This is a genomic window from Pseudomonas sp. Leaf127 (genome assembly GCF_001423155.1).
GTDB classification, from domain to species: Bacteria; Pseudomonadota; Gammaproteobacteria; order Pseudomonadales; family Pseudomonadaceae; genus Aquipseudomonas; species Aquipseudomonas ovata.
On sequence record NZ_LMOA01000022.1, the window covers coordinates 227,100 to 284,770 of the forward strand.

The window sequence follows — 57,671 nt, forward strand, 5'->3', positions numbered from 1 at the left end:
AAATGGCCGCCACCGGCCTGCCGGGACCTGACGAGCTCAAACTGCTCGAACCGCTGCGCGACAAGGTGCCGGCACGGGTTTTTACCGAGCCGTTCAGCCTGCCGGCCACCGATGGCAGCGGCATGATCCGCCCGCAATTGCGCCGTGCCTACCAACTGCTGCTGGAGGCCGGCTGGAGCATCCAGAATGATCGGATGAGCGATGCACAAGGCCAGCCGATGAAGCTGGAGTTCCTCATGGCGCAGCCTGAGTTCGAGCGCGTACTGCTGCCTTACAAGCGCAACCTCAACGACCTGGGCATCGAACTGGTGATTCGCCGCGTGGACGTGGCCGAATACGTCAACCGCCTGCGCTCGCGCGATTTCGACATGATCGTCAGCAGCTTTCCGCAATCGTCATCGCCGGGTAACGAGCAGCGCGAGTTCTTCCACTCAGCCAGCGCCGACCGCTCCGGCAGCCGCAACCTGATCGGCCTGAAGGACCCGGCCATCGACGCTCTGGTCGACGGCCTGATCCGCGCCGACTCGCGCCAGAACCTGGTGGCCTACACCCGCGCCCTCGACCGTACGCTGCTGTGGGGCTTCTACATGGTGCCCAACTGGCACATCAAGAGCTGGCGGATCGTTTATTGGGACCACTTGGCGCACCCCAAGGCCAAGGCGTTGTCGGATATCGGTCTGAGCAGCTGGTGGGCCAGGCCGGACGTCAAGCCGGCCCCTCCGGCCGCACCGCCCCCGTCGCCCGAAGGCGATGCCAAGCCTGAGGAACGCTGACATGCTGGCTTATATTTTTCGGCGCCTGTTGCTGATCATCCCCACGTTGCTGGGCATCCTGATCATCAACTTCGTCATCGTCCAGGCCGCGCCCGGTGGCCCGGTCGAGCAGATGATCGCCAAGCTCGAAGGCTTCGACGGTGCTACCAGCCGCATCGCCGGTGGCGGTTCGGAAGTCGCGGTGGCCGGTTCCAACTACCGCGGTGCACAAGGCCTGGACCCGGCCCTGGTCGAGGAAATCCAGCGCATGTACGGCTTTGACAAGCCGGCGCCGGAACGCCTGTGGATCATGATCAAGAATTACGCCCAACTGGATTTCGGCACCAGTTTCTTTCGCGATGCCAAGGTCACCGACCTGATCATGGAGAAGATGCCGGTCTCGATCTCGCTGGGGCTGTGGAGCACGCTGATCATGTACCTGGTGTCGATTCCGCTGGGCATCGCCAAGGCGACCCGGCACGGCAGCCAGTTCGACGTCTGGACCAGTTCGGCGATCATCGTCGGCTATGCCATTCCGGCGTTCCTGTTCGCCATCCTGCTGATCGTGGTGTTCGCCGGCGGCAGCTACCTGGACTGGTTTCCGCTGCGTGGCCTGACCTCGAACAACTTCGACGAACTGAGCACCACCGGCAAGGTGCTTGATTACTTCTGGCACCTGGTGCTGCCGATCACGGCGCTGGTGATCGGCAACTTCGCGACCCTGACCCTGCTGACCAAGAACAGCTTTCTCGATGAGATCAGCAAGCAGTACGTGGTCACCGCCAGGGCCAAGGGCCTGAGCAACCACCGCGTCCTGTACGGCCATGTGTTTCGCAACGCCATGTTGCTGGTGATCGCGGGCTTCCCGTCGGCGTTCATCGGCATCTTCTTTACCGGCTCGTTGCTGGTGGAGGTGATCTTCTCCCTCGACGGCCTGGGCCTGATGAGCTTCGAGTCGGCCATCAACCGCGACTACCCGGTGGTGTTCGGCACTCTGTTCATCTTCACCCTGCTGGGGCTGGTGGTGAAACTGATCGGCGACCTGACCTACACCCTGGTCGACCCGCGCATCGACTTCGAAAGCAGGGAGCATTGATATGCCGTTGTCCCCTCTCAATCGTCGCCGCTTCGAGCGTTTCAAAGCCAACAAGCGTGGCTGGTGGTCGTTGTGGCTGTTCATGGCGCTGTTCATTCTCAGCCTGGGCGCCGAACTGATCGCCAACGACAAGCCGCTGGCCGTGCGCTACGACGGGCAATGGTTCTTCCCGGTGCTGGAGCGCTACCCGGAAACCACCTTCGGCGGCGAATTCCCGCTGGAAGCCAACTACAAGAGCCCGTATATCCAGGACCTGCTGGCGGCCAAGGACGGCTGGACGCTGTGGGCGCCGATTCCGTTCAGCTACCAGAGCATCAACTACGACCTCAAGGTCCCGGCTCCCGCCCCGCCATCGCGCGAGAACCTGCTGGGCACCGACGATCAGGGCCGCGATGTGCTGGCACGGGTCATCTACGGCTTTCGCATCTCGGTGCTGTTCGCCCTGACCCTGACCCTGATCAGTTCGGTCATTGGCGTGATTGCCGGCGCCCTGCAAGGGTTCTATGGCGGCTGGGTCGACCTGGTCGGCCAGCGCTTCCTGGAGATCTGGTCGGGCTTGCCGGTGCTGTACCTGTTGATCATCCTGGCCAGCTTCGTACAACCCAACTTCTGGTGGCTGCTGGGCATCATGCTGCTGTTTTCGTGGATGAGCCTGGTGGATGTGGTGCGCGCCGAGTTCCTGCGCGGGCGCAACCTGGAATACGTGCGCGCCGCCAGGGCCCTGGGGATGCGCAATGGCGAGATCATGTTCCGGCACATCCTGCCCAACGCGATGATCTCGACCATGACCTTCATGCCGTTCATTCTCACCGGCGCCATCGGCACCCTGACCGCGCTGGACTTCCTCGGCTTCGGCCTGCCGGCCGGCTCGCCGTCGCTGGGCGAACTGGTCGCCCAGGGCAAGGCCAACCTGCAGGCCCCGTGGCTGGGGATCAGCGCCTTTGCCGTGCTGGCCCTGATGCTCAGCCTGCTGGTATTCATCGGTGAATCGGCCCGCGATGCCTTCGACCCAAGGAAATGACATGACCCAGGACAATCTGATCGAAATCCGCGATCTGGCGGTCGAGTTCGTCACGGGCGACACCCGCCAGCGGGCGGTCGAGGGCATCAGCTTCGATATTCGTCGTGGCGAAACCCTGGCGCTGGTCGGCGAAAGCGGCTCGGGCAAGTCAGTGACCGCGCACTCGATCCTGCGCCTGCTGCCCTACCCCATTGCCAGCCACCCGTCGGGCAGCATCCGCTATGCCGGCCAGGACCTGTTGAAGCTGGACGAAAAGCACTTGCGCCGCCTGCGCGGCAACCGCATCGCCATGATCTTTCAGGAACCGATGACCTCGCTCAACCCGCTGCACTCGGTGGAAAAACAGATCAACGAGGTGCTGGCGCTGCACAAGGGCCTGACCGGCAAGGCGGCCACTGAGCGCACCCTGGAGCTGCTGGCGCTGGTGGGCATCCCCGAGCCACGCAAACGCCTCAAGGCCCTGCCCCACGAGCTGTCAGGCGGCCAGCGTCAGCGGGTGATGATCGCCATGGCCCTGGCCAACGAGCCTGAACTGCTGATTGCCGACGAACCCACGACTGCGCTGGATGTGACAGTGCAGTTGAAAATCCTTGAATTGCTCAAGGAGCTGCAAGGCCGCCTGGGCATGGCGCTGCTGCTGATCAGCCATGATTTGAATGTTGTGCGGCAAATAGCCCATCGGGTATGTGTCATGCAGCGCGGTTCCATCGTCGAACAGGCATCGTGCGAAGAACTGTTTCGTGCTCCGCAGCATCCGTACACCCAGACGCTGCTCAATGCCGAACCCAGCGGCGGGCCTGTAGACACCGTGCCTGGCAAGCCATTGATTGAGGTCGAGGACCTGCGGGTCTGGTTTCCGATCAAGAAGGGCCTGCTCAAGCGCACCGTCGATCACGTCAAGGCCGTCGACGGCGTGAGCTTCAGCCTGCCGCAGGGCCAGACACTGGGCATTGTCGGGGAAAGCGGATCGGGCAAGTCCACCCTGGGCCTGGCGATCTTGCGCCTGCTGTCCAGCGAGGGCGCCATCCGGTTCCAGGGCCAGCCCTTGCAAGGGTTGTCGCAGCAGCAGGTTCGCCCGCTGCGCCGGCAGATGCAGGTGGTGTTCCAGGACCCGTTCGGCAGCCTGAGCCCGCGCATGTCGGTGGCTGAAATCGTCGGTGAAGGCCTGCGTATTCATGGCATGGGTACGGTGGCCGAGCAGGAACAGGCCATTATCGAGGCATTGACGGAGGTGGGGCTGGACCCGCAAACCCGCCACCGTTACCCTCACGAGTTTTCCGGTGGGCAACGGCAGCGTATCGCCATTGCCCGGGCCCTGGTGCTCAAGCCGGCGCTGATTCTGCTGGACGAGCCCACCTCGGCGCTCGACCGGACCGTGCAGCGCCAGGTGGTCGAGCTGCTACGCTCGCTGCAACTCAAGTACAACCTGACGTACCTGTTCATCAGCCATGACCTGGCTGTCGTCAAGGCGCTGAGCCACCAGTTAATGGTGGTCAAGCAAGGCAAAGTGGTCGAACAAGGTGCAGCCGAGGCTGTTTTCGCCGCACCGCAACATCCTTACACACAGCAGCTGCTGGAAGCCGCCTTCATGGCGCCAGTGGCTGTCGATTAACCTGAAGAGGAACAACACATGGGTTTTCTCGCCGGTAAGCGCGTCCTGATCGTCGGTGTCGCCAGTAAACTGTCCATCGCATCCGGCATCGCTGCCGCCATGCATCGTGAAGGTGCAGAGCTTGCTTTCACCTACCAGAACGACAAGCTCAAAGGCCGTGTCGAAGAGTTCGCCGCAGGCTGGGGCTCCAATCCCGAGCTGTGCTTCCCTTGCGACGTCGCCAGCGACGAAGAGATCGCCAAGGTCTTCGAAGCCCTGGGCAAGAAATGGGACGGCCTGGACATCATCGTCCACTCGGTCGGCTACGCGCCGGGCGACCAGCTCGATGGCGACTTCACCAACGCCACCACCCGTGACGGCTTCCGCATTGCCCACGACATCAGCGCCTACAGCTTCATCGCCCTGGCCAAGGCCGGCCGCGAAATGATGAAGGGCCGTAACGGCAGCCTGCTGACCCTGTCGTACCTGGGCGCCGAGCGCACCATGCCCAACTACAACGTGATGGGCATGGCCAAGGCCAGCCTGGAAGCCGGCGTACGTTACCTGGCCGGCAGCCTGGGCGCCGAAGGCACCCGCGTCAACGCGGTATCGGCAGGCCCTATCCGCACCCTGGCGGCCTCGGGCATCAAGAACTTCCGCAAGATGCTGGCTGCCAACGAGGCACAGACCCCGTTGCGCCGCAACGTGACCATCGACGAAGTCGGCAATGCCGCCGCCTTCCTGTGCTCGGACCTGGCGTCGGGCATCAGCGGTGAAATCATGTACGTCGACGGCGGTTTCAACACCACCGCGATGGGCAATATCGAAGAGTAAGCGACGGCTTGCTCTGCAATAAAAAAGGCCGCCCTTCGGGGCGGCCTTTTTTATGCGGGCTTTGAGCTGCAAGCTACTCGCTGCAAGCGAATCGCATTGACCTGAATGGCCTGTTGAATCAACACGATCTGCTTGCAGCTTGAGGCTTGAAACTGGCCGCTCACCGTTGCCTTCAGTACTTCTCGATCTTGGCCTTTTCTTCCAGCTCGGCGCGGTAGGCCGCGAAATCCTGCTGGCCGGCACGCGATGCCAGGAAGCGACGGTACTGGGCCTTCTCTTCGTCAGACGGCGCCGCGGCCTGGTTGACGCCTTTGAGGCGCACAATCACGTAGCTGCCATCGGCAGCGGTCAGGCTGGCGTACTCGGGCTTGTCCTGGCCTTCAGGCTTGGGCATGCGGAACAGGGTCTGCAGCACCGCAGGATCGACACCTTCCTGACCACGGGTAACCGCTTCCAGGACTTTCCACTCGATACCGTCCTGACGCTCGGCCAATGGAATCTTGCCGTCGCGCAGACCGCTCAGCAGGGCTTCACCCTTGGCCTTGGCGGCAGCACTGGCCTTTTCCTTGATCAACTGGGTACGGATCGATGCGCTCACGTCAGCCAGCGGCAGCTGTTGCGGCTGCAGGTGTTCCTTGGCGCGAACGACCAGTACGGTGTCCGGATCAAGCTCCAACGCACTGCTATTGGCCCCCTCTTCCAGCACTTCAGGGCTGAATGCGGCCTGGATCACGGCACGGTTGGCCGTCAGGCCTTCACCGCCCTCGCGACCGAACGGTGCAGTCGTCTGAACCTTCAGACCCAGATCCTGGGCCGGTTGCGCCAGATCGGACGATTCAAACGCCGAATCCTGCAACTGCTTGGTGGCCTCGACGAACTTCTGTTCGACCTGCTGGGATTTCAGATCAGCGGTCAGCTTGTCTTTCAGGCTGGCCAGGCTTGGCACCGATGGCGCCTCGACGCCCAGCAGCTTGATCAGGTGCCAGCCGTAGTCACTGCGCACCGGCTGCGAGACCTGGTCCTTGTTCAAGGCGTACAGCGCCTCTTCGAAGGCCGGGTCATAGACGCCCTTGCCGGCATAACCCAGGTCGCCACCCTTGCTCGACGAGCCCGGATCCTGCGAGAACTCCTTGGCCAGGGTGGCGAAATCTTCACCCTTGGCCAGGCGCTGCTGCACTTCCTCCAGCTTGGCCTTGGCCTGCTGGTCGTCGACCTTGCCACCCACTTCGATCAGGATGTGCGCGGCACGACGCTGCTCGCTCAGGTTGGCAATTTCTTTCTGATAGGCCGCCTGCAGGTCTTCGTCCTTGACCTGCACCTTGTCGAAGAACGACGATTTTTTCAGCTCGATGTAGTTCAGCACCACCTGCTCGGGGCTCATGAACTCCTTGGCATGCTGGTCGTAGTGCGCCTTGACCTCATCCTCGCTGACCGAAACGGCTGCGGCATTGACCGGTACGGTCAGGATGGCAGAGTCGCGGGTCTGCTTTTCGAGCCGGGCAAAGGCCTCGACCTGGGCGTCGGTGACGAAGGCACTGCCTGCGATGCCGGCGCGCGCCTGGGCAATCAGCATTTCCTGGGTCAGCATCTGACGGAACTGCAAGCGGCTGTAACCGAGCTGACGAATGACCTGGTCGAAGCGATCGGCACTGAACTTGCCGTCGACCTGGAATTCAGGTGTCAGCAACAGTTGCTGGTCGACTGCGGCCTCGGAAAAGGCGAACTTGTCGTCTGCCGCTGCCTGCAGCAGCAGTTTGCGGTCGATCAGGCCCTTGAGGGCCGATTCGCGCAGCAGTTTTTCGTCAAGCAGCGCAGGATCGAAATCACGACCCAACTGCTGAGCCAGTTGCTGGGTCAGTTGGCGGCGTTGCATATCAACGGCCTGGCCCAGTTCGGCCTGGGTCACCTCTTCGCCATTCACTTCGGCAGCGTTCTGCTTGCTGCTGGAGGAAGTGAACAACGCTTCGATGCCCGTAAGGGCCATCAGCGCAACGATGATGCCGATGATGGTCTTGGCAATCCAGCCTTGTGAATTGTCCCTGATGTTTTGCAGCATGCGTCCCCCAAAACGGTTGAACTCACGAACCAACCGCGGAGCGTGGGTAGAAAGCGGATAGAAGAAAGGCGCATCCGAGGATGCGCCTTCTCGTAAATCGCGAAGCATAGGGTCTCGAACCCTTCGCAAGCGGTCCGCGAACAATCGCGGACCCGCGCGCGCATCAACGCTTCAGGAAGCTCAGTTGACGGCTTCTTTCAGCGCCTTGCCAGCCTTGAACACCGGCTTCTTGGCCGCCGGGATTTCCAGCGTGTTACCTGTTTGCGGGTTGCGGCCTACGCGAGCAGGACGATCGGTGACGGAGAACGTACCAAAGCCAACCAATACAACAGAGTCGCCAGCCTTCAGAGCGCCAGTGACGGATTCGATCACAGCATCCAGCGCACGGCCAGCAGCAGCTTTCGGGATATCAGCAGATGCAGCGATAGCATCAATCAGTTCCGACTTGTTCACGCTAAGTCCCCTTATCTCTATATGGAGTATGTTTCTAAGTTTTTGGTTTAAGCAAAACGTGCGCTGAGTGGCCTGCATGCATCCGCTTGAAGGAGCCGCTTTATATCAAGCGCTCCAAAAAGCTGTCAAGAAAGGCCACCCAGACTTAATGCGTGCTAATTCTTTCCTTAGAGTCAGACTCGCGCTTCTCGTCCTTTGCCACTCTCTCGGGAGCCACATCCGGCAAGGGCTCAGGCGCGTATTGCAGCGCAATTTGCAGGACTTCGTCAATCCATTTAACAGGCTTGATCTGCAGGTCCTGCTTGATGTTGTCAGGAATTTCCTTCAAATCGCGTACGTTTTCTTCAGGAATGATCACGGTCTTGATTCCGCCCCGATGTGCGGCCAGCAATTTTTCCTTGAGGCCACCAATGGCCAGTACCTGCCCCCGCAAGGTGATCTCACCGGTCATCGCCACATCCGCACGCACCGGGATCTGGGTCAGCGCCGACACCAGGGCCGTGCACATGCCGACACCTGCACTCGGGCCGTCCTTGGGCGTGGCGCCTTCGGGCATGTGAATATGCACATCGTGCTTTTCATGGAAGTCCGAGGCAATCCCCAGGCTCTTGGCACGGCTGCGTACCACGGTCTGCGCGGCGGTGATCGACTCGACCATCACATCGCCCAGCGAACCGGTCTTGATCAACTGGCCCTTGCCCGGCACGACAACCGACTCGATGGTCAGCAACTCGCCGCCCACCTGGGTCCAGGCCAGGCCTGTCACCTGGCCGATCTGATCCTGCTGCTCGGCCAGGCCGTAGCGGAACTTGCGTACGCCCAGGTAGTGCTCAAGGCTCTCGGCCGTGACACGAATGGCAAACTTCTTCTCCTGGGTGTGCTCCTTGACCACCTTGCGGCAGACCTTGGCGATCTGACGCTCCAGGCCACGGACACCGGCTTCGCGGGTGTAATAGCGGATGATGTCGCGAATGGCCTTGTCTTCGAACTCCAGCTCGACCTTCTTCAGGCCGTTGGCCTGGATCTGTTTGGGCGACAGGTACTTGACAGCGATGTTGATCTTCTCGTCTTCGGTGTAGCCCGGCAGACGGATGACTTCCATGCGGTCCAGCAGAGCCGGCGGGATGTTCATCGAGTTGGAGGTGCACAAAAACATCACGTCCGACAGGTCGTAATCGACCTCCAGGTAGTGATCGTTGAAGTTGTGGTTTTGCTCCGGATCAAGCACCTCAAGCAATGCCGAGGCCGGATCGCCACGCATGTCGCTGCCCATCTTGTCGATTTCATCGAGCAGGAACAGCGGGTTGCGCACCCCTACCTTGGTCATTTTCTGTATCAATCTTCCTGGCATCGAACCGATGTAGGTGCGGCGATGACCACGGATTTCCGCTTCGTCGCGTACGCCGCCCAAGGCCATGCGCACGAATTTGCGGTTGGTCGCACTGGCGATGGACTCGGCCAGCGAGGTCTTGCCGACGCCCGGCGGGCCGACCAGGCACAGCACAGGACCACGGATCTTCTTGACCCGCTTCTGCACGGCGAGGTACTCGAGAATGCGTTCCTTGACCTCTTCCAGGCCATAGTGGTCGGCGTCGAGGATTTCTTCGGCACGCGCCAGGTCCAGGCGCACCTTGCTCTGGGCCTTCCACGGCACCTGCACCAGCCAGTCGATATAGGAGCGCACCACGGTGGCCTCTGCCGACATCGGCGACATCTGCTTGAGCTTGTTCAGCTCGGCCGTGGCCTTGGTCATGGCGTCCTTGGGCAGGCCGGCAGCATCGATGCGCTTTTTCAGCTCTTCGATTTCGTTGTGGCCTTCGTCGCCGTCGCCCAGCTCTTTCTGAATGGCCTTCATCTGCTCATTCAGGTAGTACTCGCGCTGGCTGCGCTCCATCTGCTTCTTGACCCGGCCACGGATGCGCTTCTCGACCTGCAGCAGATCGATTTCGGCATCCAGCAGGGCCAGCACGTGCTCGACACGGGCAGACAGGTCGATGATTTCGAGGATTTCCTGCTTCTGCTCGATCTTCAGCGCCATGTGCGCGGCCATGGTGTCGACCAGGCGGCCCGGCTCTTCAATGCTGTTGAGCGACGACAGGACTTCGGCAGGGACTTTCTTGCCCAATTGCACATATTGCTCGAACTGGGCCAGCAGGCTGCGCACGAACACTTCGGACTCACGGTCAGGCGCATCGACTTCGTCGATCAGCGCGACTTCGGCCCGGCAGTGGCCGTCAACTTCGATGAAACGCTCGACATAGCCGCGCTGCTCACCTTCGACCAGCACTTTTACGGTGCCGTCGGGCAGTTTTAGCAGTTGCAGCACGGTGGCAATGGTGCCGACGCCATACAGGGCTTCTTCGCCGGGATCGTCGTCAGCCGGATTTCTTTGCGCGAGCAACAGGATCTGCTTGTCACCCGTCATCGCCGCCTCAAGGGCTTCGATAGACTTCTCGCGCCCCACGAACAGCGGGATAACCATGTGCGGATAAACCACAACGTCACGCAATGGCAAAAGAGGCAATTCGATGGTGGTTTTCATGATTTCGCCTCTACAGCGGCCAATTGGCCGTGGACAGATGGAATGAGCTTGGGACCAAGATGGGGGCAGTACCGGAAAAAAACAAGCCTTAGTGTCTTGGTACGGTAATAGTTGTGATCTGCCTTCCCATCCCTTGCACGGCTTGCCAGGCAGTGGGCTGTACCACTGCCCTGACACGCCCCTCGTTCAGGCTGTATCAGGCGAGCTAAAATGCAAAAGGGGACCCGAAGGCCCCCTTTTTTCAACGCTCACGCAGCCAGCAAGACGGTGTTACGCGTCAGGAACAGCCTTGGCCGTGGGCTCGTTGTTTTCATAGATCAACAGCGGCTTGGAGGCTCCTTCAATGACGCTTTCGTCGATCACCACTTTACTCACGTCGTTTTGCGACGGGATTTCGTACATGGTGTCGAGCAGCACGCCTTCGAGGATCGAACGCAGGCCACGGGCGCCGGTCTTGCGTTCCAGCGCGCGGCGAGCCACGGCCTTGAGCGCATCGGAACGGAATTCCAGGTCAACCCCTTCCATCTCGAACAACTTGCCGTACTGCTTGGTCAGCGCGTTCTTCGGCTCGGTCAGGATCTGCATCAATGCCGCTTCGTCCAGCTCGTCCAGGGTCGCCAGGACCGGCAGACGCCCGACGAACTCGGGAATCAGGCCGAACTTGACCAGGTCGTCCGGCTCGACTTCGCGCAGCGACTCGCCGACCTTCTTGCCTTCTTCCTTGCTGCGCACTTCGGCGTTGAAGCCGATGCCGCCACGGGTCGAACGGTTCTGGATGACTTTTTCCAGGCCCGAGAAGGCACCACCACAAATGAACAGGATGTTACGCGTGTCCACTTGCAGGAATTCCTGCTGCGGGTGCTTGCGACCGCCTTGAGGCGGCACGGAAGCCACGGTGCCTTCGATCAGCTTCAGCAGGGCCTGCTGGACGCCTTCGCCGGACACGTCACGGGTAATGGACGGGTTGTCGGATTTGCGCGAGATCTTGTCGATCTCATCGATATAGACAATGCCCATCTGGGCCTTCTCTACGTCGTAATCACATTTCTGCAACAGCTTCTGAATAATGTTTTCCACGTCCTCGCCCACGTAACCGGCTTCAGTCAGTGTGGTGGCGTCGGCAATGGTGAACGGTACGTTGAGCAGGCGCGCCAGGGTTTCGGCGAGCAAGGTCTTGCCCGAGCCGGTAGGCCCGATCAGCAGGATGTTGCTCTTGCCCAGTTCAACGTCGTCATTTTTCTTGTCGCGCTGGTTCAGACGCTTGTAGTGGTTGTACACCGCTACTGCGAGAACCTTTTTGGCACGCTCCTGACCGATGACGTACTGGTCAAGGATGCCGCTGATTTCTTTAGGCGAAGGCAATTTATGCGCGCTGCTTTCAGCCTGTGCTTCCTGCACCTCCTCGCGGATGATGTCGTTGCACAGGTCGACGCACTCGTCGCAGATAAAGACCGAGGGGCCGGCAATCAATTTACGCACTTCATGCTGGCTTTTGCCACAGAAGGAGCAATAGAGCAATTTGCCGTTGTCCTCGCCGTTGCGGGTGTCAGTCATTCGATCGATCCAATCCGTTAGGCTTGCAACACAAGATGAAGGCTATCGAGGGCTTTTTCAAGTCCACAGGCGGTCAGTTGCACAGACCGCCTATAGCCCGGTTGCTCAGGCAGGCATTTCGCGCTTGGTGATGACCGAGTCGATCAGACCGTATTCGGCAGCGCGATCCGCACTCATGAAGTTGTCGCGCTCGGTGTCACGCTCAATGGTAGCGAGGTCTTGACCGGTGTGTTCGGCCAGCAACGAATTGAGACGATGACGGATGTGCAGGATTTCGCGGGCATGGATGTCGATATCCGTGGCCTGCCCCTGGAAACCGCCAAGCGGCTGGTGAATCATCATGCGCGAGTTCGGCAGGCAGTGACGCTTGCCCTTGGCGCCGCCCGCGAGCAGGAAGGCGCCCATGCTGCAGGCCTGGCCGATGCAGATGGTGGAAACGTCCGGCTTGATGAACTGCATGGTGTCGTAGATCGACATGCCAGCCGTGACCGAACCACCCGGCGAGTTGATGTAGAGATGGATATCCTTGTCGGGGTTTTCCGCTTCCAGGAACAGGAGCTGCGCAGCGATCAGGTTGGCCATGTAGTCTTCTACCGGGCCGACCAGAAAGATGACGCGCTCCTTGAGGAGGCGCGAATAGATGTCATACGCGCGTTCGCCACGGGCGGACTGCTCGATAACCATCGGGACCAGGCCGCCAGCGGCCTGGATGTCAGGGTTCTGCTGAAAATAAGAATTGCGGGACATGTCCTGCATTCACTCCCAAATAGTCGAGTCTTCAATACGCACAAACCAGCGCGAAGGCTGGCTTGTGTGTGTTATCGAACGAAAGGAGAAAGTCAGTCGGCTTGTGGAGCTTGTACCGGCTTGACTGCTTCTTCGTAGGAGACCGAGGTGTCGGTCACGCTAGCTTTCTGCAAAACAGTATCCACAACTTGTTCTTCCAGCACAACAGAACGGACTTCGTTCAGTTGCTGCTCGTTCTTCAGGTACCAGGCCACGACCTGCTCAGGCTCCTGGTAGGCCGAGGCCATTTCCTGGATCATTTCACGAACGCGGGCTTCGTCAGGCTTGAGGTCGAACTGCTTGACCACTTCAGCCACGATCAGGCCCAGCTCGACGCGGCGCTTGGCCTGCTCTTCGAACAGCTCGGCCGGCAGTTGGTCAGGCTTGATGTTGCCGCCGAACTGCTGAACAGCCTGCACGCGCAGACGGTTGACTTCGTTTTCCAGCAGCGCTTTTGGCACTTCGATCGGGTTGGCCGCCAGCAGACCGTCCATGACCTGGTTCTTGATCTTGGATTTGATGGCCTGACGCAGTTCACGGTCCATGTTCTTGCGAACTTCGGTACGGAAACCTTCGATGCCGGTTTCCTTGATGCCGAACAGCTTGAAGAACTCTTCGTTCAGTTCAGGCAGCTTTGGCTCGGAAACGGTGTTGACGGTCACGGTGAACTCGGCGGCCTTGCCGGCCAGCTCCAGGTTCTGGTAGTCCTCGGGGAAGGTCACGTTCAGCACGCGCTCTTCACCGGCCTTGGCGCCAACCAGGCCGTCTTCGAAGCCCGGGATCATGCGGCCGGAGCCCAGAACCAGCTGGGTACCGGTGGCCGAACCACCTGCGAACACTTCACCGTCGACCTTGCCGACGAAATCGATGTTCACCTGGTCGTCAGTCTGCGCGGCACGGTCGGTTTCTTCGAAACGCACGTTCTGCTTGCGCAGCACTTCCAGCATGTTGTCCAGATCGCTGTCGGCCACGTCAGCCGACAGGCGCTCTACATTGATCGACTCGAAGCCCGAAACGGTGAACTCGGGGAACACTTCGAAAGTGGCGACGTATTCCAGGTCCTTGCCCTTTTCGAACGATTTAGGCTCGACCGAAGGCGCGCCAGCCGGGTTCAGCTTCTGCTCGACCACGGCTTCGTAGAAGGTGGCCTGGATCAGTTCGCCCAGCGCTTCCTGACGAGCGCCATCTTCGTAGCGCTGACGGATCACGCTCATTGGCACCTTGCCTGGACGGAAGCCCGGGATCTTGGCCTTGCGTGCAGTCTGTTGCAGACGCTTGCTGACTTCGGTCTCGATACGCTCGGCAGGCACGCCAATGGTCATGCGGCGCTCAAGAGCAGAAGTGTTTTCAACAGAAACTTGCATGGATATTCCTCGTTGCACAGACGGTAGCCGGCGTTTCCGACCCTAGAATCAAGGGCATGCATTCTAGTGGGTCAAACTCAAGAAGTCACCCTGCTTAAAAAGCTCAAGTAAAGAGGATGTGGCCCTGCTGCCGACAAAAGGCCGAAGCCTGACTGCAAACCCCTCAAAAAGCCCTCTGGCACGCGCCCGGACAGCAGGTAGCCATGCGCTAACCCGCCCGCTCGTGGTGCCTGGGCCACTCATACCGTTCGACGGATGGCATCGGTTGCAAAGCCGAGAGGGCGTGCCCTCTACACCCGGAAACACAAAATCTGCGCAAAAAAAAGCGCCAGGTCATGGACCTGGCGCTTTTTTGAATATGGGGTGGACGATGGGGATCGAACCCACGACAACAGGAGTCACAATCCTGTGCTCTACCAACTGAGCTACGCCCACCATATCGCATTGAAAAACCCACCCATCGGGAGCCTTCCAGCAGCGTTGCAGAAGCCTTGTAACGACCTGAAACCTGCCTTGCCGCAAAGGAAAAGCACCTAGTGCATTTCCTAAGCTGCTGATATTAAAGGGCCAAATTCTTCAGCGCAAGAGAAATGTAATGCTCAATGCGCTAAAAGATCCTGTCGAGCACTTGCACCCGAACCAGGCCAATGCCAGGACGACCTGACGGCATAACCTTCCGTATACCGCTTTTCTGCGGCACAGGCGTCATGAATCGGCATCACTCCAGCCGAAGCACTCCGCCAAACAGGCCACCGAAAGACTGGCAACAGAGCCCTGTTCCGGGCTTTGCGCGACCGACCCACGTCCGACCTGATACCGTACCATTCCAAACCGGCATGGATAGATCAAAGCATGAGCGCATGGAAACCCTTGGCAGTCGCTGTCATCGCCTTGTTCGGCACACCCGTAATGGCAGCTGAAAACAACAACCCGTTTCAAGCCGCACTGATGCTCACCACGGTAGTGCCGGCTGTCATCGTCTCGGGAGCGACGGCCGCCACATCCAGCATTCCCGATCTGTTCAAGTCCGCCAAGGGCGACGCCCTGGCATTCATCGGCTCTGATGGCGAGATTCGTGGCGCCCAGCTTGAGCAAGCCTCTTCGACACTACCGCCTGGCCTACGGCGCGCCATTACTGCCTGACATGCAATTGGCTCAAGCCATCGCCACCTCTTTCTGACCGCGGCGGGCCTTTTGTATGCCCCCTATCCCAGCCGCCGCATGGAGAGCGTCATCTGCGCCATCAGATCCCTTTGCTCTTTCAGCGAAAGCACGACCTGAGCAATCGAGCGACTGGTGGCCAGGTCAGACAGTGGGATCTTCGCCACATACAACTCGATCTCGCCCGAATGAGGATTGATGAGCTTCACTGACAAACTGTCATTGGCCACACTGGCGCACTCGCACTTACTGGGCAGAAAGGCGGTTTCAAGCACGCGTTGCAACTCGATTTTCGAATACATGAGACTTCCTTGCCAGAATGTGATCTGGCCAACTATAGACGAAGGCAACGGTGGTTCGTATGAATATTGACCGCCGCAACGCCACATAATTCAGAATGCCGCTCAACCCCGCGCCGCCTGCCCATCTCATTTTTTCCAGCAGAAAAGCCGGATCGGTCAGAAAACCGAAACTGCTATTATCGGGACATTCCAGAACAGGAGCCCCTAATGAAACCATGGATTGGATTGGCACTTGGCATAGCGCTGAGTGGGTGTGGAACCGTTCGTACAGTGTCGAACGAATCGAAAGCCGTGGACGACCTGGCCAAGTGGCAGACCGACTGCCATCAGATCCCCCGGATTTACAGCGGCGTCGCGTATCAGTTCTGCAATCTGAATGGCCCTGCGCGGTCAGGACCTCACTGGACAGCATTCTCTATCCTGCTAGACATGGCGGCGTCAGGCGTTGCCGACACAGCCCTCCTTCCCTATACCGGTTACCAGCAATACAGGCGCGGCAGCGTGCCCATTCGAAGACTTGAGTACTGACAAGGCCTGGTCGGCACAGCAGGATACGCCAGGATTCTCAGTCAACACACCGGACAGAACGTACTGAATAATGAACTGAAAGTTTGCGGCGGGTGGCGAAAGACCACGAAACCCGGCGCAATAAAAAGCCCGCACAAGGCGGGCTTTTCAAGGGTTTGCGCAAGCCGGCGAAGGCCTGCGAAACCTGGGTTGGTGCGGAAGGAGAGACTCGAACTCTCACGTCTTGCGACGCTGGAACCTAAATCCAGTGTGTCTACCAATTCCACCACTTCCGCGCGAAACACTTAAAGCAAAGGCGCCAGATTATGAGTCTGGCGCCTTTTCGAATATGGGGTGGACGATGGGGATCGAACCCACGACAACAGGAGTCACAATCCTGTGCTCTACCAACTGAGCTACGCCCACCATATTGCGTGTTACCTGTGCCAAAGCTGCCAGTTATGGCGCACCCGGCAGGACTCGAACCTGCGACCATCCGCTTAGAAGGCGGATGCTCTATCCAGCTGAGCTACGGGCACTTATATAATCTGCATCTTGAACGACGACAAATTAAAGGCTTCAGACCACATCGAAAAAGGCTTTAACCCACCCGACCTGATCAGCATTAACCAGCACTGCATCAAGCTGTGCTTGGCTCTGCCCGACAAGTGCGACGAATCTTATAGACGAGCCAAAAGGTCGTCAACCTCTTTTTTAAAAAAACTCAGGCAGATAAAGGGCTTAGCCACATCGGCAAGCCAAGCGTCTTTGCCATGACGTCATGTCATGCGAGAATACGCGCTCTTTTCAATCCCTCTCGATGGTTATCATCCGTCTATGACTGCAAAACTAATCGACGGCAAAGCGATCGCCGCCAGCCTGCGCCAGCAGATCGCCGAACGTGTCGCCGAACGTCGCCAACAAGGCCTGCGTACACCTGGCCTCGCGGTGATCCTGGTGGGCAGCGATCCCGCCTCCCAGGTCTACGTCTCGCATAAGCGCAAGGATTGCGAAGAAGTAGGCTTCCTCTCCCAGGCTTATGACCTGCCGGCGACGACCACTCAGGTCGAGCTGACCGACCTGATCGATCGCCTCAACGATGACACTCAGGTCGATGGCATCCTGCTGCAATTGCCGCTGCCAGCACACCTGGATGCCTCGCTGCTGCTCGAACGCATTCGCCCCGACAAGGACGTGGACGGCTTCCACCCTTATAACGTCGGGCGCCTGGCCCAGCGCATTCCGCTGCTGCGTCCGTGCACGCCCAAGGGCATCATCACCCTGCTGCAAAGCACCGGTGTCGACCTTTATGGGCTGGATGCGGTGGTGGTCGGTGCGTCGAACATCGTCGGCCGGCCAATGGCCATGGAGCTGCTGCTGGCCGGCTGCACCGTGACCGTGACCCACCGCTTCACTCAGGACCTGGCCGGCCATGTGGCCCGCGCTGACCTGGTGGTGGTGGCCGCCGGCAAGCCGGGACTGGTCAAGGGCGAGTGGATCAAGCCGGGCGCCATCGTGATCGATGTCGGCATCAACCGTCAGGCCGATGGCAAGCTGGTGGGCGACGTGGTCTACGACACCGCCCTGCCCCGTGCCGGCTGGATCACTCCAGTGCCAGGCGGTGTAGGCCCGATGACCCGTGCCTGCCTGCTGGAAAACACCCTGTATGCGGCTGAAACCCTGCATCAATAAGGCGTTTTTCGCGTACAAAAACGGCACCCTCGGGTGCCGTTTTTCATTGCAGCGCGTATCAGTCAGCCAGACGCCAGGTTGTACCACCCTTGCCGTCTTCCAGCACCACGCCCATGGCGGTGAGCTGGTCGCGGAGGCGGTCCGATTCGGCCCAGTTCTTCTCGGCGCGTGCGGTCAGGCGTGCCTGGATCAAGGCCTCGACCTCGGCGGCATCGACCTTGCCTTCAGCGCCGGCACGCAAGAACTCGTCGGCCTCCAGCTGCAGCACGCCCAATACACTGGCCAACTGCTTCAGGCGGGCCGCCAGACCGGCCGCTGCCGCCGCATCGCTGTCGCGCAGGCGGTTGATCTCGCGGACCATCTCGAACAACACCGCACAGGCTTCGGGGGTGCCAAAGTCATCGTCCATCGCCGCCTTGAAACGCTCGACAAAGGCCTCGCCACCGCTCGCTTCGACCGCCGGCAAGCCCTTGAGCGCGTGATAGAAACGCTCCAGCGCGCCCTTGGACTCGCGCAGGCTGTCTTCGGAGTAGTTGATCGCGCTGCGGTAATGGCTCGACACCAGCAGGTAGCGCACCACTTCGGGGTGGTATTTATCCAGCACGTCGCGGATGGTGAAGAAGTTGTTCAATGACTTGGACATCTTCTCGCCATTGATGCGGATCATGCCGCAGTGCAGCCAGGCATTGGCGTAGGTCTGGCCGGTGGCCGCCTCGCTCTGGGCGATTTCGTTTTCGTGGTGCGGAAACTCAAGGTCACTGCCGCCACCATGAATGTCGAAGGTGTCGCCCAGGCAGCAGGTCGACATCACCGAGCACTCGATGTGCCAGCCCGGACGTCCGGGGCCCCACGGCGAATCCCAGCTCGGCTCGCCCGGCTTGACGCCTTTCCAGAGCACGAAGTCCAGTGGGTCGTCCTTGGACTCGTCGACCTCGATGCGCGCACCGATGCGCAGGTCTTCGATCTTCTTGCGCGACAGCTTGCCGTAGCCCTGGAACTTGCCGACGCGGTAGTACACGTCGCCATTGCCCGGTGCATAGGCATAACCCTTGTCGATCAGGGTCTGGATCATCGCATGCATGCCGGCAATGTGCCCGGTAGCGCGCGGCTCCATGTCCGGCTTGAGAATGTTCAGGCGCGCCTCATCCTCGTGCATCGCCGCAATCATGCGCTCGGTCAGGTGCTCGAACGGCTCGCCGTTGTCACGCGCCCGATTGATGATCTTGTCGTCGATGTCGGTGATGTTGCGCACATAGGTCAGGTCATAACCGCTGAAGCGCAGCCAGCGGGTCACCACGTCGAAGGCAACCATGCTGCGCCCGTGGCCCAGGTGGCAGTAGTCGTAAACGGTCATGCCGCACACGTACATGCGCACATGGTTGCCGTCGAGTGGCTTGAAGACTTCTTTGCTCTTGGTGAGCGTGTTGTAGATCGAAAGCACTTTCTACCCTCAGCTCCACGAATCGCGAAGCGTTACTGTGCGGTTGAACACCGGTCGGCCAGGCTGCGAGTCCTTGATGTCGGCGCAGAAGTAACCTTCGCGCTCGAACTGGAAACGGTCCTCCGGCTGCGCATTGGCCAGCGAAGGTTCAGCACGACAACCTGTCAGCACTTGCAGGGAGTCAGGGTTGATGTTGTCCAGGAAGCTGGCACCCTCTTCGGCCTTTTCAGGCGAGGCGGAGCGGAACAGGCGGTCATAGAGGCGCACTTCGCACTCGACGCTTGCAGCGGCGGGTACCCAGTGGATCACGCCCTTGACCTTGCGACCCTCAGGGTTCTTGCCCAGGGTGTCGGGGTCGTACGAGCAGCGCAGTTCGACGATAGTGCCGTCGGCATCCTTGATCGCTTCGTCGGCACGGATCACATAGCTGCCGCGCAGGCGCACTTCGCCGTTGGGCTCCAGGCGCTTGTAACCCTTGGGCGGCTCTTCCATGTAGTCGTCGCGGTCGATGTAGATTTCGCGGGCAAATGGCAGCTCGCGCACGCCCAGGTCTTCCTTGGGGTGACGCGGCAGTTCAAGCGTCTCGACCTGGCCTTCAGGGTAATTGGTGATTACCACTTTGATTGGGCGCAGGACGCACATGGCACGCGGCGCACTGCGGTCCAGGTCATCGCGGATGCTGAATTCGAGCATGGCGAAGTCGACCACGCCGTCGGAACGGTTGGTGCCGATCATCTCGCAGAAGTTACGGATCGAAGCCGGCGTGTAGCCACGACGGCGGAAACCCGACAGGGTCGACATGCGCGGATCGTCCCAGCCCTGCACGTGCTTTTCGTCGACCAGTTGCTTGAGCTTGCGCTTGCTGGTGACCGTATAGCTCAGGTTCAGGCGCGAAAACTCATACTGGCGCGGCTTGCACGGCACCGGCAGGTTATCCAGGAACCAGTCGTACAGCGGACGATGGCTTTCGAACTCCAGGGTGCAGATCGAGTGGGTGATGCCTTCGATGGCGTCCGACTGACCATGGGTGAAGTCATAGATCGGGTAGATGCACCATTTGTCGCCGGTCTGGTGGTGATGGGCATGCCGAATGCGGTACAGGATCGGGTCGCGCAGGTTCATGTTCGGCGAAGCCATGTCGATTCTGGCACGCAGCACACGGGCGCCGTCTTCGAACTCGCCGGCCTTCATGCGCGCGAACAGGTCCAGGTTTTCCTCGACGCTGCGCTCGCGGAACGGGCTGTTCTTGCCAGGCTCGGTCAGGGTGCCGCGGTATTCGCGGGCCTGCTCGGGGGTCAGGTCGTCAACGTAGGCCTTGCCGGCCTTGATCAGCTCGACCGCCCAGTCGTGCAACTGGTCGAAGTACTGCGAGGCATAGCGCACCTCACCGGCCCACTGGAAGCCCAGCCACTTGACGTCACTCATGATGGCGTCGATGTATTCCTGGTCTTCCTTGGCCGGATTGGTGTCATCGAAACGCAGATGCGTAGCGCCGCCGAACTCGTTGGCCAGGCCGAAGTTCACGCAGATCGACTTGGCGTGACCGATGTGCAGATAGCCGTTGGGCTCGGGCGGGAAGCGGGTGATGATTTTGCTGTGCTTGCCCGCGTCCAGGTCGGCCTGCACGATCGGGCGCAGGAAATTGGTAGGGACGACAGGGCCTGCCTTTGCGTTCGCAGCGGATTCTGGGGTGGGCTTGCTCATGGGATCCTTGGGCATACGGTTTCGCGGCCAGGAAGGGCCGGTCAAATCAAAGCGCCTATCATAGCCGATGCTGTCAAGCCCCTGACAACACACTGAGCGAAAACTGCCGCTTCTGGCGCGGCGAGGATGAGCGAACGCACAAAAACCCTGAAAAAAGATGTATCGCACACGTTAAACTGCGCGTCAGGGTGACATTACACCTGTTCATGAATGCCAGAGAGAGCGACTTTTTTATGTCCAAAGTAAAACTGACCACCAACCACGGTGACATCGTCCTGCAACTGAACGCTGAAAAGGCGCCGATCACCGCCGCCAACTTCATCGAGTACGTGAACGCCGGCCACTACAGCAACACCGTTTTCCACCGCGTCATCGGCAACTTCATGATCCAGGGCGGCGGTTTCGAGCCGGGCATGAAAGAAAAGAAAGACAAGCGTCCGAGCATCCAGAACGAAGCCGACAACGGCCTGCCGAACAAGAAGTACAGCGTGGCCATGGCCCGTACCATGGACCCGCATTCGGCCTCGGCGCAGTTCTTCATCAACGTCGCCGACAACAGCTTCCTCAACCACAGCGGCAAGACCACCCAGGGCTGGGGCTATGCCGTGTTCGCTGAAGTGATCGAAGGCACTGACGTGGTCGACAAGATCAAAGGCGAGAAGACCACCAGCAAGGCAGGCCATCAGGACGTGCCGGTTGAAGACGTGATCATCGAGAAAGCCGAGATCGTTGAGTGATTCTGCTGATCTCCGATCTTCATCTTGAAGAGGAGCGCCCGGACATTACCCGGGCGTTCCTGGATCTGCTGGCCGGCCCTGCCCGCACGGCCCAGGCGCTGTATATCCTCGGGGACTTCTTCGAAGTCTGGATCGGTGACGATGCCATGTCGCCGTTCCAGACCTCGATCTGCCAGGCCCTGCGCGCACTCAGCGACAGTGGCACCCCCCTGTTCCTGATGCATGGCAATCGCGATTTCATGCTCGGCCAGCGCTTTTGCAAGGCCGCCGGCTGCACCCTGTTGCCCGACCCCAGCGTCGTATCGCTCAACGGTGAGCAGGTGCTGCTGATGCACGGCGACAGCCTGTGCACCCGCGATGTCGGCTATATCAAGATGCGTCGCGTGCTGCGCAATCCGTTGGTGCTGTTCATCCTGCGCCATTTGCCACTGCGTACCCGGCACAAGCTGGCACGCAAGCTGCGCAATGAAAGCCGCACCCAGGTCAGTATGAAGACCAATGACATCGTCGATGTCACCCCCGATGAAGTGCCGCGTGTGATGCAGCAATACGGGGTGCGCACTCTGATTCATGGCCACACCCACAGGCCGGCGATCCACAAGCTGCAGATCGGCGACCACACCGGCCAACGCATCGTACTGGGTGACTGGGACCGCGAGGCCTGGGTGCTGCAGGTCGACGAACACGGGTTTGCCCTGCACGCCACAAGCCTTGCGCCCGAGCCCCTGCTACAACTGAGCTGAGACCTTTTGGCGGCGGGCAAAGCGCAACGCCAGCCAGGTGCCGAGACCGCACGCCCCCATGATCAGGCACATTGGTAGCGGCGTACCCTCGTACAGCGCTCCTACCAGCGCACTGCAGGCCATGCCCAGCCCGAACTGACACGCCACCGCCAGCCCGGCCGACGCGCCAGCCTGGTGTGGAAAGGCGGCCAGAAGGCTGGCCAGGCAATTGGCCCCCAGCAGCCCGGTGATGCTGACATACAGCACCACGCCCGCCGCCACGGCCGGCAGACCGCCCCAGCCACTGACGCCGACCACCAGCAAGGCCGCGCCCGCCAGCGCCGCGACTGCCGTACCGATACTGAGCAGCCGCTGCGGCCCAAGGCGCTTGACCAGCCGGGCATTGAGCCAGGTGGCAATGATGATGCCCAGGATATTCAGGCCGAACAGCCAGCCGTAGCCCAGTGGCGACAGGCCAAAATAGTCGATGTAGACGAACGGCGAAGCGGTGATGAACGCGAACATGCCACCAAAGCCCAGGCCCATGCACAGGATGTAGCCGATCGCCAGCGGCTGCACGGCCATACGCCCATAGGCACGAAACACCTGCCCCACCGAGGCGCCGCGCCTGGCGGGCGGCAGGGTCTCCGGAATTTTCCAGGCCACGGCCACAAGGCACACGGCGGAAAACACCGCCAGCAACACAAATAGCGAACGCCAGCCCGCCAGCAGCATCAGATAACCGCCGATCAAGGGTGCCGCCAGGGTCGCCAGCATGCTCACCAGGTGCATCAGCGACAGCACCCGTGCCGCCTCGTCGAGGGGAAACAGGTCACGCACAAGGGTGCGCCCCAGCACCGATGCCGCCGCCCCACCCAGCGCCTGGAGAAAACGCCAGAACAGCAGATGTTCCACCTGCGCGGCCAGGGCACAGCCGAGGCTGGCCAGCAGGTACAGCACGATCCCGCCCAGCAGCAGGCGCCGGCGCCCGAACCGGTCCGACAATGGCCCGTACAGCAACATGCCCAGACACAGCCCCCCGAGAAATACGCCGATGGTCATCTGCACCTGGGCATGCCGGGCACCAAGATCGTCGGCAATGGCAGGCAGGCTGGGCAGGTACATGTCGACCGACAGCGGGCCGAACGCGACCAGCGCGGCCAGCAGGACAATGAGGCGTTGCGGCTTGAGCATCGAAGACTCCGACAAATAACGATTCCGTTAACAAGTTAACTTTTTAATCGCAATTTCTGCAATGCCCTGGCAGCCACAGGCAAGACACCAGGTCGTGCCTCGGTGAATAATGCCGGCCTGTGCCTGATCACTGCCTGTGAGGGTCGCTCCATGAATGTGTGTCGCCATGAACTGGCCCGTCATTGCCTGAACGCCTTCACCCGCCAGGTACCGGCGGCGTTGGGCGCGTTCTACCGCATCGACGATCATCTGCAGGCCTGCGACTTCCAGTTGCTGGGCATGCAGCCGCCGATGCATGACGCCTGGCTGCAGCACTACCGCTGGCTGGACCCGTTGCAACCCAGCGCCTGCACGGCCATCGGCCAGCCAGTGATTGCCCTGCGCGAGGGTCTGGCGCATCAGGACGCCTACAGTAGCGACCAGTACCAGCGGTTTTTACGGCGTCACCAGGTGGTCGACGTAGTGGAAGTCATCGCCCAGGTCGAGGGTCGCCCGCTGCTGGGCATTTCACTGTTGCGCTGCGAGGGCCAGGGTCTGTTCCAGCCCCATGAGCTGGACAGCCTGCTGCCGTTGCATGGACTGATGCAGATGGCCGCGCACAGCCTGCCGCAGGCCACCGCGACCGACCGCCTGCAAGGCCTGACCCCGCGTGAGCGGCAAATCGCCGTACTGTTGCAGGACGGCGCCAGCAACAAGCACCTGGCGCGCCAGCTCGACCTTGGCCTGCCCACGGTCAAGACCCACCTGATCAACCTGTTTCGCAAGGTCGGCGTGAAAAGCCGTACCGAACTGGTCAGCCGCCTGTTTCTGTAAAACCGCCTGCCTCAACCATCCGGTTGATACCGCCCGCGCCCCTGCCCCGGCACCATCGTGCTCATCATTCACCGCACGAGTACTTAACCGATGAGCACCCAAAACGACTGGATCACCGTCGGCGCCCTGGCCGATGGCTTTGCCACCGAATCCTTCATTCTGCCCAACGTTGTCGAACTGGCAGGCCAGGCGTTCGAACTCAATTTCGCCAATGGCTGGCAGATCAGCCACCGCTTCGACGCCGAGCAGGTGCACTGGCAGGCGGCCGATGGCCACAGCACCGGCAGTGCGCCATACCGCGCCACCTCCTTGCGGGCAGGCATCTACCTGGTGGATTTCCTCAAGCATGAAGGCGGCCAGCACTGGTCGATCAGCCTGGTACTCGACACCCTGAGCGCTTCGTTCACCGCCGTGATCGGACGCCTGCCCGAAGCCGCCGACACCCGCGAAGGCCTGTATGCCCGCGCCCTGGCCGGCAAGCAACTGACCGGTGTACAAGCCGAATTCCTGCACGGCAGCCTCAATCAACCCTGGCAGGAAGGCGCCTGCCCGCATGCGCCCACCGATGAACTGACCGGTGTGCGCAACCTGTACCGCTACAGCCCCACCGAGGTCTACGAGCATATCTACCTGAACCGCGACTATTACACCTGGCAGTGCATCAAGGGGGTGGAACAGGGTTTGTGCGACACCGACCGTGCGCATTACTACAAGATTGCCGAGCAACTGTACCTGTTCGTGTGGCGCGAAAAGATCGTGCCGACCCTGGGCCTGATCGTCATCGACCTGCAGCAGCATCGCAGCGACGGCAAGATCTACGGCTATGCCGGCGATACCTTTGACACGCTGAGCAACTTCCCCGTGGCCTCGTACTGCCGCCTGCTCAATGTCACGGAGTATGGCGACGATGCCTGAGACCTTCCTGATCACCGGGGCCGGCACCGGCATCGGCGAAGCCTGTGCCCGGCGCCTGGCCGCCGACGGCGCCAACCTGGTGCTGGTGGGGCGCCGCCGCGAACCGCTGGAGCGCGTCGCGGCCGACACCGGCGCCCTGGTGCTGGTCGGCGACGCTGCATGCCCAAGCACCTGGGACAGTTTCATCGAACAGATTCGCCAGCGTTTCGGTGGCCTCAATGCACTGCTGGCCTGCGCCGGCGGCCACGGCCTGGGCAGCGCCACCGAAACCAGCCCCGAGTCGTGGCAAGCGGCACTGCGCAGCAACCTGGACAGCGCGTTCTACAGTGCCCGGGCCTGCCTGCCGCTGCTGATCGAGCGGCGCGGCAGCATCGTGCTGCTGGGCTCGATCGCCTCGCTGGCGGCCGGCCCTGAAGTGTGCGGCTACACCACTGCCAAACACGCATTGCTGGGCCTGAACCGCTCGCTGGCCCGCGACTACGGGCCGCTGGGCGTGCGGGTCAATTGCGTGTGCCCCGGCTGGGTACGCACACCGATGGCCGATGAAGAAATGCAGCCGTTGATGGCGCACTACGCCGAAGACCTGGACGCCGCCTATGCCCGGGTGACTGCCGAGGTACCGCTGCGCCGCCCGGCCCTGCCGGAAGAAATCGCCAGCCTGTGCTGCTTTCTGATCAGCAGCGAGGCCAGCATCATCACCGGCGCCACGCTGGTGGCCGATGGCGGCTCCAGCGTCGTCGATGTGCCCACACTGGCCTACACCCGCCTGGGAGGTGCCTGATGCTCGACTTTACCGGACACACCGTACTGGTCACCGGTGGTGCACAAGGCATCGGCCAGGCCATCGTCGAAGCCTTCAGCGCCCGGGGTGCCCGGGTGGTGATTGCCGACCTGAACCTGCAGGGGGCCGAGACGCTGGCCCACAACCTGCGCCAACAGGGCCGTCAGGTCGAGGCCCAGGGCGTCGACCTGGCCGACCGCGAGGCTATCGTGGCCTTGCTCACCCGCCTGGACCGGCTTGATGTGCTGGTGCACAACGCCGGCTACTTTCCGCTGACACCGTTCGAGCAGATCACCCCGGCCATTCTGCAGCGCACGCTGGATGTGAACCTTTCAGCGCTGTTCTGGCTGACCCAGGCCGCCCTGCCGCACTTCAGGCAGCAAGGGCGCGGCACTGTGCTGGTCACCTCCTCGGTCACAGGTCCCAGGGTCGCGTTTCCAGGCCTGAGCCATTACGCCGCGTCCAAGGCCGGGGTCAACGGCTTCATTCGCAGCGCCGCCCTGGAACTGGCACCCCTGGGCATCCGGGTCAACGGAGTGGAGCCGGGCATGATCGCCACCCCGGCCATGGGCAACCTGGGTGATAACGGCCTAAGCGAACGCATTGCCAAGGGCGTGCCACTGGGCCGGCTGGGCGCCCCGGCCGACATTGCCAACGCCATGCTTTACCTGGCATCGGACCTGGCCGGCTATGTCACCGGCCAGACGATCATTGTTGATGGCGGGGCCACGCTGCCCGAGACACTGGCAAACATCGACTGAAGGCTGGCAAACACATACAAATCCGCCGTCACACTCAGGCAAGACAGCCTGTGGCCTGCTGGCCCTTAATAAGCCCCATCGGCGCAGCGCTTCACGGCGCGACCGTTGTGTCTTTATCAGCCCTGGGCCTGCACCATGATCACTATCGAAACGCCGACCTATTACTCAGCGACAAAAAAATACAACCTGAGTTTTCCGACGCTCGAACACGACGTCGAGGCCGATGTGGTGGTCATCGGCGGCGGTTTCTCGGGCATCAATACCGCGCTTGAGCTGGCCGAAAAAGGCATCACCAACATTGTGGTGCTCGAAGCACGCTACCTGGGGTTTGGCGGCACCGGGCGCAATGGCGGGCAGATCATGGCCGGCATCGGCCACGACCTGGAGAAGATCCGCAGCAGCGTCGGCGAAAGCGGCATCCGCGAGATTTTCGAGATCAGCGAGTTGGGCGCCGGAATCATCAAGGAGCGCATCGCCCGCTACGACATCGACGCCGACTTCTGCCACGGCTACGGCTACCTGGGCTTCAACAAGCGCCAGGAGCAGACCCTGCGCAACTGGGAGCGCGACTTCAAGTCAATCAACAACAAGGACGAGATCCGCTTTCTGGCCGGTGCCGAGGTGAAGCAGATCATCGGCTCCGACGTCTATGGCAGCGCCCTGCTGCACATGGGCGGCGGCCATGTGCACTCGCTCAACCTGCTGCTGGGCGAGGCCAAGGCCCTGAGCGGGCTGGGCGTGCGCCTCTACGAACACAGCCCGGCGCTGGAGGTGCAGTACGGCGAGCGCATCACCGTGCGCACCGGGCGCGGCTCGGTCAAGGCCAGCAAGCTGCTGTGGGCCTGCGACAGCTTCCTCAACAAGCTCGAACCGCAACTGCACAGAACCACCGTCAACACCTATGCCTTCCAGATGGTCACCGAGCCATTGCCGGAAGAACTGATCCAGCGCATCAGCCCGATTCGCGGTGCCTACAGCGACATTCGGCCGGTGATCGACTATTACCGGGTCACCCGCGAAAACCGCCTGCTGTTCGGCTCGGCCACGCCGTTCATCGAGCACATCCCCCGCGACCTCAAGGCCTGGAACCGGCGCCTGATGCTCAAGGTGTTCCCGTACCTCAAGGACGTCAGGATCGACCTGGCATGGGGCGGGCCGATGGCCACCGGTGCCAACCTGTTTCCGCAACTGGGCACGCTCAACGGCCGGCGCAATGTGTTCTACGTGCAGGGCTACTCGGGATTTGGCGTCACCCCCAGCCACATCATCTGCAAGGTGCTGGCCGAGGGCATGAGCGAGGGCTCCGCGCGCTATGACCTGCTCAGCGCCATCCGCCACCCCGACATCATCGCCAAGGACCTGCTGCGCCCGCTGCTGCTGACCGGCGGCAAGACCTTTCACCAATTGTCCGGCTACTTCAACGGTCGCCGCTGATTCATTTCATTCCTACAGGAGCACTGCCATGACCCTTACCGTAATCAACAAAGCTGTCCAATTGAGCGAACTCGATGCCTGGGGCCCTGTGGCCGACATGGGCTCGACCGTGCTGGAAGGCGATGTCCAGGCCTTCGGCAAGATGACCTTCGGCGCACCGACCGATCCGGTCAGCAGTGCCTACTTCGGCACCACCCAGGGCAAGTTCCGCATGGTCTACCCGTTCGACGAACACGCCACCGTGGTCACCGGCGAGCTGGTGCTGACCGATGAATCGACCGGTGCCGTCAGCCGCTACCAGCCCGGCGACAGCTGGTTTGTGACCAAAGGCACGCCGGTGCTGTGGGAAGTGGTCAGCGAGAGCTTCGTGAAGCATTACTTCGCAGTGGTCTGATCGGCCTCAACGCTGCATCAGCGACAATGAATCGCAGAACAGGCGCCACAGCGCCTTGAGCCTTCTGTCATAGGCTTCGGGCGTGGCGTAGATCAACTCCACATGCAGGCTGTCGACGATGCCCTGGTAGGCATCGGCGAACAGCTGCCGGTCAGCCTCGCCCATAGAGGGGTAACGCTGCCCGAGCAAATGCACAAAGCGTTCGCGCAGCACCGCCAGATAGCCCTCGAACCCGGCACTGATCACCGGGCGCAACGCTGTGGGCGGATAGAACGCCGCACGCAGTAAAAAGCGCAGCGATGCCGAGGTCCGGTGACGCTCGGCCATCTGCTCGACATGCTCGCGGCCCGGCACGGCATTCAGTCCACTGTCAGCGCTGAAACCACTTTCCATGTACAGCCGCTCGTTTTCCAGGGCTCGCTCGAACACGATCAGGTACAGGTCATCCTTGCTGGCAAAGTGCGAGTAGAGCGACGGCTTGCGCATATTGGCCAGGGTCGCAATGTCATTGAGCGACGAGCCGTCATAGCCACGCTCGGCAAAATGTTCAATGGCCAGGCCACAGATTCGCTCGGCCGAAGCACTCAGGGTTTTCATCAATCCATGTCCTGGCAAAGTGCGCGACCTAACGATAGGTCGCAAAACGGGCCACTATAAGAGTCCCTTCTGCACGGGTCAAACCGCACGCCGGAACCTCCGCCCGTCACGCCGCCCCCGCTGCATGGGTCAGCCGATAACTGCGAAAGTCCTTGGGCGATTGCTCGAACTGTTTCTTGAACGAGCGGCTGAAATGCGCCGAATCGGTAAAGCCCCACTTGTAGGCAATGGTGGTGATCGACTCGCTGCGCAAAAAAGGATTGGCCAGGTCTTCGGCGCTGCGCTTGAGCCGTGCGCGCTGGATATAGCGGCACACGCTGTCGCCTTCATCTTCGAACAGGCGGTACAGGTGCCGTACGGAAATATTCAGGCGTGTGGCCAGGGCCGATGGCGTCAGGCCCGGCTGGCCGAGGGACTCGTCGATAAGCTTCTGCACATAACTGCGCAGGTTGGCATTGCCCAGCGCCCCGAGTTCCGGACACTGCGCCTGGCTGTGTTCCAGCGCCGAGGGCAACAGGGAAACCAGTGCGTTCTGCAAGCCGTGCTCGTCGCTGTCGGGCATTTCTTCGGCGCCGGTGTCCTTGCACATCTGGTCCATCAGCACATGCAACATGCGCCCACAAGTGCGAGTGGCCGAGACTTTGCCGAAGGTCAGGCGTTCGTGCTTCATGGCCTTGAGCACATCCTGGCGCGGCAAGGACAGCGAAGCGTGCTCAATCAGGCCGAACGGGGTGATTTCACAGGAGCCGGTGGAATCCATCAGCAACAGGTCGCCCGGCGCCAGCTTGATGCTCAGGCCATGCTGGGTGACCTGCGAATACCCGCTGCGCTGGCTGACCAGAAAACAGTCCTGGTCGTTGTCCTGGTCGGCACTGCCGGCCTGACGCAGGATATTGCCGGCATTGGTGCGCAGGCTGGCCAGTTCAAGACCGGAGCGGGACCAGGTGTGGATTTCACCGATGAACAGTGAACGATTGAATGCCAGCTCGGTGTCGAAGCGACCACAGATGGCGTGCAGCCTGGCATTCCATTGCTCAAGGCCATTACGGGCGGTTTGATCAGCGTGCATACCTACCTCTCTGATAAGTCATTCTTGTTATGTGCGCATTGATAACATGTTAACAATATACGCACAACAGGGATGCGACTGACCGGATAAAGGCAGGATACGTGCCAGATGTTTCTAGATCTGCGCCAACACCCTTTGCAGGGCTTTCAACGCTGCAAACAATGCGGCTTTCTGCTCGCCGGCAATGCTGATATAGCGCCTGAACGCCGGCATTCGATTGACCACTTCGCTGCCGCCCATGTGTTCCAGGCGCACGATCCACTGGCCTGCGGCCGCCTCCAGAGTCAGACGCTTGAAGTCCAGCGGCATCAGCGCCTCGATCAGCGGGCGATCCAGTTCCAGCGCCTGACGCAATGCCGCCAGGGCTGTGTCGTCACCACCGCGATGCCGACAGCGCAGCCCGGTGCGACGAATCGACCCGGTATGGTGCATATCGTAACGACCGCTGCACCGGGTTACAGCGGGCACCGTCAAGACGAACTCGCTCATCACCAGGTGCATCAGCAATTGCGACTCGGTGCGCTCGCGCACTTCGCAGCTCAGGTCCGGCAGGCTCAGGCGCGCCTTGCGCGGCTCGATCAGTTGCCAGGCCGCGATGCCCAGGTTGCGGCGCAGGTGCTCAAGCGTTACGCCGGGACGGTAACCGCTGGGGTCACGTTCGGCGCTCAGGCCTTCAAACAGTCTTGAGAGCAGCACGGTCAGCCTCCTGTGCCTGCAAGCCGGGTTCGCTGGCGAACTCTTTGGCCAGCACTTCTTCGACCGAGGCGGGCCTGAACGGATGAACGCGCTGCACCACCAGCGTCCAGAACAGCGCATAGGCCGCCGTGGCCGCCAGCATGATGCCGAACGGCACATAGATATCGGCCGGGTTCATGCCCGGTGGCGTAATGAACCACATGCCCAGCAGAATACCGACGCTGGAGACGATCTGCGGCAACGGGAACCACGGTGAACGGTAGGCGCGCGGCAGGTCGGGACGGCGGATACGCAGGCTGACCACCGAGATCGTCACCAACAGGTAGGCGGTGCTCCAGGCACAGACGGCGGCCAGTACCAGGTGAATCATATTGTCGGCGTTGCCACCCAGCCACCAGGCGTGCAGGCACGGAATCAGCATCGCCACCAGAATGCACAGCAGCGGCGTCTTGAAGCGCGGGCTCAGGTAGGTGAACACCTTGGGCAACGCGCCATCGACGGCCATGCCATAGATGATCCGCGGCACACCGGCCATCAGGGTATTGATGGTCGCAGCGCCTGCAAACAGAAAACCGATGCCCAGCCAGATCGGGCCGATGTCGCCCATCACCTGCTCGGCAAATTTCGGAATCGCCATCGGCGTGTCCAGCAGGTGCACGCCGGTGGCGGCATCGAGCAACACGTTTTCGACCTGGCGCTTCATCGCGGCGCCATAGATGAACATGCAGGTGGCCACGCCGAGCAGGCCGAGAATCATCGCCTTGGGCAGCACCCTGGCCGACTGGCGCAGGTCCGGTGCCAGCGGCGTAACGAATTCGCAGCCCACGAACATGAACATCGCCATGCCGACCAGCGACAGGATGGTGATCAGGTCGGTGCCCACCAGTGATACGCCGAACAGGCCGTCCAGTTCGACGGCGGGCGCTGCGATCAGGCCCAGCACACCGAAGGTCATCAGCGTCACCCACATGCCGAAGGTCAGGATGATTTCCACCTTGCTGAACGCGCTGACACCAAACGCGTTGAGGACCCCCAGCACCACGACAAAACCCACGCCCAGCAGCCAGGAGCCACCGGCCGACTCCGCCAGAGTATTGAGGTGCTCGAAATTCACCAGCGCCATGACCCCGGCCAGGATCGTCTCGGCGGTGCCGGCAAACACATGCACGATCAGGTAGGCCGACAGTGTGCCGGTGATCGCGAAAAAGCGCCCCATGCCACAGTTAATGTAGTCGTACACCGAACCGGTGGTCGGCAGGATCGAAGCGGCTTCGGCAAAGGTGGTGGCCTGGGCCAGCATCATGATCACCGCCACGATCATGGCCAGGGCGAAGGCGCTGCCGCCGATGCCGAAGCCCATGGTGGCGGTGAGGATGACCGGGCTGGCCATAATCAGGCCAATGGTGCTGGCCAGGGCGGTAGGAAAACCGACCGTGCCGCGATTCAGATGCTCGGTGAGCTGTTGGTTGAGTGACATGCTGCGCCCCTGCACAGGAGATGGACATAGGCAGTGCTGACGATCATTGGCGACGCTTGAACCTCTCACCGTCGCCGATGATCGTGGCACTGCGGCATACCAGCCACTTTGCGCCGCCGGTAGCCCTCAGTCTTGCCCATGGCTGACGGTGATTTTGTTGCAGGCTGCCAACCGTGCAGCGCTGGCGAGCAGAAACAAACCGCTGGCACGCGCTGCAAAGACTTGTACCCCCCGCATGCCCCTAACTGGCAGGGCACTCATTACAGACCACCACCAAGGGGGCAACACCATGGAGCGCTTCACTCGACGCAACACCTTGCCAACACTGATCGGCCTGGGCCTGGCCGGCCTGATGAGCGCCGGCAGCGCACAGGCCATCGAACTGTACAGCGATGAAGACACCACGCTGACCGGCAATTTCCTCGCGGTATACGGCCACTTCAACAGCCGCAAGAACTACGACGGCACCGCCGGCGGCTCGACCTGGCGCGAAGGTTTCATCAAGTACGGGCTGAGCGGCACCCAGGGTATTGGCCCGTTCGGCAGCCTGTACGGCACCGCCAACCTGGTCAGCTCCGCCACCTGGGGCGACGGCGATGCGGCCGGCTTTACCGATGGCAGCGAGCGCACCACAAAATTCGATGAAGCCTTCGTGGGCTGGAAATCGGGTGATCTGTTCCCGGTACTGGGCAAGGATGGCGTCGACCTGTCGTGGGGCCGGCAGATCATTACCCTGGGTGACGGCTTTATCATCAACGACGATGGCCTCAACCTGGGCAAGGGCCCGGCCGATGGCGACCTGAACCGCGGCGGTGCCTACTATCTGGCCGCCCGGCACGCCTTCGACAAAACCGTGGCGCTGCGCCTGGGCGGCAAGGAAGGCCTGCACGGCAGCCTGCTGTGGTTCGAATCGGACAACCACGCCCAGGCCAACACCGAAATGGCCGCCGCGACCCTGGAATACACCGCGGCCCCCGGCACCCTGGGGCTGACCTGGATCCATGGCCTGAATGTGGACGAACGCTATGCCAGCGACTTTCAGCGCCAGCGCGACGGCATGAACATCTACAGCCTGCGTGGTGCCGGCAACGCAGGGATCGAGAACGCCCACTTCTCGTTCGAATACGCCCGCCAGAACAAGAACGCCGGTGACGAGAACGCCTGGTACCTTGAAGGCGGCTACACCTTCGCCGACCTGCCCTGGAGTCCGGACCTGACCTACCGCTACAGCCGCTACTCCGAAGGCTGGGACTCGATGTTCACCGGCCTGAACCGTGGCTTCGGCACCTGGTTCCAGGGCGAAGTGGCGGCCAACTATTCCGGACCGTTCAACAGCAACACCGGCATTCATCATGTGGGCCTGAAGGTCAAGCCGCTGGAAAACCTGACCCTGGGCGCGCTGTTCTTCGATTTCAAGACTCTGGACACCCGTGCGGCCTTGAACCTGGACGGGCGTGAACTGGACGTATATGCCGAGTGGGCGGTCAACGAGCACCTGATCATCACCCCACTGGTAGGCCTGTACAAACCGCGCAAGGACCAGGACACCGGCGGCAACCAGTTCGGCGGCAACGGCAGCAACCTGTACAGCCAGGTGATCGTGGCCGTACCGTTCTGATTCAACGCAGTCGCGCAGCAAACAGGGGCCCGGGTAGGAGCGCGCTTGCCCGCGACCGGCTGCGTTAGCAGTCGTAAAATTGTGGCGTTTCCGAGATATTGAATGTGTTTGCAATCAAAAAATTGCAGCGTTTGACACATTTTGCGAGCGCTACGCACTCGGTCGCGGGCAAGCGCGCTCCTACAAAGCCCCGCCGTGGCGTAAAAACAAAAAACCCCGCCTTTCTCAAGGCGGGGTTTTTCGTTTTACCGCAGCCTCAACCCGTTACAGCGGGTTGGCCTGCGCGCTCATCGCCAGGTCCAGCAACTCGCGGTTGGCCACCGCGTACATGGCGTAGTCGGTGCCGCTGGCCGCACGCAGCTCGACCAGCATGGCACGCCAGCGCTCGACCATGGCCGAATGCTGCTCCAGCCACAGCGCCAGGCGCTCTTCCACGTCTGCCGGACCATCGACCATCTGCAAGACAGAGATGGTGATCGCCCGCTGCTGCCAGTCGATGTCGTCGCGGAACGCCTCGCGGGCCAGGGCCTGCCAGTTGTTTTCCACCGGCAGGCTGCTGATCTGCTGCAGGTACCAGGTGATTTCCAGGGCACTGCCCACCGCAAAGTAGGTCTTGGCAACGTCGGCGGCGTTCTGCCCGGTGACGTCGGAAGCCTCGATGATCGGCAACAGGGTGTACAGGTGCGTGGTGCCGGCCACCATGCGCGCGAGCAATTCCGGCACGCCGGACTCCACGTACGCCTCGTAGCGTTCCTGCCAGACCGTACGGGTACGGCCTTCGAGCAGGCCATCCAGCTTCAGGCCCAGGGCCGCGATGTGCGGACCGAAGTGTGCCACGTCGCGCGCCGCATCCAGCTCGTTGCGGCGGCTGCGCAGGAACCAGCGGGTGGCCCGGCGACCCAGGCGCATCAGCTCGTCCATCAGCGCCAGCTGGATCTCGGCCGGCACCTTGTAATCCAGCGCTTCGATCTGGCGGAACCAGTGCGGCAGATGGAAGATGTCACGCACGATCACGTAGGCACCGGCCACGGCGGCGGCGCTCATGCCGGTGGACTCCTTCAGGCGCTGCACGAAGGTGATGCCCATGTGGTTGACCAGGTCGTTGGCGATCTGGGTGCTGACAATCTCGCGCTTGAGGCGGTGATTGCGCATGGCCACAGAGAAGTTGGCCGCCAGCGACGACGGGAACGCGGTTTCCATGTCCCGTGCCAGGTAATCGTCATCCGGCACGCGCGATTCCAGCAGCGCTTCCTTGAGGTCGATCTTGCTATAGGAGATCAGCACCGACAGCTCGGCACGGGTCAGGCCATGGCCGGCCGCCACGCGCTCGGCAATCTGCTCTTCGGACGGCAGGAACTCAATGACGCGGTCCAGCTTGCCACGCAGTTCCAGGTCGTTCATCAGGCGCTTGTATTCGGCAATCCGGTCGTAGGCACGCCGGGCCGCCAGGGACAACGCCTGGGTCTGCTTGTAGTTGTTGCCCAGCACCAGATGGCCGACATCGTCGGTCATGCTTTCGAGCAGCTGGTTGCGCTGCTTCTGGGTCATGTCGCCGGCCTGGACCACTTCGTTGATCAGGATCTTGATGTTCACTTCGTGGTCGGAGCAGTCCACACCACCGGCGTTATCGATGAAGTCGGTGTTGGTCGCGCCGCCATGCAGGCCGAACTCGACACGGCCCAGTTGGGTCATGCCCAGGTTACCGCCCTCGCCCACCACCTTGCAGCGCAGCTCGTTGCCATTGACGCGCAAGGCGTCGTTGGCCTTGTCGCCGACATCGGCGTGGCTTTCTTCGCTGGACTTGACGTAGGTGCCGATACCGCCGTTCCACAACAGGTCCACTGGCGCCTTGAGCAAGGCATGCAGCAGTTCGGTCGGGGTCAGCTTGTCGGCCTTGATGTCAAAGCGCGCCTTGATCTGCTCGCTCAACGCGATGCTCTTGGCGCTGCGCGGGAAGATACCGCCGCCCTCGGAGATCAGGCTGGCATCGTAGTCGGTCCAGGCCGAACGCGGCAGGTCGAACAAGCGCTGGCGCTCGGCGAAGCTGGCGGCCGGGTCCGGATTGGGGTCGATGAAGATATGCAGGTGGTTGAAGGCTGCGACCAGCTTGAGCTTGTCGGACATCAACAGGCCGTTGCCGAACACGTCACCGGCCATGTCGCCAATGCCGATCACCGTGATGCTGTCCTGCTGGACATTGATGTCACGTTCACGGAAGTGACGCTGCACGCCCACCCACGCGCCCTTGGCGGTGATGCCCATCTTCTTGTGGTCGTAACCGGCCGAACCGCCCGAGGCAAAGGCGTCGCCCAGCCAGAAGCCGTAGTCGATGGCAATGCCGTTGGCGATGTCGGAGAAGGTCGCGGTGCCCTTGTCGGCCGCCACGACCAGGTACGGGTCGTCGTCATCGTGACGCACCACGTTGATCGGCGGCACCAGCACGCCTTCCTTGAGGTTGTCAGTGATGTCCAGCAGGCCGGAAATGAAGATGCGGTAGCAGGCGATGGCCTCGGCCTGGATCTCGTCGCGACCGCCAGTGGTCGGCAGCCGGCGCGGCACGAAACCGCCCTTGGCACCGACCGGCACGATCACCGAGTTCTTGACCTGCTGGGCCTTGACCAGACCCAGCACCTCGGTGCGGAAGTCTTCTTCACGGTCCGACCAGCGCAGGCCGCCGCGGGCCACGTTGCCGAAGCGCAGGTGCACGCCTTCAACGCGCGGCGAGTAGACGAAAATCTCGAACTTGGGCACCGGCTTGGGCAGCTCGGGAATCAGGCGCGGGTTGAACTTGAAGCTGAAGTAGCCCTTGCTCTGGCCGTTGGCATCGGTCTGGTAGAAGTTGGTGCGCAGGGTGGCCTTAATCAGGTCCAGGTAGCGACGCAGGATGCGGTCTTCGTTGAGCACCTGGACATCGTCCAGGGCCGTGAGGATCGCCTGCTCCAGACGCAGCTGCTTGTCGTCCAGGTCGTCGGCACCCAGCTTGCGCGCCAGGTAGAAGCGGGTCTTGAACAACCGGGTCAACTCGCGAGCGATGTCGGTGTGGTTGTTCAGGGTGCTGGCGATGTACCCCAGGTCGAAGCCCAGGCGGATCTGCTTGAGGTAGCGGGCGTAGGCACGCAGCAGTGCCACGTCGCGCCACGGCAGGCCGGCGGTCAGCACCAGGCGGTTGAAAGCGTCGTTCTCGGCATCGCCACGCACGATGTGCACGAAAGCGTCCTGCAGCACATCGTTGAGCTGCTGGATATCCAGGTTCAGGCCTTCGGCGGTGAAGGCAAAGTCATGAATCCAGAACTCGCGGCCATTGACGTGGCGCAGGCGGTACGGGAACTCGCCGAGCACGCGCAGGCCGAGGTTCTCCAGGATCGGCAGCACGTCCGACAACGCCAGCGGGGTGTCGGCGTGGTACAGCTTGCAATGCAGTTGCTGGCGGCTGCCCGACAGCGGCTGGTAGAAGCTCATCACCAGTGGATTGGTTTCCGACAGGCTCTGCACGTGCTGCATGTCGACCACGGCCGAATGCGCGGCAAAGCGCTCGCGGTAGCCGGCCGGGAAGCCCTTGGGAAAGTCTTCCAGCACGTTGGTGCCGTTGGCCTCGCCGAAGCTTTCGATCACCAGGCTGGCGTAGTCGTCCTTCCACGAACGGCAGGCCTGGATGACTTCGTTTTCCAGTTGCAGCGGATCGATTTCCAGATTGATCTTGGGGTCGACACGCAGGATCAACTGCACACGGGCCAGTACCGACTCGGAGAAGAAGGTCCAGAACTCGCAGTCGCTGGCCTTGAGGCGGTCCATCAACACCTGCTGGATCTTCTGCCGTACTTCGGTGGAGTACACGTCACGCGGCACATAGGCCAGGCAGTAGCAGAAACGGCCATACGGATCCTTGCGCAGGAACACACGGATCTTGTTGCGTTCCTGGATCTGCACGATCGACATCACGGTGCCGAACAGGTCGTCCACCGGGGTCTGGAACAGGTCGTCACGCGGCAGCACTTCCAGGACCTGCGCCAGCTCCTTGCCCAGGTGGGCCTTGGCGTCGAAGCCGGAGCGGCGCTCGACTTCCGCGACCTTGCGGCGGATATAGGGAATCTGGTGCACGCTCTGGCCATACACGCTGGAGGTGTACAGGCCCATGAAACGGCATTCCTTGACCACGGTGCCTTCGGCGTCGATCAGACGGATCGATACATAGTCAGGATAGGCCGGGCGGTGGACGCGGCTTGGCAAGGCGGCCTTGGTGAACGACAGCAGGGTCGGCTCCTGCAGGTACTTCACCGCATAGTCTTCGATGTGCAGCTCTTCGGTGCTCAGGCCCACGCGCAGCAGCTTGGTCAGGCCCAGGAGAGACGACGGGTCGTATTCGATCTGACCGCCATCGGCCTCACCGTGGACCTTGAATTCTTCATAGCCCAGGAAGGTGAAGTGGTTGTCGAGCAACCACTGCAGGAACACCTTGACCTCGGATTTCTCTTCGCCGTCGATGCTGTATTCACTGTTGTCGATGGCAGCCAGCACATCGTTGACACGGGCCTTCATGGCCTCGAAATCTTCGACCACCACGCGCACTTCGCCCAGTACCAGCTCCAGCTCGCGCGCCAGGGTGTTCAACTCGCTGGCATTGGAGCAGCGGTCGATTTCCAGGTACATCAACGACTCTTGCTTCACATCAGGGCCGGTGGTGCCCTTGGGCAGCAGCTCCAGCAACTCGCCTTGCGGCCCGCGACGCACGCTCAGCACGGTAGTCTGCAGGGTGTGGATGCTGTAGCTGCGGCGGTTCAGTTCGGTGCGGACCGAGTCGACCAGAAATGGCAGGTCGTGGTGCAGCACTTCGATCACGGTGTGGGTCGATTGCCAGCCGTGACGTTCGTAGTCGGGGTTGTAGGCGCGTACTTGCGGGGTTTGGTGCTCGAAGCGTTCCAGCAGTCGCCAGGCCGACAGGGTGCAGCCCGCCAGGTCGGAAAGGCGACGCTGGGTCAGTTCGTCCAGGGAAATGATGCCGAAGAATTGTTCGGCGAACAGCGCCACTTGTGGCAGTGCCTGTTCACTGATGTGCTGAGCCAGGGCCGCCTGCAGTTGATGCTGGAAGTCGGCCTTGCTGGCTGCGGTGAAGAACGCCATCGATGATACTCCGCTTTGCTTTTATAGAGGGAGGCTTGGAGCAGGTGTCGCGATCAGGGCATGATCGAGTGTAGAGCCAAACGGGCGAAGCCTGCGTGCCGGGCTCCAGCCTTTGTGAATTCCGGGAAGTACGTCAGAAAAAAGCGACGAACCGGTGTCGTCCATGCGCAAGCCGTTCGTCGCCTTTCAGCTTAACGATAGCGGTGCGTACAGGGCGTACAAGGCTGCGACATATTCGGTCATCGTGTGACTGCCCGGGTCTGCAGCTGTTTCGAAGTGATGCATTTATGGAGTTCGACAGGGACTGTCTTGTTATTGGGTCGGGGGGCTCACTGACACACCCAGGCAGCCCCGATGACCCGACCGCCCATCCCGCTGCAGCAATGTTCATCAAGGACTGGCAAACTCACCGCTTTGCCAGCCGCCTGCCCAGGAAGTCACCCCATGCTTATCAATACCCCCTGCCTGATCGCCAACCCGTGCGACGACGAATACGACGACATGGCCCTGCTCTGCTGCCACGGCGAAGACGGCGACCTGTTCTCCCTCAGCCGCTTCCCCGACGAAAACGAAATCGAAATCAGCCTGGGCGACGACAAGACCCTGGCCGTCACCCACCTGAAAGTCACCTTCGGCGCCGAACGCCTGCTGGTCGAGCTGGACGCTGCCGATGCGGCCAGACTCGGGGGCGACACGCGGTACGAGATCCGCCACGCCAGCGATGCCCTCGACCTGCGCGAAGCCGACGACACATTGCGCATCATTCTTGCCAATGTCGGTATATATGTCAGCGAGATCGCCTGATCCGGGGGAGTAAAGTCAGGCGTCCTCTTTCTGGAGCCTGCCATGACCGCCCCCCGCTTCGACGCCCACTGCCATATCTTCAACCCGAGGTTCCGACTCAAGACCCACCTTGAGTCGCCACCCGAGCCCTTTACCGTCCAGAACTACCGGGACTGTGTCGTGCCACTGGGGTTCAGTGGTGGCGTCGTGGTCTCCAGTGCCCTGCAGGGTTACCAGCAAGGCCACCTGCTGGACTCACTGCGCTGGCTGGGACCGGGCTTCGTGGGCGTGACCCAGGTCTCGCCGATGATCACCCATGCCGAACTCGACACCCTGAACGGCTTCGGCATCCGCGGCCTGCGCCTGACCCTGCGCCGCGGCGGGGCCCTGTTGCCCGAACAGGTGCTGGACCTGGCCCGGCGCGTCCACAGTCATGTCGGCTGGCACACCGAACTGGCGATCGATGCCCGCGAACTGGCCGAACTGCAAGAAACATTGCTGCAGCTCCCGGCCCTGAGCCTGGATCACCGGGCGCTCAGCCGGCCGGCGCTGCCGACCCTGCTGCGCCTGGCCGAGCAAGGTGTGCACCTCAAGGTCTGCGCACCAGGACGCTTCAGTCCGGGGCTGGCCTCGATCCTGCGGGATCTGCACGACGCCAACCCGAACGTGCTGATGTTCGGCAGCGGAGCGCCCCTGATTCCCGGGCAACGCGGCATTACCAAGCGGGACATCGACCTGCTGTACGACATTCTGGGCGACGCCGGCGCGCAACGGACGCTATGGCACAACGCCTTTAGCTTCTACCGCCTGCAAACTTCGTGAGAAAAAGCCGGGGCTCCATGCCTTGTCAAGGCATGACCACCCCCCTGGACGCATAAAAAACACCTGCCGTCATTAGTGGTTCAAGCCCCGGATGCATTAAAGTATCGCCCCCGGTCCAGGGTCTGAACGAAGGTCGGCAAGCAAAGCCCGGCAATCGCCCCTGACCGTTATCCGACATAACGGCACCCGCCTGCCAGGAACCATCACCGATGGAACATCGTGAAGCGCTGAATGCGCTGCGAACCTTTCTTTCCACCCAGATCCTCGGTCAGGAAAAGCTGGTCGAGCGCCTGCTGATCGCCCTGCTTGCCGACGGCCACATGCTGGTTGAAGGCGCGCCGGGGCTGGCCAAGACCAAGGCCATCAAGGAACTGGCCGAAGGCATCGAGGCGCAGTTCCATCGCATTCAGTTCACCCCCGACCTGCTGCCCGCCGACATCACCGGCACCGAAATCTACCGGCCGGAAACCGGCAGCTTCGTGTTCCAGCAAGGGCCGATCTTCCATAACCTGGTGCTGGCCGACGAAATCAACCGCGCCCCGGCCAAGGTCCAGTCGGCCTTGCTCGAGGCCATGGCCGAGCGCCAGGTCAGCGTCGGGCGCAGTACCTATGACCTCTCGCCGCTGTTCCTGGTCATGGCCACCCAGAACCCGATCGAACAGGAAGGCACCTACCCGCTGCCCGAAGCGCAGCTCGACCGCTTTCTGATGCACGTCAAGATCGGCTTCCCGGATGCTGCCGTGGAACGCAAGATCCTCCAGCAGGCGCGTGGCGAAGCCCTGAACGGCGAGACCAAGCCCGAGCGCCGGGTCAGCCAGCAAGCCATCTTTGCCGCACGCAAGGAAATCCTGGGTCTGTACATGGCCGACGCTGTCGAGGAATACCTGGTGCAACTGGTGATGGCCACCCGCACCCCGGCCAAGTTCGACCCGGAGCTGGCCGAGTGGATCGCCTACGGCGCCAGCCCCCGTGGCTCCATCGCCCTGGACCGCTGCTCACGGGCCCATGCCTGGCTGGCCGGGCGCGACTTTGTCAGCCCCGAAGACATCCAGGCCGTGCTGTTCGATGTCTTGCGCCACCGGATCATCCTGTCCTTCGAAGCCGAGGCGGCCGGCATCGACCAGGACCGGGTGACCCAGCGTATCCTCGACGTCGTCGCTGTCGCTTGACGCCATGCAGAGCGAGCTGATTGCCCCGCCCGGTATTAGGGTCAGCCTGCGTGAGCTGATCGAAATGCGCCATCGCGTGCGTGAGGTGCAGTTATTCTCCACCCCGACCCGGCGCAGCCCATTGATGGGCCTGCACCACTCCAAGCTGCGCGGGCGCGGGGTGGATTTCGATCAGGTGCGCGTGTACCAGGCCGGCGACGATGTACGCAATATCGACTGGCGCGTCACCGCCCGCACCCAGGAGCCACACACCAAGCTGTTTCATGAAGAACGCGAACGGCCGATCTTCCTGCTGGTCGAGCAGAGCCGCCGGCTGTTCTTCGGCTCCGGGATGATGTTCAAGTCAGTGCTGGCAGCCCAGGCCGCCGCCTTGCTGGGCTGGGCGGCACTTGAGCATAACGACCGGGTGGGCGGGCTGGTGTTCGGCGACCGCGAGCATTACGAAATCAAGCCAAGGCGCAGCAAGCAGAGCCTGTTACAACTGCTCAACCGGCTGGTGCGTATCAACCAGTCGCTGCACACCGAAATCGCCGCCGACCATGAGGCCTTCGGCACGGCCTTGCGCCGCGCCCGCGAGGTGCTGCGCCCCGGCAGCCTGGTGATTGTGCTGTGTGACGAACGGGCGCTGAGCGATGCCGCCGAACAGCAACTGAGCCTGTTGTCGCGCCATTGCGACCTGTTGCTGTTGCCGCTGTCCGACCCGCTGGACCGCGCCCTGCCCGCCGCCGGCCTGCTACGCTTTGCCGAGCGTGGCGCCAGCCTTGAGCTCGACACCCTGGATGCCGAGCTGCGCAAGCATTACCGCGATCAGGGCATTGATCGCTGCGCACGCTGGGAACGGCTGGCCAAGAAACTGCGCGTACTGTTGATGCCCTTGAGCACCCAGACCGATCTGATCGAACAACTGCAGCAGTTCCTCAACCCCCGGCGTCCGGGCAAACCCTCATGAACCCGCTGGAACAACTGCAACCGCTGATCGCTCCGCCCCCCGTCAGCGGATGGCCACCGGCCCCGGGCTGGTGGCTGCTGGCCCTGCTGCTGCCGCTGGCGGTCTACGGCCTGTGGCGCCTGCACCGGGTGCTGCGCACCAAGGCGCCGCTGTCGCGCGCCGAACAACCGCTGGACCCGTTGCGCGTGGCGGCCCTGGCCGAGCTGGCCAGCCTGCCCAAGCCCTACGACGGCGCCCCGGCCGGCGCCTGGCTGCAGCACATCAACGGCCTGCTCAAACGCTTGTGCCGCAACCAGTACCCCTACAGCCAGAGCCACACCCTGAACGGGCGCAAGTGGCTGGCGTTTCTCGACAACCGCTGCCCCGCCGCCGGCCTGACCCGCTGGATGGTGCTGGTCGAAGGCGCCTACAAGCCTGAATGCAAGCTCGACGACAAGGCCATCAGCGGCCTGACCCAGGCCGTCGACACCTGGATTCGCAAGCATGTTTGAATTCGCCTGGCCGTGGATCTTCGCCCTGCTGCCGCTGCCCTGGCTGATGCGCTGGCTGTTGCCGGTGGCCGATAACGGCGAAGCCGCGCTCAAGGTCAGCTTTCTCAACGAACTCGAAAGCCTGAGCGGTCGGCGCGCCAAGGCCAACCTGCCCGTCTGGCGCCAGGCCGGGCCGCTGCTGTTGATCTGGCTGCTGTTGCTGGCCGCCGCGGCCCGTCCGCAATGGCTGGGCGACCCGTTGCCGATCGCCGCCAGTGGGCGCGACCTGCTGGTGGCGGTGGACGTCTCGGGCTCGATGGACTACCCGGACATGCAATGGCAGGACGAGGACGTCACCCGCCTGGCGCTGGTGCAGAAGCTGCTGGGTGACTTTCTGGAGGGTCGCGAGGGCGACCGGGTCGGCCTGATTCTGTTCGGCAGCCAGGCCTTTGTGCAGGCGCCCCTGACCTTCGACCGCCATACCGTGCGCGTCTGGCTGGACGAAGCACGCATTGGCATCGCCGGCAAGAACACCGCCATCGGCGACGCCATTGGCCTGGGCCTCAAGCGCTTGCGCCAGCGTCCGGCCGAAAGCCGGGTGCTGGTGCTGGTCACCGACGGCGCCAACAATGGTGGGCAGATCGATCCGGTGACCGCCGCCAGGCTGGCCGCCGAAGCCGGCGTGCGCATCTACCCGATCGGCATTGGCGCCGACCCCGACAGCACCGGCGTGCAAAGCCTGCTGGGCCTCAATCCGAGCCTGGACCTGGACGAACCGACCCTCAAACGCATCGCCCAGCTCAGTGGCGGCCAGTACTTCCGGGCACGCGACGGCGACCAGTTGCAACGCATCCGCACCGCCCTCGACGCCCTGGAGCCGGTGGCCCAACAGCCGACCCAGGCCCGTCCGGCGCTGGCGCTCTATGCCTGGCCGCTGGCCCTGGCCCTGTGGCTCAGCCTGCTCTGGGTCATCGTCGAACTCTGGCCCAACAACGCTCTGCAACGCCTGCACACCTGGCTGCGCCAGAAACTGGCAGCGCAGCTGCAACACGTTCGACAACGCCTCAAACAGCTACGGAGCCCGAAATGATCAGCCTCTGGCCACACTGGCTGCGCCCCGCCTGGCTGCTGGTCGTACCGCTGCTGGCGTGGCTGCTGTACAAGCTCTGGCACCGGCAGAAACGCGCCGGGCGCTGGCAGATGATCCTGCCACCGGCCTTTCATCACGTCCTGCTCGGCGGCGGTCATGGCCGCGACAGCAAGACCCACTGGATCGTGCTCGGCATCGCCTGGCTGCTGGCCGTGCTGGCACTGGTCGGCCCGAGCTGGCAGCGCCTGGAACAGTTTGGCCAGAAGCCCATCGACCCGCTGGTGGTGGTGCTGGAGCTGACCCCGCAGATGCTGGCCAGCGACACCCCGCCCAACCGCCTGGAACTGGCCAAACGCAAGCTGCGCGACCTGTTGGCGACCCGCAACGATGCGCAGACGGCGATCGTGGTCTACGCCGGCAGCGCCCACACCCTCGTGCCGCTGTCCGACGACCTGGCCACCAGCCATAACCTGCTGGAAACCATCAAGCCGTCGATCATGCCACTGGCCGGCCAGCGGGCCGACCTGGCCATCGGCAAGGCCCTGGCCCTGCTGCACCAGGCCGACGTGGGCCAGGGCCGTATCCTGCTGATCGGCACGTCACTCAGCGAACAGGAGCGCCAGGGCATTCGGGGTGCCCTGGCCGGGCAAGGCACCCCGTTGCTGATTCTGGGCATGGGCAGCCGCGACGGTGCACCGGTCAGCCTGGACAACGGCGGCCTGCTACGCGACGAACACGGCGCAATCGTGCTGTCACGCCTGGACGGCGCCAGCCTCGATGACGTTGCTACGTCGATGGGCGGACACTACCAACAGGCCCGCAGCGACCTGCTGGACCTGCAAGGCCTGGGCCTGCTCGACAACCCGCAGCGTGTGCTCAACGACGGGCGTCGCCTGCGGCTGGACACCTGGGCCGATCAGGGCCACTGGCTGCTGTTGCCGCTGCTGCTGCTGGCCGCCTGCGCCATGCGCCGTGGCTGGCTGTTCGGGCTGGCCTTTTTATGCGTCTTGCCGCGCGAAAGCCTGGCATTCGACTGGCAGGACCTGTGGCTGCGCCCGGACCAGCAAGGCCAGCGTCTGCTGGAGCGCCAGCGCCCGGCCGAGGCCGCACAACGCTTCGAGAACGTGCAATGGCAAGGCATGGCGCTGTTTGCCGCCGGTGACTACGCCGGTGCTGCCCAGCGTTTTGCGGCCGGCGACAGCCCCGCCGACCATTACAACCGTGGCACTGCCCTGGCCTTGAGTGGTGAGCTGGAGGGCGCCCTGGACGCGTTCGACCAGGCCCTTGAGCGCCAGCCGGATTTTCCGGCCGCACAAATCAACCGGCTGCTGGTGCAACAGGCCCGCGATCAGGCCAGGACCACTGACGAACCGCCGCCCGGTGAGCCCGCCGAAGACGAAGAGCCGACCCCACAGACCGGCGCGACAGAGCAGAATGCCGCGTCAGCCGATGGCCAGAGCGACGCCCAACCCGGCGAGCAGGCGGACACCCCGAGCGCGCCAAGCGACCGCGACAACCCCAATGAAAGCGACACCGTGAGCGGCACGCCGATTTCCGACGACGCCGACAACACCACGCGTCCGCCGCTGCAAACCGGCGACGCGCCCCTGGACGGCGAACGGCGCCAGGCCCTGGAACACTGGCTGCGACAGATCCCGGACGATCCCGGCGAGTTGTTGCGGCGCAAGTTCCGCTACGAACAGCAGCATCAGGAAACCACCCCATGAGTCGTGCGTCATTGTTTGTCGGTTTGTTGCTCGGGGTATTCATGCTCCCGGCCCAGGCGGCGGAATTGACCGCCCAGGTCGACCGCACGCGCCTGAGTGCGGGCGAAACCGTGGAACTGACTCTGGAAACCAACGACGTGACGCAGTTCGGCAAGCCCGACCTGAGCGTACTGGACACCGACTTCGAGGTGCGCGACACCCGCCAGGTCAACCGCCTGACGACCCTGGACGGCGCCAGCCAGGCCAACACCCGCTGGCTGATCACCCTGCTGCCCCGACAGACCGGCAGTGTGCAGATTCCGCCCCTGACCCTGGGCGAACTGAGCAGCCAGCCGATCACCCTGCAGGTGCTGCCCGGCAACGTGCAGGAGCCGGCCAACGAACTGGCGCCGGTATTCATCGAGGCCAGCCTGGATCACGACAGCGTCTATGTACAGGCCCAGGCCGTGCTGACCCTGCGTATCTATCATTCGGTGGCGCTGTTCGACGACAGCAACCTCAGCCCGTTGCAACTGCCCGAGGCGCGCATCGAAAAACTCGGTGAGCCGCGCACCTATGAGAAGCTCATCAACGGCATTCGCCACGGGGTGATCGAAACCCGCTACGCCATCTACCCGCAGCGCAGTGGCGTGCTGCAGATTCCGGCGCTGGTGTTCAGTGCCACCCAGGTGCAGACCGCGGCGGCCATCGGCCCGGGTCAGCAACAGGCGCCCAACCCCTATGGCCCACAACCGGGCAAGGCGTTGCAGGTCAGTTCGGCCGAGATCACCCTGACCGTCAAGCCGACGCCCCACGACTGGCCGGCGCACCTGCCCTGGCTGCCGGCACGCAACGTGACGCTGGAAGAAAACTGGAACCCCGACACAGTCAATACCCAGGTCGGTGATTCGTTGACCCGCACCCTGAGCCTGCAGGTCGAAGGCCTGTCGGCGGCGCAACTGCCGCCCTTGACCAACCCGGACCTGCCAGGCCTGCGCCGCTACCCCGATCAACCGCAACTGAGCAACGAGGCCAATGAACGCGGACTGATCAGCCGCCGTCAGGAGAGCGAAGCGCTGGTGCCCAACCGTACAGGTGCCATGGAACTGCCAAGCATCGAGGTCACCTGGTGGAACACACAGCAAGAACACATCGAACACAGCAGCCTGCCGGCGCGCACCCTGCAAGTCACCAACAACCCGGGGCTTGCGGTCGACACGCCCGTGGGCGGCGATCACAGTGCCCTGGCACCGTGGCTGTGGGTCTGGCAACTGAGTACGCTGTTCTTTGCCTTCACCACCCTGTTGGGCGCGGTGTTCTGGTGGCGCGCCCGGGGCCAGCCGGCGGTGGCCCGCAGCGCCCAGAGCGGCCCCAGCCCGCGCACGGTGCTGGACGACCTCAAGCGCGCCTGCCAGGCCAACGACCCGCACGCCACCCGCCAGGCCCTGGACGCCTGGGCCCGCCAGCAACCGGAAACCCTGGCCGAAATGGCCGCCCGCTTCGTGCCGCTGTCCGATGCCCTGGACGGCCTGAACGGCGCGCTCTACAGCGAGGCCGGCCAGTTCTGGCTGGGCGAGGACCTGTGGCGCGCCATCGGCACCCTGCCGGCCAGCGAACGCTTACATGCCAATGGCGAGGCCGGACTGCCGCCGTTGTACCCCAAATAACGCGTTGCAGGTCAATCACAAGGTAATCACATGCGTCTGTTTCACACCTCTGACTGGCACCTGGGCCAGCACCTGCATGGCCAGGAGCGGGACTTCGAGCACCAGGCCTTCCTGACCTGGCTGCTGGCCCGCCTGGCCGAGCGCCGGCCCGATGTGCTGTTGATCGCCGGTGACATCTTCGACACCGTCAACCCACCGGTCAAAGCCCAGGAACGCCTCTACGAATTCATCGTCGACGCCCACGAGCAACAGCCGCAGCTGACCATCGTGATGATTGCCGGCAACCACGACTCCGGCTCGCGCATCGAGCTGCCTGCGCCATTGATGCGCCGCTTGCGCACCCATGCGCTGGGCCGCGTGCTGTGGCTGGATGACGGCCGCCTGGACGCCGAGCGTCTGTTGCTGCCGCTGCCTGACGCCAGCGGCGAGGTGCGGGCCTGGTGCCTGGCCTTGCCGTTCCTGCGTCCGGCCGAAGTGACCGGGGCACTGTCGGGCGATGACTACCTGCACGGCATCGCCCAGGTTCACCGCCTGCTGATCGACGCCGCCCTGGCCAAACGCCAGCCAGGCCAGGCACTGATCGCGGTCAGCCACGCGCACATGGCCGGCGGTTCGGTGTCCGAAGACTCCGAGCGCAGCCTGATCATCGGCAACGCCGAGGCCCTGCCCGCCAGCCTGTTCGTACCCGACATCACCTACGTCGCCCTTGGCCACCTGCACAAGCCCCAGCAGGTCAATGGCGAAGAACGCATCCGCTACAGTGGCTCGCCGATTCCATTGTCGTTTTCGGAAATCGGCTACAAGCACCAGATACTGGAAATCACCTGCGACGGTGAACGGCTGCTCAGCGTCGAGCCCCTGCTGATCCCGCGCACCGTGCCCTTGCAGCGCCTGGGCCCGTTGCCGCTTGATGAACTGCTGGTGCAACTGGCTGCCCTGGCCAATCTCGACCTGCTCGCCGAAGCCGAGCGCCAGCCCTGGCTTGAGGTGCGCGTGCGCCTGGACCAGCCACAGCCGGACCTGCGCAGCCGCATCGAGGCGGCCCTGCAGGGCAAGGCCGTGCGCCTGGTGCGCATCGCCGCCGAATACGCCAGCGCCCGTGACGATGACCCGGACACGGCCGGCGTCGAGTTGATCGACCTGGACCAACTGACCCCGCAGGAGCTGTTCAGCCGGGCCTGGCAGGACACCTACGGCAATGCGGTCGACGAACAGACCCTCAGCGATTTCGCCACGCTGCTGCGTGAAGTCCAGCACGAGAGCGAAGCCCCATGAAAATCCTTGCCATCCGCCTGAAAAACCTCGCCTCGCTGGCCGGCCCGTTCGAGGTCGACTTCACTGCCGAGCCCCTGGCCAGCGCTGGCTTGTTCGCCATTACCGGCCCCACCGGCGCCGGCAAGAGCACCCTGCTCGATGCGCTGTGCCTGGCGCTGTTCGGTGCCATTCCACGGCTGAGCCGTATCACCGCCTCCAAGGTGCCGGACATCGACGGCGAGATCACCACCAGTGACCCGCGCACCTTGCTGCGCCGCGGCACCGGCAGTGGCTACGCCGAGGTCGACTTCATCGGCATCGATCAGCGCCGCTACCGTGCCCGCTGGGAAACCAACCGTGCCCGCGACAACGCCGCCAAGAAACTGCAGGCCAGCCGCCAGACCCTGACCGACCTGGACAGCGAACAGGTGCTGAGCAACCAGAGCAAACGCGAGTTCGAGCAACTGGTCGAGCAACGCCTGGGCCTGAACTTCGAGCAGTTCACCCGCGCCGTGATGCTGGCCCAGAGCGAGTTCAGCGCCTTCTTGAAGGCCGACGACAAGGAACGTAGCGAACTGCTGGAAAAGCTCACCAACACGGCGATCTACAGCCAGTTGGGCAAGCGCGCCTACCTCAAGGCCAACGACGCCAAAAAAGCGCTGGACGACCTGAACCTGCAAGCCACCGGCGTCGCGCCCATGAGTGTCGAAGAGCGCGCCGACCTGGACCGGCGTGTGCTCGACGCGCAAACGCAGTTCAAGGCGCAACAGGCCAGGCTGCGCGCGCTGGAGCTGCAACAGCAATGGCTGGCGCAACTGCAACGCTTGGGCGATGAAGCCCTTGAGGCGCGCCACACCCTGACGACCGCCGAGCAGGACTGGCAACAGCTCGGTGAGCTGCGCCAGCAGTTGGAGCATCTGCAAACGCTGGCGCCACAGCGTCATCACTTTGCCCGCCAGGCCTCACTGCACGCACAACTGACGCCGCTGGCCGAGCGTATCGCTCAACAACAAGCCCGCCGGGTCGAACTGGACGCCCAGGCCACAGACCTGCAAGCGCGCCGCGACAACGCGCATACCACGCTGCAGGCCGCCCAGCAGCAGCTCGTCGAGGTCCGGCCACGCCTGCAGCAGGCGTTCGATGCCCAGAACACCTTGAGTCACCTGGCCGAGGGGCTGGACAAGGCCCGTACGCAACAGCAACACAGTGCACAAGCGTATGAACAGGGCCAGGCGCAACTGAAGGCGCTGCTCGACCGACAGCACCAGGTCGCCCAGCGCCTGGAGACAATCACCGGGCAACTGCAGGCCAGCACATCGCTGGCGCCGCTGACCCAGGCCTGGAGCGCCTGGCGCGACCGCCTCAAAACCCTGACCCTGACTGCCAACCGCGTGCGCCAGGGGCAGCACGAGTTGCCGGCCCTGGTGCAGCGGGCGATGGAAGCCGAGCAGCAACTGGGGGTGCAACGCAGCGCGCTGGACGTGCTCTACCGCGAAGCGGATGTCGAACCTCAGGCGGTCACCGAGCACCTGCAATTGCTCGGTGGCCTGCTGCAGGACAACCGCAAGCAGCACCGCGCCATCGAAGATCTCAGCCGCCTGTGGAGCAGCCGGCAAGCCCTCGATGCGCCCTTGCAGGCGCTGGGCGAGCAATTGCACAGCGCCCAGCAGGAACGCGAACACCTCACGGCCCAGGGCATGGCCGTGGCCGAGCAACTCAAGGTCGCCGAACAGACGCTGAACGTCACCCGACAATTGCTTGATCGCCAGCGCCTGGCCCGCAGTGCCAGTGTCGAGGCTCTGCGCAGCCAGTTGCAAAACCTGCAGCCCTGCCCGGTGTGCGGCAGCGCCGATCACCCCTGGCACAAGCCCGAGGCGGTGCTGCAAGGCCTGGCCGAGCATGATGAAAGCGAGCAAAGCCGTGCCGAAAAGGCCGTGGACGAACTCAAGGACCAGCGCAGCCAGCTGCGTGAACAGGTCGGCGTAGTCATTGCGCGGCAAAAGGATGCCTTGCAGCAGCACAAACAGTTGCAAGACCAGCAACAGCAGTTGACCGCGCAGTTGCAGGACCATCCGCAGGCCGCTGCCGTGCTCGATCGCGCCGAGGCCGAGCGCAGCGCCTGGCTGGCCCGCCAGCTTGACCAGCTCAACGAAGTGATTCTCAAGGACGAACAGCGCCAGCAGGCCCTGCTCACGCTGCAACAGGACGCCGCTCAGTTGCAGCATCAGTTGCAACAGGCGCAGCTGACCAGCCAGGACGCCACTCGGCAGGTCGAGGAGCAACAGCGGCAACTGCACGCTGACCGCGAACGCCTTGAGGAAGCGCTTGATGCACTGGCCGGTGTCCTGCCCGATGACACCCTGGCGGCCTTGCGCGACGACACCAGTGCCAGCGTCATGCGCCTGGAACAACAGGTGGGCGAGCGCCTGGCACTGATCGAACAGCAGCAGGATGAGGAGCAGGAACAGGCCGAGCGGCAGAAGGCTGTCGAGCAACTCCAGCACACGTTGAGCAGCGACCGGCAGCGCCAGCTCGAACTGCAACAGCACGTGCAGCAATTGAGCGATCAGCAGCACGCCAGCCAGGCGGCCTTGAGCGACTTGCTGGGCACGCATGCCCGTGCCGAACACTGGCAACAGGCACTGGAGCAAGGTGTCGAACAAGCCCGCAGTGCGCAAGCCGAGGCCGCACAGGCCTTTCAGGACAATCAGGCGCAGCTCATCCAGCTGGCAGCCGAACTGACCGCCGGCCAGCAACAGCACCAGGACCTGCAAAGTGAATACCTTGGGCTGCTCGAACAGCTCGCTGCCTGGCGCAACGCCCATTCGCAACTGGACGACAATACCCTGCAGGCCTTGCTGGATTTCGATCCGGCACAGGTCGAGCCTTTGCGCCAGCGCCTGCACGCCAGCGACAAAGCCCTGGAACAGGCCAGGGTATTGGTCCAGGAGCGCGAGCAGCGCCTGAGTCAGCACGAAGCGCAACAGTCCGGTAGCGATGCCGCGGCCCTGGCCGAGGCACTGCTGAGCACCCAGGCCGAGCTCGCCCTGAGTGAGCAAGTGTGCGCCGACCTGCGCGCGCAGGTCAGTGAAGACCAGCGGCGCCAGGCCGAAAGCGGTGAATTGCAGGCGCGTATCGAACACGCCAGTACCGAGCGGCTGCGCTGGGGGCGCCTGGCCGAGCTGATCGGTTCGGCCGAGGGTGATCGCTTCCGCAAGCTGGCCCAGGCCTACAACCTCGACCTGCTGGTGCACCACGCCAACGCCCAGTTGCGCCAACTGGTGCGCCGCTACCGCCTGAAGCGTGGTGGCAGCCTGCTGGGCCTGCTGGTGCTGGACACCGAGATGGGTGACGAGATGCGTTCGGTGCATTCGCTGTCGGGCGGCGAAACGTTCCTGGTGTCGCTGGCGTTGGCACTGGGGCTGGCGTCGATGGCGTCCAGCACCTTGCGCATCGAGTCGCTGTTCATCGACGAAGGTTTCGGCAGCCTGGATCCCGAATCACTGCAACTGGCCATGGATGCGCTGGACGGCCTGCAGGCACAGGGGCGCAAGGTCGGGGTGATTTCCCATGTGCAGGAAATGCACGAGCGCATCGCCGTGCAGATCCGGGTCAGACGCCAGGGCAATGGCCTGAGCACGCTGGAGGTGGGGTCATGAGCAACCCCACTCGACGGCCGTCAGGACGCGTGAGCGGTGGCTGGCTCGGCGCTGTGCACCACCACCGGCGCCTGGGCGTCGGTCAGGCTCGGGCTCATGCTGGTCACAGTGACCACACCAATGAGCACCACGTACAGGGCAATGGCAATCCAGGCGCCTTGCTTGATCGAATGAAGCAGTGCAGTGGCCATGTTTGAATTCCTCGTCTTTGCGTCGCACCAGAGTGCTTCAAAGGTTGATCCATGAGAAAGCATGTCTTTGCATACCGGCGATCACTGGTATTGATGCCTGCCGGTCCTGAAAGTTGAATCTTTTGTATGGCCCAAAAGAAACATCCCCGCAGAGAGTACCCTGCGGGGATGACGAATATAAGCGAAGCTTTCGCGAACCGGCTGGCCGACGAGGTCTGCGTAGTCTGCTGCGCGATGAGCAGGGGTCGCCAGGAAAGTGGGCTAACAGGCTCGCGAAAGCTTCATTGAGTGCTGTGTTTCAACGCACGCTTTTATGATCAAGGGCGGCGTAAAAGTTGGCGCTCTGTTGCAGGTACTGCGGGGTGTAGCTCTGGGTCTGGTTGGCATGCAGTCTTTTTTCGGTGATTTCCGAACTGGCGCTGGCAGGCAGGGCAACAGTGGCAGAGATGGCCGATGCAGCAATGATGGAAAACATATTGAAGTTCATGGGGCGATTCCTCGGAAGGGGTTTCAGGTCCGGGCCGCTGGGGCCATGGGTCAAACTTACTCCCGAGGCGGGTCTGGCAAAAATCTTTTGCAGCACTAGCTTCTATCACTGCGAATGATAATGGCTGTAGCCCGCCAACGGCGCGGGCCAGAGCCGTTGGCTTACTGCGGGTCGGGCAGAAAGACCAGTGATGACGGCGCATCGAAATCCAGTGCCTGCACGATATCGCCCAACAGGCCGGTCTGCGGATCGCGGCGCAAGGTGACGATCTGGTTGCTTTTCTGGTTGGCGATCAGCAGGAACTTGCCGGAGGGATCGATACTGAATTCACGCGGCTCATGTCCTTCGACCGAACGCCGCTGGATTTCCTTCAACTGGCCAGTGGTGGGGTCGATGCTGAACACCAGCATCTCGTTGACCTCGCCACGGTTGGCCACATACAGAAAACGCCCGTCGGCCGATGCATGCAGGCCGCTGGCGCCATTGGCCTTGCGCTCGGCGCCTTTCAGGTCGACCAGTTGCGTGCGTCGAAACTTGCCATCCAGGTAATCGAACACCGCCACCTGCCCGGACATTTCCAGGGTCAGCCAGGCATGCAAGCCATCCTTGCTGAACAACAGGTGCCGCGGCCCGCTGCCCTTTGGCAGCACAACGTTCGATTGCTTTTTCATCCACTGCAGCGGTTGCGGCTGGTCGGCGTGATAGCGATAAACAAACAAGCGGTCGGCGCCCAGGTCGGCGGCCACGACATACTTGCCCTCAGGGTCGGGCACCACCGAGTGCACATGCGACGAGGCTTGTCGCTCACGATTGACCTTGCTGGGCGCATTGGGCCCGTGCGTTTGCACCGCGTCCCCGAGTTGCCCACCCTCACCCACCGGCAACACCGTCAGCAAGCCGCCCGGTTTTGACTGAACCGCATAATTGGCCACCAGCAAAAAGCGTTGGTCCGGGGTCAGGCTGGCGTGGGTCGGCTCATCGCTCTGGCTGGCCACCTGATTGATCAGCGTCAGCTGCCGGGTAGCGGGATCAATGCTGTAACTGCTGACCTTGCCTCGCTCATCACGCTGGCCTGGGCCGTTCTCGTTGACGGCGAACAGGTAATGTCCTTCTCGCGACAGCGTCAGCCAGGAGGGGTTGTCGGTCTGCACCACCTGGCGCGGCCCGGGCTCGATCAGCCCCGTCTGGCTGTCGAACCCCATGCGATAGATCCCCTGGCTGCTGCCCTGGGTGTAGGTGCCCACTAATAGATCGGTGTCTGACATACCCTGAGCCTGAGCGCAAAAGAGACTGAGTGCCCCGGCAAGCGCCAGCCAGGGCCGTGAAGATTGGATCATGATGGCCTCCTTTTTATTGTCATAGTCTGTTCAGACAGGACAATGCGCCAGTCATCAAGGTTCAACCTTCAGGCACCAGCACCGCCGTGGCCTCCATGGCCAGAGGCAGCCCATTGATACTGGGAATGAACAAGGTGGCCAGCCCGCGATAATCGGGACGGTACTGGCGAATCTGGGCCAGCGGGTCCAGGGAAACGCCGGTGATGGCCAGCGCAACCACCAGGTGCGTCAGGGAAAACGGCCGGCGCATCGGCTTGAGGCCTTGCCGGGCGATGGGTGCCAGCAACACCATGCCGATCAGCAGCCAGATGAACAATCGCGGCATCAGTTGCTGGCGATCCAGGCCCAGGTCCCACAACGACCAGACCGTACACAGCGACAGGCACAGGCTGAACAGCCAGATGGCCACGCGCAGCGCCAGCACCAGCAGCAGGCCGCACATCACCAGACCCAGCCCGGACAGCAGGAAGTAACACGAACCGCCGAGGCTGACGAGCTGGTAACCGGCGATGATCTGCACCACGCCCAGCACCAGCAGCGAGGCCCCGAGAAATGTCGGAAACAGCCGTGCACGGCTCAACGCACCTTGAATAGACATTGAAACTCCCTGTTTTTTCTTGTCGTTCGATTTCATGAAACCGAGGCGCGGCCAGAAGCCGGCGCGGCAAACGTCGTTACCCCGTGAGCGGGGCAAGAAAAGGCAAGCACATCCGTGTGTAGTGCCCGAAAGGCTCCGGGCACCCTACCAACCGATGCCGGGCCCCTGAGCATTGATTGTCAGCGGGCCGGCACGCCGGGGCAGTCTAGCGGTTGAAGCGTGGCCAAAGACTGATCTGGATCAATCCTCGTCGGCTTCTTCGTCATCGTTGGGGCTGAAAGCATCAAGGCAGACCACGCGATGATCGGACTCACCATTGTTGATGACCCAGCTTTGCAGCGATTCGTCGAAGGACGCAGCCTGCACCTGCTCGGCGCTGAAGGTCCAGACCTTGCGCGCGCGGCCATCCATACACTCGATCTGCAGACCGTTTTCGAGGCTGAAATCCGAGGCATACAGCCCGTCGATCTCAAGCAGGGTGGTGGCTTGCAGGGTTTGCAGAAAGCTGGAAGTTGTCATATGCACTCACGAAACGGCGGATAAAGGCCGCCATGATAGGGCAAAGCGCTGTGCCAGGCTCAATGGGAAAACAGCGAATGCCCCACCTTGCCGGCCATCTTCTGCGGCTTGAGCAGAAAGTGCGCCAGCGCCGGCAGCAGCCACAGCGCCCCGAACATGTTCCACAGCAACATGAAGGTCAGCATCAGGCCCATGTCGGCCTGGAACTTGATGGCCGAGAATATCCAGGTGCACACGCCGATCGCCAGGCACAACCCGGTAAACAGCACCGCCTTGCCGGTGGACTTGAGGGTCTGGTAATAGGCTTCCTGCAACGGCAGCCCGGCACGCAAAAAGCTTTCCAGGCGGCTGTAGATATAGATGCCGTAGTCGACCCCGATCCCGACCCCCAGGGCGATCACCGGCAAGGTCGCGACCTTGACACCGATGCCCAGCAGCGCCATCAGCGCATTGCCCAGCACCGAGGTCAACACCAGCGGCAGCACAATGCACAAGGTCGCCGCCCAGGAGCGGAAGGTGAGCAGGCACATGCCGGCCACGCACAGGTACACCAGCAGCAGAATCAGAAACTCCGATTGCTTGATGACCTGGTTGGTGGCCGCCTCGATCCCGGCATTGCCCGCCGCCAGCAGGAACTCCAGCTGCGGGTCGGGATGCTGGTCGGCAAACGCCTGCACCGCCTGCACGGCGCGGTCCAGGGTTTCGGCCTTGTGGTCGTTGAGGAAAATCATCAGCGGCGCCAGCGAGCAATCGGTGTTGTACAACCCCTCGGCACGGGCAATCGAGCTGTTGAGCACGTCCTTGTTACGCGACAGCGTCTCCCATTTCAGGCTGCCCTCGTTCATGCCCTTGATCACCTGGCGCGACACGTTGACCAGCGACACGGTCGACTGCACGCCGGGTGTGTTTTCCATCTTCCAGGCCAGCTCGCCCATCGCCGCCAGGGTGTTGTAGGCCGAGCAACCCTCGGGCGGAGTCTTGACCATGACCACCAGCACATCGGAACTGGTCGAGTAATGCCGGATGATGAAGGCATTGTCCTGGTTGTAGCGCGAGTCCGGGCGCAACTCCGGCGCGCCCTGGTCCAGGTCGCCGATCTTCAGGTTCTGGCTGTACCAGAGCCCGCCGGCGAAGGCCAGCAACGCCAGCACCACCGACACCCGCGCCACGCCCGGGCTGGCAAAGCCGGACAGCCGGCGCCAGAACGGGTGCTCGCTGATTGCATCCTGCTTGCTGCGACTGATCGCCCGCGGGCTGATGCCCACATAGGAGATCGCCACCGGCAGCAGAATCAGGTTGGTGAACACGATGACTGCCACACCGATCGAGGCGCCGATGGCGAGTTCGCGAATCACGCCGATGTCGATGATCAACAAGGTAATAAAGCCCACCGCGTCGGCCAGGATCGCGATCATGCCCGGCAGGAACAATTGCCGGAACGTGCGCCGTGCGGCGGTCAGCGCGTTGTCGGCAGCGCCTGACTGCAGGGCGATGCCATTGATCTTCTGCACGCCGTGGGAAATGCCGATGGCAAAGATCAAAAACGGCACCAGCATCGAATACGGGTCGATACCGAAGCCGACCACATGCATCAGCCCCAGTTGCCAGAGCACGGCGATCATCGTGGTGCTGAGCACCGCAATGGTGCTGCGGATGCAGCGGGTGAACCAGATCAGCAGTACCAGGGTGATGGCAAAGGCGATGGCAAAGAACGCCACGACCATGAACAGACCATCGATCAGGTCACCGACCTTCTTGGCAAAGCCGACGATATGCACCTTGATGTCA

The 57,671-nt window shown here is 62.4% G+C and carries 48 protein-coding genes and 4 tRNA genes (2 of these 52 cut by a window edge); 27 read left to right on the top strand and 25 right to left on the bottom strand.

Annotated features, from left to right (window positions below):
- The 5 genes in view from ASF84_RS18895 to fabI are tightly spaced (at most 18 nt apart) and all read left to right on the top strand, a layout consistent with a single transcriptional unit that may run on beyond the window.
- Positions 1-773 carry the 3' portion of an extracellular solute-binding protein gene (locus ASF84_RS18895; protein ID WP_056840379.1) on the top strand. It extends 1,087 nt beyond the left edge of the window, so the window shows 773 of its 1,860 coding nt (coding positions 1,088-1,860); the start codon falls outside the window, past its left edge; the stop codon is at positions 771-773.
- 1 nt (position 774) lies between these two features.
- Positions 775-1,848 carry a microcin C ABC transporter permease YejB gene (locus ASF84_RS18900; protein ID WP_056840380.1) on the top strand — a complete coding sequence of 358 codons (1,074 nt, stop codon included), beginning with the start codon at positions 775-777 and terminating at the stop codon, positions 1,846-1,848.
- Between the two features lies 1 nt (position 1,849).
- Entirely contained in the window at positions 1,850-2,869 is a 1,020-nt protein-coding gene (locus tag ASF84_RS18905) for an ABC transporter permease (RefSeq protein WP_056840381.1), read from the top strand.
- A 1-nt stretch (position 2,870) separates the two neighbouring features.
- Positions 2,871-4,481 (top strand): ABC transporter ATP-binding protein, encoded by a 1,611-nt coding sequence (locus ASF84_RS18910; protein WP_056840382.1) that lies wholly within the window; start codon positions 2,871-2,873, stop codon positions 4,479-4,481.
- Between the two features lie 18 nt (positions 4,482-4,499).
- Positions 4,500-5,294 (top strand): enoyl-ACP reductase FabI, encoded by a 795-nt coding sequence (gene fabI / locus ASF84_RS18915; RefSeq protein WP_056840383.1) that lies wholly within the window; start codon positions 4,500-4,502, stop codon positions 5,292-5,294.
- Positions 5,295-5,466: 172 nt separating this feature from the next.
- Here the strand turns inward: fabI and ASF84_RS18920 are convergent, their stop codons facing one another.
- The 7 genes from ASF84_RS18920 to ASF84_RS18950 form a co-directional block, all read right to left on the bottom strand.
- On the bottom strand, positions 5,467-7,350 hold the full coding sequence (locus ASF84_RS18920) for a SurA N-terminal domain-containing protein (protein ID WP_056840384.1): 1,884 nt from the start codon (positions 7,348-7,350) through the stop codon (positions 5,467-5,469).
- 180 nt (positions 7,351-7,530) lie between these two features.
- Positions 7,531-7,803, bottom strand: coding sequence for an HU family DNA-binding protein (locus tag ASF84_RS18925; RefSeq protein ID WP_056840806.1), 273 nt, complete (start codon positions 7,801-7,803; stop codon positions 7,531-7,533).
- A gap of 145 nt (positions 7,804-7,948) precedes the next feature.
- A complete protein-coding gene (gene lon, locus ASF84_RS18930) occupies positions 7,949-10,345 on the bottom strand; it encodes an endopeptidase La (RefSeq protein ID WP_056840385.1) in 2,397 nt (798 codons plus the stop codon).
- A gap of 270 nt (positions 10,346-10,615) precedes the next feature.
- On the bottom strand, positions 10,616-11,899 hold the full coding sequence (gene clpX, locus ASF84_RS18935) for an ATP-dependent Clp protease ATP-binding subunit ClpX (RefSeq protein WP_056840386.1): 1,284 nt from the start codon (positions 11,897-11,899) through the stop codon (positions 10,616-10,618).
- Positions 11,900-12,004: 105 nt separating this feature from the next.
- A complete protein-coding gene (gene clpP / locus ASF84_RS18940) occupies positions 12,005-12,646 on the bottom strand; it encodes an ATP-dependent Clp endopeptidase proteolytic subunit ClpP (protein ID WP_056840807.1) in 642 nt (213 codons plus the stop codon).
- A gap of 92 nt (positions 12,647-12,738) precedes the next feature.
- Positions 12,739-14,049: a trigger factor gene (tig, locus tag ASF84_RS18945; RefSeq protein WP_056840387.1), complete on the bottom strand. Its 1,311-nt coding sequence runs from the start codon at positions 14,047-14,049 to the stop codon at positions 12,739-12,741.
- A gap of 359 nt (positions 14,050-14,408) precedes the next feature.
- Positions 14,409-14,484 (bottom strand) — tRNA-His (locus ASF84_RS18950).
- A 417-nt stretch (positions 14,485-14,901) separates the two neighbouring features.
- Here ASF84_RS18950 and ASF84_RS18955 point away from each other — a divergent pair.
- The gene (locus tag ASF84_RS18955) at positions 14,902-15,192 is read left to right on the top strand and encodes a DUF2388 domain-containing protein (RefSeq protein WP_330219672.1); all 291 of its coding nucleotides are present in this window, start codon (positions 14,902-14,904) and stop codon (positions 15,190-15,192) included.
- A 62-nt stretch (positions 15,193-15,254) separates the two neighbouring features.
- Here the strand turns inward: ASF84_RS18955 and ASF84_RS18960 are convergent, their stop codons facing one another.
- A complete protein-coding gene (locus tag ASF84_RS18960) occupies positions 15,255-15,512 on the bottom strand; it encodes a DUF1652 domain-containing protein (protein WP_056840388.1) in 258 nt (85 codons plus the stop codon).
- A 207-nt stretch (positions 15,513-15,719) separates the two neighbouring features.
- Here ASF84_RS18960 and ASF84_RS18965 point away from each other — a divergent pair, with 207 nt between their 5' ends.
- Positions 15,720-16,040 (top strand): YceK/YidQ family lipoprotein, encoded by a 321-nt coding sequence (locus ASF84_RS18965; RefSeq protein ID WP_056840389.1) that lies wholly within the window; start codon positions 15,720-15,722, stop codon positions 16,038-16,040.
- A gap of 190 nt (positions 16,041-16,230) precedes the next feature.
- On the opposite strand, the gene ASF84_RS18970 is transcribed toward ASF84_RS18965, so the two are convergent.
- The 3 genes from ASF84_RS18970 to ASF84_RS18980 all read right to left on the bottom strand — a co-directional run bounded on the left by ASF84_RS18970 (position 16,231) and on the right by ASF84_RS18980 (position 16,558).
- Positions 16,231-16,315 (bottom strand) — tRNA-Leu (locus ASF84_RS18970).
- A gap of 54 nt (positions 16,316-16,369) precedes the next feature.
- Positions 16,370-16,445 (bottom strand) — tRNA-His (locus tag ASF84_RS18975).
- Positions 16,446-16,481: 36 nt separating this feature from the next.
- A tRNA-Arg gene (locus tag ASF84_RS18980) sits at positions 16,482-16,558 on the bottom strand.
- Positions 16,559-16,856: 298 nt separating this feature from the next.
- Here ASF84_RS18980 and folD point away from each other — a divergent pair.
- Positions 16,857-17,711 carry a bifunctional methylenetetrahydrofolate dehydrogenase/methenyltetrahydrofolate cyclohydrolase FolD gene (gene folD, locus ASF84_RS18985; protein WP_056840390.1) on the top strand — a complete coding sequence of 285 codons (855 nt, stop codon included), beginning with the start codon at positions 16,857-16,859 and terminating at the stop codon, positions 17,709-17,711.
- 58 nt (positions 17,712-17,769) lie between these two features.
- Here the strand turns inward: folD and cysS are convergent, their stop codons facing one another.
- Both cysS and ASF84_RS29205 read right to left on the bottom strand, forming a co-directional pair.
- Positions 17,770-19,152 (bottom strand): cysteine--tRNA ligase, encoded by a 1,383-nt coding sequence (gene cysS / locus ASF84_RS29200; protein WP_056840391.1) that lies wholly within the window; start codon positions 19,150-19,152, stop codon positions 17,770-17,772.
- A gap of 9 nt (positions 19,153-19,161) precedes the next feature.
- Positions 19,162-20,856, bottom strand: a complete 1,695-nt coding sequence (locus ASF84_RS29205; RefSeq protein WP_056840392.1) for a glutamine--tRNA ligase/YqeY domain fusion protein — start codon at positions 20,854-20,856, stop codon at positions 19,162-19,164.
- A gap of 233 nt (positions 20,857-21,089) precedes the next feature.
- On the opposite strand from ASF84_RS29205, the gene ASF84_RS19000 reads away from it, so the two are divergent.
- Together ASF84_RS19000 and lpxH are read left to right on the top strand one after the other, a co-directional pair.
- Positions 21,090-21,593 carry a peptidylprolyl isomerase gene (locus tag ASF84_RS19000; protein ID WP_056840393.1) on the top strand — a complete coding sequence of 168 codons (504 nt, stop codon included), beginning with the start codon at positions 21,090-21,092 and terminating at the stop codon, positions 21,591-21,593.
- Complete coding sequence (gene lpxH, locus ASF84_RS19005) at positions 21,590-22,336, top strand: UDP-2,3-diacylglucosamine diphosphatase (RefSeq protein WP_056840394.1); 747 nt, start codon at positions 21,590-21,592, stop codon at positions 22,334-22,336. The genes ASF84_RS19000 and lpxH overlap by 4 nt, the downstream gene beginning before the upstream one ends.
- Here lpxH and ASF84_RS19010 read toward each other — a convergent pair.
- A complete protein-coding gene (locus ASF84_RS19010) occupies positions 22,322-23,509 on the bottom strand; it encodes a Bcr/CflA family multidrug efflux MFS transporter (protein ID WP_056840395.1) in 1,188 nt (395 codons plus the stop codon). The two genes, lpxH and ASF84_RS19010, sit on opposite strands and share 15 nt — an antisense overlap.
- Positions 23,510-23,659: 150 nt before the next feature.
- On the opposite strand from ASF84_RS19010, the gene ASF84_RS19015 reads away from it, so the two are divergent.
- From ASF84_RS19015 to ASF84_RS19040, 6 genes are all read left to right on the top strand, one after another.
- On the top strand, positions 23,660-24,322 hold the full coding sequence (locus ASF84_RS19015) for a helix-turn-helix transcriptional regulator (protein WP_056840808.1): 663 nt from the start codon (positions 23,660-23,662) through the stop codon (positions 24,320-24,322).
- Positions 24,323-24,412: 90 nt separating this feature from the next.
- Complete coding sequence (locus ASF84_RS19020) at positions 24,413-25,237, top strand: molybdenum cofactor biosynthesis F family protein (RefSeq protein ID WP_056840396.1); 825 nt, start codon at positions 24,413-24,415, stop codon at positions 25,235-25,237.
- Positions 25,221-26,018, top strand: a complete 798-nt coding sequence (locus tag ASF84_RS19025; protein ID WP_442963077.1) for an SDR family NAD(P)-dependent oxidoreductase — start codon at positions 25,221-25,223, stop codon at positions 26,016-26,018. Before ASF84_RS19020 ends, ASF84_RS19025 begins: the two co-directional genes overlap by 17 nt.
- Entirely contained in the window at positions 26,018-26,779 is a 762-nt protein-coding gene (locus tag ASF84_RS19030) for an SDR family oxidoreductase (protein ID WP_056840398.1), read from the top strand. The genes ASF84_RS19025 and ASF84_RS19030 overlap by 1 nt, the downstream gene beginning before the upstream one ends.
- 135 nt (positions 26,780-26,914) lie before the next feature.
- Positions 26,915-28,213: an NAD(P)/FAD-dependent oxidoreductase gene (locus ASF84_RS19035; RefSeq protein WP_056840399.1), complete on the top strand. Its 1,299-nt coding sequence runs from the start codon at positions 26,915-26,917 to the stop codon at positions 28,211-28,213.
- Between the two features lie 28 nt (positions 28,214-28,241).
- Positions 28,242-28,607, top strand: coding sequence for a cupin domain-containing protein (locus ASF84_RS19040; RefSeq protein ID WP_056840400.1), 366 nt, complete (start codon positions 28,242-28,244; stop codon positions 28,605-28,607).
- Positions 28,608-28,613: 6 nt separating this feature from the next.
- Here ASF84_RS19040 and ASF84_RS19045 read toward each other — a convergent pair whose 3' ends face one another.
- The 4 genes from ASF84_RS19045 to ASF84_RS19060 form a co-directional block, all read right to left on the bottom strand.
- The gene (locus ASF84_RS19045) at positions 28,614-29,204 is read right to left on the bottom strand and encodes a TetR/AcrR family transcriptional regulator (protein ID WP_056840401.1); all 591 of its coding nucleotides are present in this window, start codon (positions 29,202-29,204) and stop codon (positions 28,614-28,616) included.
- A 106-nt stretch (positions 29,205-29,310) separates the two neighbouring features.
- Complete coding sequence (feaR, locus tag ASF84_RS19050) at positions 29,311-30,273, bottom strand: transcriptional regulator FeaR (RefSeq protein WP_056840402.1); 963 nt, start codon at positions 30,271-30,273, stop codon at positions 29,311-29,313.
- A 114-nt stretch (positions 30,274-30,387) separates the two neighbouring features.
- Entirely contained in the window at positions 30,388-30,966 is a 579-nt protein-coding gene (locus ASF84_RS19055; RefSeq protein ID WP_056840809.1) for a DUF3156 family protein, read from the bottom strand.
- On the bottom strand, positions 30,947-32,446 hold the full coding sequence (locus ASF84_RS19060) for an APC family permease (protein ID WP_056840403.1): 1,500 nt from the start codon (positions 32,444-32,446) through the stop codon (positions 30,947-30,949). Before ASF84_RS19060 ends, ASF84_RS19055 begins: the two co-directional genes overlap by 20 nt.
- Before the next feature lie 289 nt (positions 32,447-32,735).
- Between ASF84_RS19060 and ASF84_RS19065 the strand changes: the two genes are divergently transcribed.
- Entirely contained in the window at positions 32,736-34,064 is a 1,329-nt protein-coding gene (locus tag ASF84_RS19065) for a hypothetical protein (RefSeq protein ID WP_056840404.1), read from the top strand.
- Positions 34,065-34,328: 264 nt separating this feature from the next.
- On the opposite strand, the gene ASF84_RS19070 is transcribed toward ASF84_RS19065, so the two are convergent.
- A complete protein-coding gene (locus ASF84_RS19070) occupies positions 34,329-39,182 on the bottom strand; it encodes an NAD-glutamate dehydrogenase (protein ID WP_056840405.1) in 4,854 nt (1,617 codons plus the stop codon).
- A 444-nt stretch (positions 39,183-39,626) separates the two neighbouring features.
- Here ASF84_RS19070 and ASF84_RS19075 point away from each other — a divergent pair, with 444 nt between their 5' ends.
- The 10 genes from ASF84_RS19075 (at position 39,627) to ASF84_RS19120 (ending at position 52,751) form a co-directional block, all read left to right on the top strand.
- Positions 39,627-39,986 (top strand): hypothetical protein, encoded by a 360-nt coding sequence (locus tag ASF84_RS19075; protein ID WP_056840406.1) that lies wholly within the window; start codon positions 39,627-39,629, stop codon positions 39,984-39,986.
- Positions 39,987-40,028: 42 nt separating this feature from the next.
- Complete coding sequence (locus ASF84_RS19080; RefSeq protein ID WP_056840407.1) at positions 40,029-40,787, top strand: amidohydrolase family protein; 759 nt, start codon at positions 40,029-40,031, stop codon at positions 40,785-40,787.
- 209 nt (positions 40,788-40,996) lie between these two features.
- Positions 40,997-41,956 carry an AAA family ATPase gene (locus ASF84_RS19085; RefSeq protein ID WP_056840408.1) on the top strand — a complete coding sequence of 320 codons (960 nt, stop codon included), beginning with the start codon at positions 40,997-40,999 and terminating at the stop codon, positions 41,954-41,956.
- A gap of 4 nt (positions 41,957-41,960) precedes the next feature.
- Complete coding sequence (locus ASF84_RS19090) at positions 41,961-42,905, top strand: DUF58 domain-containing protein (RefSeq protein WP_056840409.1); 945 nt, start codon at positions 41,961-41,963, stop codon at positions 42,903-42,905.
- Positions 42,902-43,396, top strand: a complete 495-nt coding sequence (locus ASF84_RS19095; protein WP_056840410.1) for a DUF4381 domain-containing protein — start codon at positions 42,902-42,904, stop codon at positions 43,394-43,396. Before ASF84_RS19090 ends, ASF84_RS19095 begins: the two co-directional genes overlap by 4 nt.
- Positions 43,389-44,465 (top strand): vWA domain-containing protein, encoded by a 1,077-nt coding sequence (locus tag ASF84_RS19100; RefSeq protein ID WP_056840411.1) that lies wholly within the window; start codon positions 43,389-43,391, stop codon positions 44,463-44,465. Before ASF84_RS19095 ends, ASF84_RS19100 begins: the two co-directional genes overlap by 8 nt.
- Positions 44,462-46,192: a VWA domain-containing protein gene (locus ASF84_RS19105; RefSeq protein WP_056840412.1), complete on the top strand. Its 1,731-nt coding sequence runs from the start codon at positions 44,462-44,464 to the stop codon at positions 46,190-46,192. The genes ASF84_RS19100 and ASF84_RS19105 overlap by 4 nt, the downstream gene beginning before the upstream one ends.
- A complete protein-coding gene (locus ASF84_RS19110; protein WP_056840413.1) occupies positions 46,189-47,838 on the top strand; it encodes a BatD family protein in 1,650 nt (549 codons plus the stop codon). Before ASF84_RS19105 ends, ASF84_RS19110 begins: the two co-directional genes overlap by 4 nt.
- Positions 47,839-47,868: 30 nt before the next feature.
- Positions 47,869-49,113, top strand: a complete 1,245-nt coding sequence (locus ASF84_RS19115) for an exonuclease SbcCD subunit D C-terminal domain-containing protein (protein ID WP_056840414.1) — start codon at positions 47,869-47,871, stop codon at positions 49,111-49,113.
- Positions 49,110-52,751 (top strand): AAA family ATPase, encoded by a 3,642-nt coding sequence (locus ASF84_RS19120; protein ID WP_056840415.1) that lies wholly within the window; start codon positions 49,110-49,112, stop codon positions 52,749-52,751. Before ASF84_RS19115 ends, ASF84_RS19120 begins: the two co-directional genes overlap by 4 nt.
- Positions 52,752-52,771: 20 nt before the next feature.
- On the opposite strand, the gene ASF84_RS29210 is transcribed toward ASF84_RS19120, so the two are convergent.
- The 6 genes from ASF84_RS29210 to ASF84_RS19145 all read right to left on the bottom strand — a co-directional run.
- A complete protein-coding gene (locus ASF84_RS29210; protein WP_153811681.1) occupies positions 52,772-52,942 on the bottom strand; it encodes a hypothetical protein in 171 nt (56 codons plus the stop codon).
- Positions 52,943-53,240: 298 nt separating this feature from the next.
- On the bottom strand, positions 53,241-53,429 hold the full coding sequence (locus ASF84_RS19125) for a hypothetical protein (RefSeq protein WP_056840416.1): 189 nt from the start codon (positions 53,427-53,429) through the stop codon (positions 53,241-53,243).
- A gap of 161 nt (positions 53,430-53,590) precedes the next feature.
- The gene (locus tag ASF84_RS19130) at positions 53,591-54,766 is read right to left on the bottom strand and encodes a lactonase family protein (protein ID WP_056840417.1); all 1,176 of its coding nucleotides are present in this window, start codon (positions 54,764-54,766) and stop codon (positions 53,591-53,593) included.
- 61 nt (positions 54,767-54,827) lie between these two features.
- Positions 54,828-55,364 carry a hypothetical protein gene (locus tag ASF84_RS19135; protein WP_056840418.1) on the bottom strand — a complete coding sequence of 179 codons (537 nt, stop codon included), beginning with the start codon at positions 55,362-55,364 and terminating at the stop codon, positions 54,828-54,830.
- 240 nt (positions 55,365-55,604) lie between these two features.
- The gene (locus tag ASF84_RS19140) at positions 55,605-55,883 is read right to left on the bottom strand and encodes a DUF5629 family protein (RefSeq protein ID WP_056840419.1); all 279 of its coding nucleotides are present in this window, start codon (positions 55,881-55,883) and stop codon (positions 55,605-55,607) included.
- A gap of 59 nt (positions 55,884-55,942) precedes the next feature.
- Positions 55,943-57,671, bottom strand: partial view of an efflux RND transporter permease subunit gene (locus tag ASF84_RS19145; RefSeq protein WP_056840420.1) — the 3' portion only. Its footprint extends 665 nt past the window's final position; the window shows 1,729 of its 2,394 coding nt (coding positions 666-2,394); its start codon lies beyond the right edge, outside the window; it ends in the stop codon at positions 55,943-55,945.

Coding starts and splice junctions, on each gene's coding strand:
- ASF84_RS18905 (WP_056840381.1), top strand. CDS start 1,850: ATGCCGTTGTCCCCTCTCAATCGTCGCCGCTTCGAGCGTTTCAAAGCC.
- ASF84_RS18955 (WP_330219672.1), top strand. CDS start 14,902: ATGAGCGCATGGAAACCCTTGGCAGTCGCTGTCATCGCCTTGTTCGGC.
- ASF84_RS19105 (WP_056840412.1), top strand. CDS start 44,462: ATGATCAGCCTCTGGCCACACTGGCTGCGCCCCGCCTGGCTGCTGGTC.
- ASF84_RS19115 (WP_056840414.1), top strand. CDS start 47,869: ATGCGTCTGTTTCACACCTCTGACTGGCACCTGGGCCAGCACCTGCAT.
- ASF84_RS19120 (WP_056840415.1), top strand. CDS start 49,110: ATGAAAATCCTTGCCATCCGCCTGAAAAACCTCGCCTCGCTGGCCGGC.
- ASF84_RS18920 (WP_056840384.1), bottom strand. CDS start 7,350: ATGCTGCAAAACATCAGGGACAATTCACAAGGCTGGATTGCCAAGACC.
- ASF84_RS18960 (WP_056840388.1), bottom strand. CDS start 15,512: ATGTATTCGAAAATCGAGTTGCAACGCGTGCTTGAAACCGCCTTTCTG.
- fabI (WP_056840383.1), top strand. CDS start 4,500: ATGGGTTTTCTCGCCGGTAAGCGCGTCCTGATCGTCGGTGTCGCCAGT.
- ASF84_RS19020 (WP_056840396.1), top strand. CDS start 24,413: ATGAGCACCCAAAACGACTGGATCACCGTCGGCGCCCTGGCCGATGGC.
- ASF84_RS19025 (WP_442963077.1), top strand. CDS start 25,221: ATGGCGACGATGCCTGAGACCTTCCTGATCACCGGGGCCGGCACCGGC.
- ASF84_RS29210 (WP_153811681.1), bottom strand. CDS start 52,942: ATGGCCACTGCACTGCTTCATTCGATCAAGCAAGGCGCCTGGATTGCC.
- ASF84_RS29205 (WP_056840392.1), bottom strand. CDS start 20,856: ATGAGCAAGCCCACCCCAGAATCCGCTGCGAACGCAAAGGCAGGCCCT.
- ASF84_RS19140 (WP_056840419.1), bottom strand. CDS start 55,883: ATGACAACTTCCAGCTTTCTGCAAACCCTGCAAGCCACCACCCTGCTT.
- ASF84_RS19125 (WP_056840416.1), bottom strand. CDS start 53,429: ATGAACTTCAATATGTTTTCCATCATTGCTGCATCGGCCATCTCTGCC.
- ASF84_RS19075 (WP_056840406.1), top strand. CDS start 39,627: ATGCTTATCAATACCCCCTGCCTGATCGCCAACCCGTGCGACGACGAA.
- ASF84_RS19090 (WP_056840409.1), top strand. CDS start 41,961: ATGCAGAGCGAGCTGATTGCCCCGCCCGGTATTAGGGTCAGCCTGCGT.
- ASF84_RS19070 (WP_056840405.1), bottom strand. CDS start 39,182: ATGGCGTTCTTCACCGCAGCCAGCAAGGCCGACTTCCAGCATCAACTG.
- ASF84_RS19100 (WP_056840411.1), top strand. CDS start 43,389: ATGTTTGAATTCGCCTGGCCGTGGATCTTCGCCCTGCTGCCGCTGCCC.
- ASF84_RS19015 (WP_056840808.1), top strand. CDS start 23,660: ATGAATGTGTGTCGCCATGAACTGGCCCGTCATTGCCTGAACGCCTTC.
- ASF84_RS19060 (WP_056840403.1), bottom strand. CDS start 32,446: ATGTCACTCAACCAACAGCTCACCGAGCATCTGAATCGCGGCACGGTC.
- ASF84_RS18910 (WP_056840382.1), top strand. CDS start 2,871: ATGACCCAGGACAATCTGATCGAAATCCGCGATCTGGCGGTCGAGTTC.
- ASF84_RS19045 (WP_056840401.1), bottom strand. CDS start 29,204: ATGAAAACCCTGAGTGCTTCGGCCGAGCGAATCTGTGGCCTGGCCATT.
- ASF84_RS19080 (WP_056840407.1), top strand. CDS start 40,029: ATGACCGCCCCCCGCTTCGACGCCCACTGCCATATCTTCAACCCGAGG.
- ASF84_RS19085 (WP_056840408.1), top strand. CDS start 40,997: ATGGAACATCGTGAAGCGCTGAATGCGCTGCGAACCTTTCTTTCCACC.
- ASF84_RS18900 (WP_056840380.1), top strand. CDS start 775: ATGCTGGCTTATATTTTTCGGCGCCTGTTGCTGATCATCCCCACGTTG.
- ASF84_RS19010 (WP_056840395.1), bottom strand. CDS start 23,509: ATGCTCAAGCCGCAACGCCTCATTGTCCTGCTGGCCGCGCTGGTCGCG.
- ASF84_RS19135 (WP_056840418.1), bottom strand. CDS start 55,364: ATGTCTATTCAAGGTGCGTTGAGCCGTGCACGGCTGTTTCCGACATTT.
- lon (WP_056840385.1), bottom strand. CDS start 10,345: ATGAAAACCACCATCGAATTGCCTCTTTTGCCATTGCGTGACGTTGTG.
- clpX (WP_056840386.1), bottom strand. CDS start 11,899: ATGACTGACACCCGCAACGGCGAGGACAACGGCAAATTGCTCTATTGC.
- ASF84_RS19030 (WP_056840398.1), top strand. CDS start 26,018: ATGCTCGACTTTACCGGACACACCGTACTGGTCACCGGTGGTGCACAA.
- ASF84_RS18965 (WP_056840389.1), top strand. CDS start 15,720: ATGAAACCATGGATTGGATTGGCACTTGGCATAGCGCTGAGTGGGTGT.
- ASF84_RS19095 (WP_056840410.1), top strand. CDS start 42,902: ATGAACCCGCTGGAACAACTGCAACCGCTGATCGCTCCGCCCCCCGTC.
- ASF84_RS19040 (WP_056840400.1), top strand. CDS start 28,242: ATGACCCTTACCGTAATCAACAAAGCTGTCCAATTGAGCGAACTCGAT.
- ASF84_RS19110 (WP_056840413.1), top strand. CDS start 46,189: ATGAGTCGTGCGTCATTGTTTGTCGGTTTGTTGCTCGGGGTATTCATG.
- tig (WP_056840387.1), bottom strand. CDS start 14,049: ATGCAAGTTTCTGTTGAAAACACTTCTGCTCTTGAGCGCCGCATGACC.
- ASF84_RS19035 (WP_056840399.1), top strand. CDS start 26,915: ATGATCACTATCGAAACGCCGACCTATTACTCAGCGACAAAAAAATAC.
- ASF84_RS19065 (WP_056840404.1), top strand. CDS start 32,736: ATGGAGCGCTTCACTCGACGCAACACCTTGCCAACACTGATCGGCCTG.
- clpP (WP_056840807.1), bottom strand. CDS start 12,646: ATGTCCCGCAATTCTTATTTTCAGCAGAACCCTGACATCCAGGCCGCT.
- folD (WP_056840390.1), top strand. CDS start 16,857: ATGACTGCAAAACTAATCGACGGCAAAGCGATCGCCGCCAGCCTGCGC.
- ASF84_RS19000 (WP_056840393.1), top strand. CDS start 21,090: ATGTCCAAAGTAAAACTGACCACCAACCACGGTGACATCGTCCTGCAA.
- ASF84_RS19130 (WP_056840417.1), bottom strand. CDS start 54,766: ATGATCCAATCTTCACGGCCCTGGCTGGCGCTTGCCGGGGCACTCAGT.
- feaR (WP_056840402.1), bottom strand. CDS start 30,273: ATGCACGCTGATCAAACCGCCCGTAATGGCCTTGAGCAATGGAATGCC.